The sequence below is a fragment of the Acidovorax sp. GW835-FHT14G06 genome, assembly GCF_058793595.1.
Map to the genome: position 1 here is coordinate 1 of NZ_JBXAGA010000007.1, position 57,389 is coordinate 57,389.

At 63.1% G+C, this 57,389-nt stretch carries 47 protein-coding genes, 2 tRNA genes, 1 pseudogene and 1 other annotated feature (1 of these 51 running past the window's edge); of the genes and pseudogenes, 29 read left to right on the plus strand and 21 right to left on the minus strand.

Features of this window, described 5'->3' with window-relative positions; translation table 11 throughout:
* The 3 genes from AC1Q64_RS13425 to cysC all read right to left on the minus strand — a co-directional run.
* The coding region (locus tag AC1Q64_RS13425; RefSeq protein ID WP_492251661.1) for a DUF4347 domain-containing protein at positions 1–5,747 on the minus strand (5,747 nt) is incomplete at its 3' end.
* The gene (locus tag AC1Q64_RS13430) at positions 5,744–6,601 is read right to left on the minus strand and encodes a sulfotransferase family protein (RefSeq protein WP_492251662.1); all 858 of its coding nucleotides are present in this window, start codon (positions 6,599–6,601) and stop codon (positions 5,744–5,746) included. The genes AC1Q64_RS13430 and AC1Q64_RS13425, both read right to left, overlap by 4 nt.
* 32 nt (positions 6,602–6,633) lie before the next feature.
* Complete coding sequence (gene cysC / locus AC1Q64_RS13435) at positions 6,634–7,212, minus strand: adenylyl-sulfate kinase (RefSeq protein WP_492251663.1); 579 nt, start codon at positions 7,210–7,212, stop codon at positions 6,634–6,636.
* Positions 7,213–7,599: 387 nt separating this feature from the next.
* Between cysC and AC1Q64_RS13440 the strand changes: the two genes are divergently transcribed.
* Positions 7,600–8,831 (plus strand): IS3 family transposase gene (locus AC1Q64_RS13440; RefSeq protein ID WP_492251664.1). Its coding sequence is split into 2 segments (ribosomal slippage): positions 7,600–7,891 and positions 7,891–8,831, totalling 1,233 coding nucleotides; the frame shifts between segments, so codons are not numbered across the junction.
* Positions 7,878–7,994, plus strand: a sequence feature (AL1L pseudoknot). (Overlaps the previous gene by 117 nt.)
* Positions 8,832–8,868: 37 nt before the next feature.
* On the opposite strand, the pseudogene AC1Q64_RS13445 reads toward AC1Q64_RS13440, so the two are convergent.
* Both AC1Q64_RS13445 and AC1Q64_RS13450 read right to left on the minus strand, forming a co-directional pair.
* Positions 8,869–9,111, minus strand: a pseudogene (locus AC1Q64_RS13445) (integrase); the annotation flags it as partial.
* A 494-nt stretch (positions 9,112–9,605) separates the two neighbouring features.
* Positions 9,606–10,568: a LysR substrate-binding domain-containing protein gene (locus AC1Q64_RS13450; protein ID WP_291438252.1), complete on the minus strand. Its 963-nt coding sequence runs from the start codon at positions 10,566–10,568 to the stop codon at positions 9,606–9,608.
* Between the two features lie 93 nt (positions 10,569–10,661).
* On the opposite strand from AC1Q64_RS13450, the gene dsdA reads away from it, so the two are divergent.
* From dsdA to AC1Q64_RS13470, 4 genes are read left to right on the plus strand one after another with little or no spacing between them, the layout of a single operon-like run.
* Positions 10,662–12,026, plus strand: coding sequence for a D-serine ammonia-lyase (gene dsdA / locus AC1Q64_RS13455; RefSeq protein ID WP_492251665.1), 1,365 nt, complete (start codon positions 10,662–10,664; stop codon positions 12,024–12,026).
* Positions 12,027–12,067: 41 nt separating this feature from the next.
* Positions 12,068–13,054 (plus strand): Bug family tripartite tricarboxylate transporter substrate binding protein, encoded by a 987-nt coding sequence (locus AC1Q64_RS13460; RefSeq protein WP_492251666.1) that lies wholly within the window; start codon positions 12,068–12,070, stop codon positions 13,052–13,054.
* A 34-nt stretch (positions 13,055–13,088) separates the two neighbouring features.
* A complete protein-coding gene (locus tag AC1Q64_RS13465) occupies positions 13,089–14,651 on the plus strand; it encodes an amidase (RefSeq protein WP_492251667.1) in 1,563 nt (520 codons plus the stop codon).
* Between the two features lie 13 nt (positions 14,652–14,664).
* Positions 14,665–15,810, plus strand: a complete 1,146-nt coding sequence (locus AC1Q64_RS13470; protein WP_492251668.1) for an NAD(P)/FAD-dependent oxidoreductase — start codon at positions 14,665–14,667, stop codon at positions 15,808–15,810.
* A 28-nt stretch (positions 15,811–15,838) separates the two neighbouring features.
* Here the strand turns inward: AC1Q64_RS13470 and AC1Q64_RS13475 are convergent, their stop codons facing one another.
* The 3 genes from AC1Q64_RS13475 to AC1Q64_RS13485 form a co-directional block, all read right to left on the minus strand.
* Positions 15,839–16,054, minus strand: a complete 216-nt coding sequence (locus AC1Q64_RS13475) for a YjfB family protein (RefSeq protein ID WP_291438257.1) — start codon at positions 16,052–16,054, stop codon at positions 15,839–15,841.
* 92 nt (positions 16,055–16,146) lie between these two features.
* Complete coding sequence (locus AC1Q64_RS13480) at positions 16,147–17,562, minus strand: dihydrolipoyl dehydrogenase (protein ID WP_492251669.1); 1,416 nt, start codon at positions 17,560–17,562, stop codon at positions 16,147–16,149.
* A gap of 153 nt (positions 17,563–17,715) precedes the next feature.
* Positions 17,716–18,309 (minus strand): IMPACT family protein, encoded by a 594-nt coding sequence (locus AC1Q64_RS13485; RefSeq protein WP_492251670.1) that lies wholly within the window; start codon positions 18,307–18,309, stop codon positions 17,716–17,718.
* A gap of 227 nt (positions 18,310–18,536) precedes the next feature.
* Here AC1Q64_RS13485 and AC1Q64_RS13490 point away from each other — a divergent pair, with 227 nt between their 5' ends.
* Positions 18,537–18,740, plus strand: coding sequence for a hypothetical protein (locus AC1Q64_RS13490; protein ID WP_492251671.1), 204 nt, complete (start codon positions 18,537–18,539; stop codon positions 18,738–18,740).
* Positions 18,741–18,785: 45 nt separating this feature from the next.
* On the opposite strand, the gene AC1Q64_RS13495 is transcribed toward AC1Q64_RS13490, so the two are convergent.
* Positions 18,786–19,331, minus strand: a complete 546-nt coding sequence (locus AC1Q64_RS13495) for a GNAT family N-acetyltransferase (protein ID WP_492251672.1) — start codon at positions 19,329–19,331, stop codon at positions 18,786–18,788.
* Positions 19,332–19,394: 63 nt separating this feature from the next.
* On the minus strand, positions 19,395–20,366 hold the full coding sequence (locus AC1Q64_RS13500) for a bifunctional helix-turn-helix transcriptional regulator/GNAT family N-acetyltransferase (RefSeq protein ID WP_492251673.1): 972 nt from the start codon (positions 20,364–20,366) through the stop codon (positions 19,395–19,397).
* Between the two features lie 189 nt (positions 20,367–20,555).
* Here AC1Q64_RS13500 and AC1Q64_RS13505 point away from each other — a divergent pair, with 189 nt between their 5' ends.
* Complete coding sequence (locus tag AC1Q64_RS13505; protein WP_492251674.1) at positions 20,556–22,958, plus strand: YgiQ family radical SAM protein; 2,403 nt, start codon at positions 20,556–20,558, stop codon at positions 22,956–22,958.
* A 77-nt stretch (positions 22,959–23,035) separates the two neighbouring features.
* Here AC1Q64_RS13505 and AC1Q64_RS13510 read toward each other — a convergent pair whose 3' ends face one another.
* The 3 genes from AC1Q64_RS13510 to AC1Q64_RS13520 form a co-directional block, all read right to left on the minus strand.
* Entirely contained in the window at positions 23,036–23,497 is a 462-nt protein-coding gene (locus AC1Q64_RS13510) for a hypothetical protein (protein WP_291438264.1), read from the minus strand.
* A gap of 199 nt (positions 23,498–23,696) precedes the next feature.
* Positions 23,697–24,401 carry a DUF1294 domain-containing protein gene (locus AC1Q64_RS13515; protein ID WP_492251675.1) on the minus strand — a complete coding sequence of 235 codons (705 nt, stop codon included), beginning with the start codon at positions 24,399–24,401 and terminating at the stop codon, positions 23,697–23,699.
* A gap of 16 nt (positions 24,402–24,417) precedes the next feature.
* The gene (locus tag AC1Q64_RS13520) at positions 24,418–25,308 is read right to left on the minus strand and encodes a CoA transferase (protein ID WP_492251676.1); all 891 of its coding nucleotides are present in this window, start codon (positions 25,306–25,308) and stop codon (positions 24,418–24,420) included.
* 176 nt (positions 25,309–25,484) lie between these two features.
* Between AC1Q64_RS13520 and ygiD the strand changes: the two genes are divergently transcribed.
* Positions 25,485–26,348 (plus strand): 4,5-DOPA-extradiol-dioxygenase, encoded by an 864-nt coding sequence (ygiD, locus tag AC1Q64_RS13525; RefSeq protein ID WP_492251677.1) that lies wholly within the window; start codon positions 25,485–25,487, stop codon positions 26,346–26,348.
* A gap of 117 nt (positions 26,349–26,465) precedes the next feature.
* Here the strand turns inward: ygiD and AC1Q64_RS13530 are convergent, their stop codons facing one another.
* Together AC1Q64_RS13530 and AC1Q64_RS13535 are read right to left on the minus strand one after the other, a co-directional pair.
* Entirely contained in the window at positions 26,466–27,071 is a 606-nt protein-coding gene (locus AC1Q64_RS13530; protein ID WP_492251678.1) for a nucleotidyltransferase family protein, read from the minus strand.
* Positions 27,072–27,257: 186 nt separating this feature from the next.
* Positions 27,258–28,454 carry an amino acid aminotransferase gene (locus AC1Q64_RS13535; RefSeq protein WP_492251679.1) on the minus strand — a complete coding sequence of 399 codons (1,197 nt, stop codon included), beginning with the start codon at positions 28,452–28,454 and terminating at the stop codon, positions 27,258–27,260.
* Positions 28,455–28,559: 105 nt separating this feature from the next.
* Here AC1Q64_RS13535 and uvrB point away from each other — a divergent pair, with 105 nt between their 5' ends.
* The 16 genes from uvrB (at position 28,560) to AC1Q64_RS13615 (ending at position 41,002) form a co-directional block, all read left to right on the plus strand.
* Positions 28,560–30,650, plus strand: coding sequence for an excinuclease ABC subunit UvrB (gene uvrB, locus AC1Q64_RS13540; protein WP_492251680.1), 2,091 nt, complete (start codon positions 28,560–28,562; stop codon positions 30,648–30,650).
* A gap of 251 nt (positions 30,651–30,901) precedes the next feature.
* Positions 30,902–31,438 (plus strand): Fe-S cluster assembly transcriptional regulator IscR, encoded by a 537-nt coding sequence (iscR, locus tag AC1Q64_RS13545; protein ID WP_015013980.1) that lies wholly within the window; start codon positions 30,902–30,904, stop codon positions 31,436–31,438.
* Positions 31,439–31,552: 114 nt separating this feature from the next.
* On the plus strand, positions 31,553–32,773 hold the full coding sequence (locus AC1Q64_RS13550) for an IscS subfamily cysteine desulfurase (RefSeq protein ID WP_492251681.1): 1,221 nt from the start codon (positions 31,553–31,555) through the stop codon (positions 32,771–32,773).
* A gap of 39 nt (positions 32,774–32,812) precedes the next feature.
* A complete protein-coding gene (gene iscU, locus AC1Q64_RS13555; RefSeq protein ID WP_056063045.1) occupies positions 32,813–33,214 on the plus strand; it encodes a Fe-S cluster assembly scaffold IscU in 402 nt (133 codons plus the stop codon).
* Positions 33,215–33,239: 25 nt separating this feature from the next.
* Positions 33,240–33,563, plus strand: a complete 324-nt coding sequence (iscA, locus tag AC1Q64_RS13560) for an iron-sulfur cluster assembly protein IscA (protein WP_056063043.1) — start codon at positions 33,240–33,242, stop codon at positions 33,561–33,563.
* Positions 33,564–33,648: 85 nt separating this feature from the next.
* Positions 33,649–34,167 carry a Fe-S protein assembly co-chaperone HscB gene (gene hscB, locus AC1Q64_RS13565; RefSeq protein ID WP_492251682.1) on the plus strand — a complete coding sequence of 173 codons (519 nt, stop codon included), beginning with the start codon at positions 33,649–33,651 and terminating at the stop codon, positions 34,165–34,167.
* Positions 34,168–34,247: 80 nt separating this feature from the next.
* Complete coding sequence (hscA, locus tag AC1Q64_RS13570) at positions 34,248–36,119, plus strand: Fe-S protein assembly chaperone HscA (protein ID WP_492251683.1); 1,872 nt, start codon at positions 34,248–34,250, stop codon at positions 36,117–36,119.
* Between the two features lie 42 nt (positions 36,120–36,161).
* Positions 36,162–36,500 (plus strand): ISC system 2Fe-2S type ferredoxin, encoded by a 339-nt coding sequence (fdx, locus tag AC1Q64_RS13575; protein ID WP_492251684.1) that lies wholly within the window; start codon positions 36,162–36,164, stop codon positions 36,498–36,500.
* Complete coding sequence (dnaQ, locus tag AC1Q64_RS13580; RefSeq protein ID WP_492251685.1) at positions 36,500–37,213, plus strand: DNA polymerase III subunit epsilon; 714 nt, start codon at positions 36,500–36,502, stop codon at positions 37,211–37,213. The genes fdx and dnaQ overlap by 1 nt, the downstream gene beginning before the upstream one ends.
* A 37-nt stretch (positions 37,214–37,250) precedes the next feature.
* Positions 37,251–37,325 (plus strand) — tRNA-Val (locus AC1Q64_RS13585).
* A gap of 51 nt (positions 37,326–37,376) precedes the next feature.
* A tRNA-Val gene (locus AC1Q64_RS13590) sits at positions 37,377–37,451 on the plus strand.
* A 155-nt stretch (positions 37,452–37,606) separates the two neighbouring features.
* The gene (locus AC1Q64_RS13595; RefSeq protein ID WP_492251686.1) at positions 37,607–38,644 is read left to right on the plus strand and encodes a histone deacetylase family protein; all 1,038 of its coding nucleotides are present in this window, start codon (positions 37,607–37,609) and stop codon (positions 38,642–38,644) included.
* Positions 38,645–38,679: 35 nt separating this feature from the next.
* Positions 38,680–39,777 (plus strand): NAD(P)/FAD-dependent oxidoreductase, encoded by a 1,098-nt coding sequence (locus AC1Q64_RS13600; RefSeq protein WP_492251687.1) that lies wholly within the window; start codon positions 38,680–38,682, stop codon positions 39,775–39,777.
* A gap of 143 nt (positions 39,778–39,920) precedes the next feature.
* Complete coding sequence (locus tag AC1Q64_RS13605; protein WP_008904788.1) at positions 39,921–40,223, plus strand: DUF883 family protein; 303 nt, start codon at positions 39,921–39,923, stop codon at positions 40,221–40,223.
* Between the two features lie 45 nt (positions 40,224–40,268).
* A complete protein-coding gene (locus tag AC1Q64_RS13610; protein WP_099730347.1) occupies positions 40,269–40,664 on the plus strand; it encodes a phage holin family protein in 396 nt (131 codons plus the stop codon).
* A gap of 50 nt (positions 40,665–40,714) precedes the next feature.
* The gene (locus AC1Q64_RS13615) at positions 40,715–41,002 is read left to right on the plus strand and encodes a hypothetical protein (protein ID WP_291437913.1); all 288 of its coding nucleotides are present in this window, start codon (positions 40,715–40,717) and stop codon (positions 41,000–41,002) included.
* Positions 41,003–41,131: 129 nt separating this feature from the next.
* Here AC1Q64_RS13615 and AC1Q64_RS13620 read toward each other — a convergent pair whose 3' ends face one another.
* The gene (locus tag AC1Q64_RS13620) at positions 41,132–42,184 is read right to left on the minus strand and encodes a quinone-dependent dihydroorotate dehydrogenase (protein WP_291437904.1); all 1,053 of its coding nucleotides are present in this window, start codon (positions 42,182–42,184) and stop codon (positions 41,132–41,134) included.
* A gap of 36 nt (positions 42,185–42,220) precedes the next feature.
* Between AC1Q64_RS13620 and rpiA the strand changes: the two genes are divergently transcribed.
* Positions 42,221–42,910, plus strand: coding sequence for a ribose-5-phosphate isomerase RpiA (gene rpiA, locus AC1Q64_RS13625; protein WP_492251688.1), 690 nt, complete (start codon positions 42,221–42,223; stop codon positions 42,908–42,910).
* Between the two features lie 129 nt (positions 42,911–43,039).
* On the opposite strand, the gene AC1Q64_RS13630 is transcribed toward rpiA, so the two are convergent.
* The 5 genes from AC1Q64_RS13630 to AC1Q64_RS13650 form a co-directional block, all read right to left on the minus strand.
* Positions 43,040–43,687, minus strand: coding sequence for a glutaredoxin family protein (locus AC1Q64_RS13630; RefSeq protein ID WP_492251689.1), 648 nt, complete (start codon positions 43,685–43,687; stop codon positions 43,040–43,042).
* Positions 43,688–43,746: 59 nt separating this feature from the next.
* A complete protein-coding gene (locus tag AC1Q64_RS13635) occupies positions 43,747–45,792 on the minus strand; it encodes a M3 family metallopeptidase (protein WP_291437901.1) in 2,046 nt (681 codons plus the stop codon).
* 69 nt (positions 45,793–45,861) lie between these two features.
* A complete protein-coding gene (folD, locus tag AC1Q64_RS13640; protein ID WP_492251690.1) occupies positions 45,862–46,716 on the minus strand; it encodes a bifunctional methylenetetrahydrofolate dehydrogenase/methenyltetrahydrofolate cyclohydrolase FolD in 855 nt (284 codons plus the stop codon).
* Positions 46,717–46,789: 73 nt separating this feature from the next.
* The gene (locus AC1Q64_RS13645) at positions 46,790–47,416 is read right to left on the minus strand and encodes a response regulator transcription factor (protein ID WP_007848524.1); all 627 of its coding nucleotides are present in this window, start codon (positions 47,414–47,416) and stop codon (positions 46,790–46,792) included.
* A complete protein-coding gene (locus AC1Q64_RS13650) occupies positions 47,413–49,965 on the minus strand; it encodes a PAS domain S-box protein (RefSeq protein WP_492251691.1) in 2,553 nt (850 codons plus the stop codon). Before AC1Q64_RS13650 ends, AC1Q64_RS13645 begins: the two co-directional genes overlap by 4 nt.
* A 176-nt stretch (positions 49,966–50,141) precedes the next feature.
* Here AC1Q64_RS13650 and aceE point away from each other — a divergent pair, with 176 nt between their 5' ends.
* The 4 genes from aceE to AC1Q64_RS13670 all read left to right on the plus strand — a co-directional run.
* A complete protein-coding gene (gene aceE, locus AC1Q64_RS13655; RefSeq protein ID WP_291434482.1) occupies positions 50,142–52,862 on the plus strand; it encodes a pyruvate dehydrogenase (acetyl-transferring), homodimeric type in 2,721 nt (906 codons plus the stop codon).
* 19 nt (positions 52,863–52,881) lie between these two features.
* Positions 52,882–54,558, plus strand: a complete 1,677-nt coding sequence (gene aceF / locus AC1Q64_RS13660) for a dihydrolipoyllysine-residue acetyltransferase (protein ID WP_492251692.1) — start codon at positions 52,882–52,884, stop codon at positions 54,556–54,558.
* A gap of 19 nt (positions 54,559–54,577) precedes the next feature.
* A complete protein-coding gene (gene lpdA, locus AC1Q64_RS13665; protein WP_492251693.1) occupies positions 54,578–56,428 on the plus strand; it encodes a dihydrolipoyl dehydrogenase in 1,851 nt (616 codons plus the stop codon).
* A gap of 234 nt (positions 56,429–56,662) precedes the next feature.
* On the plus strand, positions 56,663–57,389 hold the 5' portion of the coding sequence (locus tag AC1Q64_RS13670) for a hypothetical protein (RefSeq protein WP_492251694.1). The gene runs 641 nt beyond the window's last position; the window shows 727 of its 1,368 coding nt (coding positions 1–727); it begins with the start codon at positions 56,663–56,665; the stop codon falls past the right edge of the window.

The window sequence follows — 57,389 nt, forward strand, 5'->3', positions numbered from 1 at the left end:
ACTTCGGCAAACCCTACCGGCGTCGTCAAGGTCAAAGTCACAGTTTTGGCGGAGCCGTTCACGGCCACGCCAGTCACGGCATTGGCAACACCTCCTGAGATCACCGAGAAGGCACCAGTGCCCGCCACGTTGACGGCATCCAGGTCGCTGGCGTCGGTGTAGGTCAGCACCAGGCTGGCGCCGTTGGCGCTGGCTGAAGCGAATACGGGGGCGTTCGGGTCGTTTCCAGCAACAGTGACGCCATTGCCTGCGAGGTCGGCGATCACCACGGCAGGATCGGCGCCTGCTGCCCAGTCTTCGGCGAAGGCCAGGTTGTAGGTGGTCCCCCCCAGAGAGGCTGTGCCGTCTTTGTTGAACAGCAGGGCGACTGCTGCCTTGTCGGTCGCCGACAGGGTCAAGGTGAAGCTGGTGGCCGAGGTGATATCGACGTTGCCGGTATCGGTCAAGACATAGGTCACGCCCCCCTGGCCCAGCAAGGTGAGCTTGTTGGCAATGATGTCGTTCAGGGCTCCTGCCGCGGAGGTGAGTCCTGTGCCGGTCACGACCAGCACGCCAGTGCCTACGTTGTAGGTGGCGCTGGTGACGGTGGGAACTGCAACGTTGCTGACCGTAACACCGTTGCCGGTGAGGTCGGCGATGACCACCGCCGCGTCGGCTCCCGCGTTCCAGTCTTCGGCTGCAATGAGGTTGTAGGTATTGGCACTGGTTGAGCTGGTGCCGTTCTTGTTCATGAGGAGGTTGACGCCCAGTCTGTCCGCCCCGCTCAGGCTCAGGGTGAAACTGGTGGCGGAGGTGATCTCCACATTGGCTGTGGTGGTCAGTGCGTAGCTGGCTCCACCTTCGCCTTGCAGGCTGAATTTGTTGGCAACGATGTCGTTGACGGCCCCCGCCCGGCTGGAGAACCCGGTGCCGGTGACGACGAGCGCTCCGGTGCTGGCGTCGTAGGTGGCGGATGTGATGGCGGGTACTGCGACGTTGCTGACGGTCAGCGCGTTGGTGGCGTCGGCAATGTTGCCTCCTGTGACCACGCTGTTCCAGTCGTCTGCAGCGGCCAGGTTATAGGTACTGCCGCTTGTGGAGCTGGTGCCGCTCTTGTTGAGCAGGGCTTCTACGGCGGCGATATCTGCACCCGAGAGGGTGACGCTGAAGCTGGTGGCCGAGGTCACTTCCGCGTTGCCTGTGGTGCTCAGGGTGCGGGTGGCACCACCCTCGCCAGCAATCGTCAGTGCGCTGACGGCGATGTCGTTGGTGGCACCGATGGTCTTGACCAGGCCGGTGCCGGTGACGGTCAGCACGTGGGTGCTGGCATCGTAGGTGGCCGATGTGATCGTCGGGGCAGTGACGTTCGATACCGTTACACCGTTGCCGGTCAGGTCGGCACCCGATGTTGTGGTCGCATTCCAGCTGGCTGCGGCCGCCAGGTTGAAGGTGGTGGTGTCCACCGCCGACGTACCGTTTTTGTTCAGGATCCCGTTGATGGCCAGTTGGTCTGCCGCGTTGAGCGTGACCGAGAAGGCCGTGCCGCTGCTGGCCGTGACGTTGGCACTGGTGAGGGTGTAGCTGCCTCCCTGGCCTGTCAGGCTCAGCTTGCTCACGTCGATGGTGTCGCCACCAACGATATTCAGTGCCGACACGGTCAGGGTGCCTGTGCTGGCGTCGTAGCTGGCCGACTGGATGTTCGGTGCGGCGTTGCTGACAGTGATGCCGTTGCCCGTAAGGTCGGCAATGTTGCCGCCTGTGATGACGCTGTTCCAGTCGTCTGCCGCAGCGATGTTGTAGGTGGTGGCGCTGGCTGAGCTGGTGCCGTTTTTGTTGAGCAGGTTGCTCACGCCAGCGATGTCTGCCCCCGTCAGGGTGATGGAGAAGCTGGTGGCCGAGGTGACCTCCACATTGCCCGTGGTGGACAGGGCGTAGGTGACGCCGCCCTCGCCGGTGAGGGTGAGCTTGCTGACGGTGATGTCGTTGGTGGCTCCGATGGTCTTGACCAGGCCCGTGCCAGCTACCGTGAGCACGTTGGTGCTGCCGTCGAAGGTGGCGCTGGTGATGGTGGGAGCGGTGACGTTGGAGACGGTCACCGCATTGCCAGTCAGGTCCGCTCCCGAAGGTGTGGTGGCATTCCAGCTAGCTGCGGCCGCCAGGTTGAAGGTGGTGGTGTCCACCGCCGACGTACCGTTTTTGTTCAGGATCCCGTTGATGGCCAGTTGGTCTGCCGCGTTGAGCGTGACCGAGAAGGCCGTGCCGCTGCTGGCGGTGACGTTGGCGCTGGTGAGGGTGTAGCTGCCTCCCTGGCCTGTCAGGCTGAGCTTGCTCACGTCGATGGTGTCGCCGCCTACGAGATTGACTGCAGTGACGGAGAGGATTCCGGTAGACGCGTCGTAGGTGGAGGAAAGGATGCTGGGCGCAGCGTTGCTGACGGTGATGCCATTACCCGTGAGGTCGGCAATGTTGCCACCCGTCACCACGCTGTTCCAGTCATCGGCGGCAGCGATGTTGTACGTGGTGGTGCTGACAGCAGAAGTGCCGTTCTTGTTCAAAAGGGTATCAACCGCAGCAATATCGGCGCCAGCCAGGGTAAAGGTGAAGCTGGTGGCCGAGGTGACTTCCACATTGCCCGTGGTGGACAGCACGCGTGTTGCACCGCCTTCGCCGGTGATCGTCAATGCGGAGATCGTGATGTCATTCGTTGCACCGATGGTCTTGACCAAGTTGGTGCCGGTGACGGTGAAGACGTGGGTGCTGCCGTCGTAAGTCGCTGAGGTAATCGTTGGTGCAGTGACGTTCGAGACCGTGACCCCATTGCCGGTTAGGTCTGCAGTTGTGTTGACGGTGGTGTCCCAGCCCGCTGCAGCTGCCAGGTTGAAGGTGGTGGTGTCTACCGCCGTCGTGCCGTTTCTGTTCAGAACGCCGTTGATGGCCAGCTGGTCGGCTGCGTTCAGGGTGACCGAGAAGGCCGTCGCGCTGGAAGCCGTGACGTTGGTTGACGTCAGGGTGTAGGAACCAGCCTGACCAGTAATGGACAGTTTGGAGACATCAATGGTGTCACCATTTGCCAGATTTGTGCCCGTAACCGACAAGATGCCTATGCTGGCATCATAGGTCGCCGAGGTGATGGCTGGTGACACCACATTCGAAACCGTGATCCCATTGCCCGCGGTATCGGCAATATTCAGCGCAGCGTCTGCGCCATTGGCCCAGTTGTCTGCTGCAGCGAGGTTGTAGGTCGTGCCACCTGCCGATTGCGTACCATTGTTGTTTAAAAGGGTACGCAGTCCAGCTCTATCGGTAGCCGACAGCACGAGCGTAAAGCTGGTGTCTGAGCTGATTTCTACATTAGCCGTATCGGTCAATGTGTAGGTGCTGCCACCTTGGCCGGTCAGCGTATATGTATTGGCGATAACATCGTTGGTAGAACCCGCGCGGTGGGTAAGGCCTGTACCGGTCACTACCAGTGTGCCCGTACTGGCGTCATAGGTGGCGGATGTGACGGTAGGTACTGCCACCGTTGCGGTGATTCCGTTGCCCGTGAGGTCGGCATCAACGACTGCAGCATCAGCCCCTGCTGTCCAGTTTTCTGCAGCGGCCAGGTTATAGGTGGTGCCACCGGTGGAGCTGCTGCCGTTCTTGTTGATGATCTGGTTGATGCCCGACTTGTCGGTAGCACTCAGGACGAGCGTAAATTGTGTATTGCTGGTACCCGTGATGTCGACATTGCTGGTGTCGGTCAAGGTATAGGTGCTGCCGCCTTCACCCGTCAGCGTGAATTTATTGGCAACAATGTCGTTGTTTGCACCAGTGAGCTGCAGGAAACCCGTGCCGGTGACAACCAGTGTTCCAGTAGCGGAGTCGTAGGTTGCTGACGTAATGGTTGGTACCGGTACATTCGACACCGTCAGCGGGTTGGTGGCGTCAGAAGTGTCGCCATTCGTGATGCTGCTGTTCCAGTCGTCGAATGCAATCACGTTGTAGGTTGATCCACTGGTCGAAGTCGTGCCGTTTTTATTGAGCAAACTATCAACAATAATCCTGTCATTGCCACTCAACTGAACAGAAAAAGTGGTGGCATCGGTAATCTCAACATTGCTGGAAATGACAAGTGTGCGTCCTGCCCCTCCTTCGCCAACGATGCGGATTTTGTTTACAGAAATATCATTGGTAGCGCCAATTGTCCTGACCAGACCTGTGCCTGTGACAGACAAGATACCTGTAGTAGCGTCATAAGAAGCAGCGGTGATCGTCGGTGCTGTGACATTGGAAACAGTGACGCCGTTACCAGTTAAATCCGCAGATGCCGAAGCCGTAACGTCCCAGTTTGCGGCGGCTGCCAGGTTGAACGTTGTTGCCCCAGTGGCAGAAGTGGTTCCGTTATTGTTGAGTACGCCGTTGACCGCAATTTTGTCGGCGGCACTGAGCGTGACGCTGAAGGCCGTGCCACTGCTGGCGGTAACGTTGGCTGACGTTAAGGTATAAGTCCCGCCCTGGCCGGTGAGCGAGAGTTTCGATACGTCAATCGTGCCACCGTTGGTGATATTGGCACCTGTTACCGACAGAACGCCAGTTGACGCGTCATATGTGGCGCTGGTGATAGAGCCTGACGGAGGCTTAATATTGGCCAGAACAACGTTGTCCAGTCCCATGTATTTGACAATGTTGCCATTGCTAGTGGCTGTCATGACGATCTTAGTAACCCCGGTCATGCCCGTAAAGGTCAATGTATTTTCAGTACCGCCAGGGCCACTAACGGTTTTGGTGTTGGTTGCAACCAGGTTATTTCCGGCGTCGTATCCTCTGAAGACCAAGTTCTGGTCTACAGCCTGCCGTACGAGCCCAAACGATGTTGCATCGAACCGCTGGCCGCCCTGAAAAGAAAAGACAACAGATGTCTCGGTGCCGGCGTCGTTGAAATCAATATTGATATAGCCCGCCCCCGGGTCCTTGGAAATGTCCCTTACCGTGCCATCGATTTTGAATAGGTAGGATGCATTGTTGTTGACTTTATATACAACATCGCTGGCGGCGCCCAACGTGTAGTCGCCAGTATTGCTGAAGTTGCCAACCGTATCGAAATTGAGTGTGGCGCTCGCAATGTTCAGCACGCTCGTATACAGTTCCGTCAGCGCCGGGCTGCCGACCGACGGCGTCTCAATACTGCCAGCCTTGACCTCCAGGTCCCAGTCACCCTGCAGTTGGGCACTTCCCGTCAAATTATTGGAAGCCGCAACATCGGCCCCCGTGGCAATAGCCAATTGACTGATAAAAGCCTGCCCCGCACCCGCGCCGACATCGCAGCCATACAGCATGATGTCTGCACCCTTGTTCAGGCTCTGACCTATGGCCTGAAGCTGCGCGGTATGGGCAGACAGATTGTCCTGGTCAAGAAACAGCGTCCCCAGGTTGATCGAAGCTTCTTTGCCGTGCGAGATGATGTGCAGGGCATCGACGTTGCTGCGCCCAGCCAGTATGTCGGCCATCTGCTGGAGGCCGTCCTTGCCAGCGTCGAGCACATGCACTTCCTTGCCGGCGCCAATGCCTTGCAACAGTGCGTCGATGTCGCTGACATTGCCTTCAATGAAGACAATTTCTGTGCGCGCTGGCATGGCTGCATTCACGACGTTCGCACCCAGTAGCGGGTCGCTCACGATCTGCAGATGCGTCAAATCCGGTGCTGCCACAACGGAAGGCTGGACACGACTGCCCGCGCCGGACTGTATGGAAAAGTCAATCGATGGGTTGACAGAAACGGTGTTCATACGGTGGCTTCTTTCGTGTCAGGCTTGGGGGCAATAACATTGGCGGCGCTTCCGCTGGGGTCGCTCCAGAAAGTCATCTTGGAAAACTTTTCAAACAAGTCAGGCGGGATGATGGTGCGCCGCTCGGTAAATTCGACCTTGGGTCGCACCCGGTGTAGACCTGGCAAGCCCAGTTGTAGATCGAAATCTGGAGCGTCGTAGGCCAGTTGTTCGAAGTCGTGCGCAAATCTGGGCTCACCAATGAAGTCGTACAGCAGGCCTATGACTTTTTCTGGAGCCTGGGTCAGAAGGTCGTAATCAATGACCAGAATCGATTTGGCGTGTTCGCCATAAAACGCCTCGCGCAAGGCTGCCCAGGCAAAACCCACCAATTGGTCGTGTTGTGCAAGGCCTTCCAAACGCTGGTACACGGTGCTGCGCCCCATGTTGTTACCAAAGAGCTTGGTGTTTTCGTAGGGGTTGCTACGGTATTGCCGCTCAATGCTGTCCATCACCCAGGCCACATTGCGCGCGCAGGCAATGACTTTGGCGTCGGGGAACAAATCTAATAGCGTTGGCAGCTTGGCACACCACATGCGATTGGTGTCAAAAATGACGCTCTTGTCGCTGTCTTTCCGGTAGTAGGAGTCAAACAAGCCGGTCAGCAAGTCTTTCCTCTGTACGTTGTCAACCAGCGTGGCAAATTCGCTACCCGCGCTGACTTGGGAGAGGATTGAATTAACGAACGAACCTACCGGGCTGGACATACCGGCCTGAAAACGCGGGTTCTGGCGCAAAATCGCCGCCAGCAAAGTGGAGCCAGAACGCGGCAAGCCCGAGATGAAGTGGTATTGAGGGGACGTCGAGAGTGACATGAGAGGAGAAAAAAGTCGGGTTAATGGGGAACCTAGGCCAGGAGCAGTTGTCGCACAGCAGCTTGTATTTCGGTCTGGCTGGTGTCGATGCGCAGTGCGGGAGTTGTCGGGCACTCGTAGCCCGCTTGTATACCGGTCATCTGTGTCAGCTGATTGGCCCGCGCCCGTGCGTACAGGCCTTTGGGGTCGCGTTTTTCGCAGACTTCCAGAGGGGTGTTTATGTGGATTTCTTTGCAGCGTCCCACTCCTATGACAGCGTACGCTGCCTCGCGTGCCTGAATTGCAGGGGAGACCATGGCAACGATCGCATGTATGGCGTTGGCATTTAGCAATTGGGCCAGGTGTGCGGCACGGCGCACGTTCTCTGCACGACTCGCTTCGTCAAACGCGAGGTCATTGCACAGGCCCGTGCGCAGTTCATCGCCATCAATCACGCAGGCGGGTTCACCACGATCCCGCAAAGCGGCAGCCAAAGCCTGTGCCAAGGTGGTTTTTCCAGCGCCCGGCAGGCCCGTGAGCCACCAGGTGGTGGCCATCTGTTGTTTCATGAAGGTGCGTCGCCTTTGAACTGGTCCACCTACAACGCGAGCAGGATTCGCGTGGAGACTCAAACGGCAGGCAAAAGAGAATTAACAATTCGGAGACTGTGGTTTTACCGAATGTCTTCACCCTTGTCACTCTTTGTTTTTCAGCGCTGCGTACCCCCAGCGATGCATGCTGGCTGGGAAATGTATAGCGACGTCAAAAAACGACAAGCAGGTTTGCAAAATTAAAGTACGGCACGCCAAGTGCGTGGGGCAGAGTTCGGCCAGGAGCAGCCGGTGGGGTAAGGGGGCCCTTCAATCCCTCAAGCCTTCTGGCATCACACTCGGATGTTCAGCGTAGATTGGGTCAAGCAACTCATGCGACAGCTTGCCAACATGTATGCCGATCAAGCGCTTGAAGGACTGAATCGCCCCGGTTTTTGAGGAGGCTCAACACTCTGAGAGGATTGAGCTATGAAGAAGACGAACAAGTTCTCGCCTGAGGTGGGTGAGCGCGCGGTGAGGATGGTGCAGGAACAGCGCGGGGAATACCCATCGCTGTGGGCCGCCATCGAATCCATCGCCCCAAAGATTGGCTGTGTACCCCAGACCCTGAACGAATGGGTCAAACGTGCCGAAGTGGATGCAGGCACGCGAGAAGGTGTCACCACGGCCGAAGCCCAACGGGTCAAGGAACTGGAGCGCGAGGTCAAAGAGCTGCGCCGGGCCAACGAGATACTGAAGCTGGCCAGCGCGTTTTTCGCCCAGGCGGAGCTCGACCGCCGTCTGAAGTCCTGAAGGGCTTCATTGATCAGCATCGACAAGCCTACGGGGTCGAGCCGCTCTGCAAGGTTCTGCAGATCGCTCCGTCGGCGTATTGGCGCCACGCCGCGCTGGTGCGCGAGCCTCACAAGCGCTGCACCAGCGCCAAGCGCGACGAGGTGCTGATGCCGCAGATTCAACGCGTCTGGCAGGCCAACAAGCAGGTCTATGGTGCCGACAAAGTGTGGCGGCAACTGGCACGCGAAGGAGTGACCGTAGCCCGCTGCACGGTCGAACGATTGATGCGCAAGCTGGGCCTGCGCGGTGTGATGCGCGGCAAGGTCGTGCGCACCACCATCGGCGATGCCAAGACGCCATGCCCGCTGGACCGGGTCAATCGGCAGTTCCGCGCCGAGAGGCCCAACCAGCTGTGGGTCTGCGACTTCACCTATGTGTCGACCTGGCAGGGTTGGCTCTATGTGGCCTTCGTCATCGACGTGTTTGCCAGGCGCATCGTTGGCTGGCGGGTAAGCAGTTCGATGCGCACAGACTTTGTGCTCGATGCCTTGGAACAAGCCCTATATGCCCGTCAGCCCGAACGCGACGGCAGCTTGGTCTGTCACTCCGATAGAGGTTCGCAGTACGTCAGCATCAGGTACACGGAGCGGCTAGCCGAGGCAGGCATCGAGCCTTCGGTGGGCAGCAAGGGCGACAGTTACGACAACGCCCTGGCCGAGACCATCAATGGCCTGTACAAGGCCGAATTGATTCATCGCCGAGCTCCATGGAAAACCAAGGAAGCAGTTGAGTTCGCCACGCTCGAATGGGTATCGTGGTTCAACCACCATCGCCTGCTCGAACCCATTGGCTACATACAGCCTGCCGAGGCTGAGGCAAACTATTACCGGCAACTCGCCAGTCAGAACACCGAAGTGGTGGCCTGACTTAAACCAAACAGCCTCTTAGAAACCCGGGGCGATTCATTGCTCGTGAAGCGACTTGGTCCCCATGGCAAACATCGCGGACCTTCAGGGGGACTAGGTCGCATCCGCGTAGCTTGCTGTCGATTCCCAGATTGAAGAGCGCAAGCTCGCGCACCCGGTTCTCCATCTGAAGGCGCACTCGCAGCGCCCAGATATCTTTGGGCTTGAAGGGCGCCTTCTGACCAACGATCTTTCCCTTGTTCCAGGGCTCGCGATGAACGACGGCTATAGCGGATTCCATGAGGGTCTCCCATCGAGCGAGGGGACAAAGACCATGCGCCTTCTGGATGCCGTTGTCCACGAGTGACCACGCTAGCTGTGTCAGCTCTTGCGGTTCAGAAAAACGCCCGGTGATGTTCTTCAGTGTCAGCTCTCGGTCGCAGCAGTCGTTCAACGACTGCGTATTGAGCGACAGCAACCAGCCTGAAGCGGTCGTCCTTGTTGTCTCAAACATTGCCGCTGTGACTGTACGCGAGTGACCGGCTGTGGGCTACTGCCTCAGACTTTCGTAGTGAATGGGCGGACCGCGTCACAGGGTCAGTTGTCTCAGAATTCACTGGCAGTGAAGCCACGAATCGGTCAAAAACAATAGCTGCTAGCGCTTGCTCAATAAGCACCAGGGGCCAAAAACCCCGAATTTTTAACCGCAGTAGTCGCGTTGACCCATTCGGCATACCCCGACACCTCCCGGGTGCCTAGTGCGCCAGTTTCGCTGCGCTAATCTGACCTACTCAGCTACTTGGCACCCAGTGGCGGCGGTAGCACCTGCGCCCGCTCCCCACAAAACCGCAGCGCCTCATCCCCCAGCCAATCTCGCACCAGCTGCATCGCAGGGCTGGGGTGCGTCGTAGTCACAAACGAATACGCCGCGCGCGACAAAACGCTGCGCCCCAGCAGCGGCACCAGGCGTCCGGCCTTCACGTCCTGAAGCACCAGCGCCGCGCGACCCATGGCGATGCCTTGGCCTGCCAGCGCGGCCCCCAGGGCGAGTTGCGAAAGGTTGAACTGCTGGCCGCCTGTCCATGACGGCGGCGGGGCGCCCACTTGCGCAAACCAGTGTTGCCATTCTTCGTACGTGTCGGCGCCGTCCCAGGCGCTGCCGTCGTGCAGCAGCCAGTCACCTTGCAGGTCTTGCGGCTGGGTGACGGGCGGGTGGCGGGCCACGAACTCGGGGCTGGCCACGGGGATGAGCCATTCATCCAGGAACACGATGGCGGTCAGGTCGCGGTAGCCACCCAGGTCGAAGCGCAGGGCAGCCTCCACGCCTTCGCGCACCATGCGGGTGCGGTCCAGCGTGTGGAACTCGCCAAACACGCGCAGCCCGGTGTGAGGGTGCTGGCGGAAGAAGTCGCCCAACCGGGGGGTGAGCCAGCTCATGGCGAAGGACGGTGAGCAGCTCAGCGTGGCGGTGGCGGCCTCTGCGGGCTGTCGCATCTGGGCCAGGGTGCTTTCGATGGCGTCAAAGCTCTCGCGCAGTACCACGGCCAGCCATTTGCCCTCGGGCGTGGGCACCAGCGCGCGCGGGGTGCGCAGGAACAGCGGGCGGCGCAGCCAGTCTTCAAGCTGCTTGACCTGCTGGCTGACGGCGCCCTGGGTGATGCGTAGCTCGGCCGCTGCCTTGGTAAAGCTGCCGTGGCGGGCTGCTGCATCAAAACTGCGCAGCCAGGCGAGCAGAGAAGGGGAGAGGCGAATATCCATTATTAAAACTAATGCGGTGCTCAATATAAATGCGTTGTGACGGGTGCATGACCGGCGAAGAATGCGGGCAAGACTTTTCGAGACAAATGCGCCATGACGATTGCTGCCCCCCAAAACACTGCAGACTCCATGCTGACCATACGTCTGCGTAACGCCCAGCCCGCTTTGTGGAGCAATCCGGCCCGACAGGCACAGCCAGCCGCAGCGCTTTCAGCACTAGGGAGAACCATTAGTCTGGATGATACGCAGGCGGCTGTTGCCCGTCTTGCCCGTTTCGCCAGGTTGTTGGCAGACGTGTTTCCCGAGCTGGCCGCGACCGGTGGGGTGGTGGAGTCGCCTCTGCTGCCCGCAGACGCATTGCAACCCTCCCTGGGCTGGGCCGAGGGGCAGGGCCGCTTGTTCATCAAGGCCGACCACAGTCTGCCCGTGGCGGGGTCCATCAAGGCGCGCGGCGGCATGCACGAGGTGCTGGAGTTTGCCGAGGGGCTGGCGCTGCAGCATGGGCTGGTGTTGCCCGGCGACGACTACCGCGCGCTCGCCACACCAGAGGGGCGCGAGGTGCTGGGCCGCTACCAGGTGGCGGTGGGCTCAACCGGCAACCTGGGGATGAGCATTGGTGCGGTGGCATCTGCCCTGGGCTTCCAGGCCATGGTGCATATGTCGGCCGATGCGAAGGAGTGGAAGAAGGACCGCCTGCGCCAGCGCGGAGTGCAGGTGGTAGAGCACACGGGCGACTACGAACGCGCTGTGGCCGCAGGCCGTGCCGAGGCAGCCGGCAACCCCCTGTGCCACTTTGTGGACGACGAGCAATCGTTTTCGCTGCTGCTGGGCTACAGCGCAGCGGCACTGCATCTGCAACAGCAGCTGGCAGAGCAGGGCGTGGTGGTGGATGCAGAACACCCGCTCATCGTGTACCTGCCCTGTGGCGTGGGCGGCGCGCCTGCGGGCATCACCTTTGGCCTTCGGCAGGTGCTGGGGCCACATGTGCATTGTTTTTTTGCAGAGCCGGTGCAGTCGCCGTGCTTTTTGGTGCAGATGCTGGCGGACTCATCCCAAGGGGCAGGCGGTCACCCGTCGGTGTACGACTGGGGCCTGACCAACCGCACTGAGGCCGATGGCCTGGCAGTGCCGCGTGCGTCGCTGCTGGCCGCCGAGCTGATGCAGCCACTGCTGTCGGGCGTGTTCACTGTGACCGATGACACCTTGTTTGCGCAGCTGGTGCTGGTGCTGGATGCCCTGGGCGAGCGCATTGAGCCCTCGGCTGCGGCAGGCTTCAGCGGCCCGGCCATGTTGACCGGCACCACGGCCGGGCAGGCCTGGCTGCGCAACACGGGCATCGACGCGGTGCTGCACCAGGCCACGCACCTGGTGTGGACCACGGGTGGCCTGCTGGTGCCCGATGTGCAGTACCAGGGTTTTGTACAGCGCGGGCGGGCTGTGCTCGCAGCGCAGGCCTGATGGCCCGCCAGTTTCTTTTCACTTTGATCCGGAGCCATGTCATGAACCGCAAGCAACTGCTTTTGTCTGCTGTACTCTATGCCGCCCTGGGGGCCACTGCATGGGCTCCGGCCATGGCGCAGGAGGCCGCCTTCCCCACCAAGCCGATCACGCTGGTGATTCCGTTCCCGCCCGGTGGCGCCACCGATGTGCTGGGACGGCTGATTGGCAAGAAGCTGGGCGACAAGCTGGGCCAGAGCGTGGTGATCGACAACCGCGCGGGGGCGGGCACGGTGATCGGTGCGACGTCGGTGGCGCGGGCGGCGCCGGATGGCTACACGCTGCTCATGAGTTCGGGCACCACCTTCACCGTCAACCCCGCCGTGCGCGCCAAGCTGCCGTATGACCCGATCAAGAGCTTTGAGCCCATTGGCATCACGGGCCGCACGGGGTTGATTCTGCTGGCCAACAAGGATGTGCAGGCCAACGACCTGAAGCAGTTCGTGGCCCTGGTGAAGGCGGCGCCCGACAAGTATTCGTATGGCTCGTTCGGCACGGGCACCACCTCGCAGTTTGCGGGCGAGATGTTCTTCCACGCGGCGGGTCTCAAGATCCAGCATGTGCCCTACAAGGGCAGCGCGCCTGCGATGACCGACCTGCTCGGCGGGCAGATCCCGTTCACGGTGGACACCGTATCGGCCGCGCTGCCGCAGCTCAAGGACGGCAAGATCAAAGCCATTGCGGTGACCTCCGGCAAACGCTCGGCCCTGCTGCCCAAGGTGCCCACGTTGGCGGAGAGTGGCTACCCCGGCCTGGAGATGGACACCTGGCTGGCCATGGTGGCGCCGCGTGGCCTGCCACCGGCCGTGAAGTCGCGGCTGGAGCTGGCGCTGGCCCAGGTGGTGTCAGATCCCGAAACGCGTGACAAGATGATCGCCGTGGGGTTTGAGCCGTCCTATGCTTCGTCCAAGGTGTTGGCCGAGCTGATCGACAAGGAGCTGCCGCTGATGCGTGCCATTGCACAGCGTGCCGCCATCACCGCAGACTGAACCCGTGTGACCAGAACAAGGAGACAAGCCCGAGATGACCACAACAAGCCCCCAAGCCCTGGTTGAGCTGACCGCCAACGAACTGCGCCATCACATCGGCACGCGCGAGATTTCTCCTGTCGAACTGTTTGATGCCTGCATCGCCCGCATCGAGGCGGTGAACCCGCATGTGAATGCCGTCACGGCCACCTGTTACGACCGCGCCCGCACCGAGGCCAAAGCGGCCGAGCAAGCCGTGCTGCGCGGCGAACCACTGGGCCTGCTGCATGGCCTGCCCATGGGCGTGAAGGACCTGGAGGCCACGGCGGGCTTGCTGACCACCTATGGATCGCAGATCTACCGTGAGCACATTCCGGCCGAGGACAACGTGCTGGTGGCGCGCTTGCGCGCGGCGGGCGCCATCGTCACCGGCAAGACCAACATCCCCGAGATGGGGGCGGGCGCGAATTCGCGCAACACCGTGTGGGGCGCTACGGGCAATCCGTTCAACCCCAACCTGAACGCTGGGGGCTCGTCGGGCGGATCGGCCGCTGCGCTGGCGTGCGACATGCTGCCGGTGTGCACGGGGTCGGACACGGGCGGGTCGCTGCGCATCCCGGCGTCCATTTGTGGCGTGGTGGGCTTCCGGCCATCGCCCGGGGTGGTGCCCAGCTCGCGCAAGCTGCTGGGCTGGACGCCCATTTCGGTGGTGGGCCCCATGGGCCGCACGGTGGAAGAGGCCTGCCTGCAATTGGCAGCCACGGCGGGCATGTCGGCGGGCGACCCGCTGAGCTACCCGCTGGACCCGATGAGCTTCCTTCTACCCGAAGCCGTGGACCTGAGCCGCCTGCGCGTGGCTTATTCCGAGGACTTTGGTGCCTGCGCTGTGGACGACGGTATCCGCGCCGTGTTCCGCCGCAAGGTACGGGCCATGAAGCATCTGTTTGCGCGTTGCGACGCCATCGACATCGACCTGGGCGATGTGCACCGGTGCTTTGATGTGCTGCGCGCCGAGGCCTTTGTGGCCAGCACGCGCGAGGCCTACGAGCGCGACCCCGCCACCCTGGGCCCCAACACCCGCGCCAACTACGAAATGGGCGCCGCCATGACGCTGCTGGACAGCGCCTGGGCGCAGGCCGAGCAGACGCGCATTCTGGCGCGTTTCCAGAAGCTGTACGAGGACTACGATGTGATCCTCGCGCCCACCACGCCTGTGTCACCCTTTGCGTGGACGCAGCTTTTCGCCAGCCACATTAATGGCGAGCCACAGGCCAACTACTACCGCTGGCTGGCGCTGACCTATGTGACCACGCTCACCACCCACCCGGCGCTGAGCCTGCCATGCGGGCTGGACGACGCCGGGATGCCGTTTGGCCTGCAGATCGTTGGCCGGTTCCGTGCCGACCGCCACACGCTGGGCGTGGGGCATGCACTGGAGCAGGCGTTCAAGGGCATTGCAGGGCTGGCACGGCCCCGGCCTGACATCGCCAAGCTGATGCAAACGCAGGTCGAGCCTGCGCTGACATCCATCGTGACCATGGCACCCGACCCCCGCGATGCCCGCAGCCTGCCGCGCGACGACCGTGCGGCATCAGCCGCACAGGTGTCGGCCGTTTGAGCAGGAGGAGCAGATGCAAACCGTAGACACCATCGTCATCGGCGCGGGCATTGCCGGGGCCTCCGTGGCCTGGCAACTGGTGCAGCCCGGCGCCGCAGGGCAGGGCGCCAGTGTGCTGCTGCTGGAGCGTGAATCGCAGCCCGGCTACCACACCACCGGCCGTTCGGCCGCGCTCTACATGGCGACCTACGGCACCCCCAACATCCAGGCGCTGACCCGGGCCAGCCGCGCGTTCTACGATGCGCCGCCGCCCGAGTTTGGCGCCGGCCCCATCCTCTCGCCCCGGGGCGTGGTCTATGTGGCGGGGCCTGGTCAGCTGGATCTGCTCAAGCAGACCTACGACGAAGCGCATGCCATTTCGCCCAATGTGCAGTGGGTGGAGCGGGCCGAATTGCTGGCGATGCTGCCTTGCCTCAAACCCGAGGCCGTGGCTGCCGGTATGAGCGAGCCCGAGGCGGCGGACATTGATGTGAATGCCCTGCACCAGGGCTACCTGCGCGGCCTGCGCCAGCGCGGCGGCCAGGTGCTGACGAACGCCGAGGTCACGGCCGTGCGCCGCGAAGGTGAGGTATGGCAAGTGACGCTGGCCGATGGGCGGGTGTTTGCTGCCCCCACCATCGTCAATGCTGCGGGTGCCTGGGCCGATGTGGTGGCGGGCCTGGCCGGTGTACCACCCATCGGGCTGGAGCCGCGCCGCCGCACGGCATTCACCTTCCCGGTACCCGAGGGCATGGACGCTACCCACTGGCCTGCGGTGATCGGCATCGACGAGAGTTTTTACTTCAAGCCCGACGCGGGGCAACTACTGGGCTCACCGGCCAATGCCGACCCTACACATCCGCACGATGTGGTGCCGGAAGAGCTCGACGTGGCCACCGGGATTTATCACATCGAGGAAATGACTACCTTTCAGATCCGCCGCCCGTCGCACACCTGGGCCGGGCTGCGCTCGTTTGTGCCCGATGGCGACATGGTGATTGGCTGGGACAACCATGTGCCCGGCTTTTTCTGGCTGGCCGGGCAGGGTGGGTATGGGATTCAGAGTGCTGCGGGCGCCTCGTTGTTGGCACGGCAGCTGTTGCGGGGCGAGCCGCTGGCAGAGGAACTGGCGCGGGAGGGCGTGCAGCCGGAGGGGCTGTCGCCTGCGCGTTTGCGCTGAGCCGCGCAAGCGGAGGGGGCTCAGCCCCTCAGGCGAAAGTATTGACGTTGGTGCCCAGCGTGCCGCTGGTGGCCAGTGCGGGCTGTGGCATCGACTGTTGCATGGCGTCGATCATGGTGGCGGCGGAGACGGCCTGCATGTCCAGCGCTTTTTTCAGCACCACCATGTTCAGGGCGTCCGACGTCTTGGCGCTGGCCAGGTTGGTGGCGGTGTTGACGATGCTGTTGGCGAGGGCGACGTCCATGGTGACTCCTTGGGGCGATGGCGGGTTATCGGCATCTCAGCACGAGGCTTGAGTGTTGTTACACGTTCAGCAGTCTCTGGCTCCGGCTTCGACTAGTCCAGCGCAGGCACACCCAGCGCTGCGCAGGCGGCCAGGTCGGAATCGCGGGTGTGTGGCAGTTGGCGGGCCGCGTCGCGCAATGCCGTGCGCAGGCCTTCTTCCAGAGTGGGATGGTAGAAGGGCATACCCAGGAGGTCATGCACCGTCAGTTGCTGCTGCACGGCCAGGGCCAGTAGGTGTGCCAGGTGCTCGCCATCGGGGGCGCATAGCTCGGCGCCCAGCAGGCGGCCGCTGACGTGATCTGCATAGACGCACAGGCGTCCATGGTTGCGTTGGGCGGTACGGGCGCGGCCTTGGTTTGCATAGCCGGCGATGCCGGTGACGGTGCTGTGCGGGTCCATGTCGGCCACGCGCGGCCCCACGACGGCGATGTTGGGGTCGGCAAAAACGATCGACAGCAAGGTGCGGCGCCGAAAGCGGTTGGGTGTGGTGGCCAGGGCGTTCATGCCCGCAATATGGCCTTCGTCCGCAGCCTCGTGCAGAAGCGGGGTATGGGTATTGGCATCTCCCGCCAGAAACACCGGCAAATCGCCAATTTGCTGGGTTTGTGGGTCCACGGCGGGCAGGCCCCGCTGGTCCAGATGCACGCCCAGTGTCTCCAGGCCCAGGTGTTCAATGTTGGGTACCCTGCCCATGGCGGCAATGACCTGGTCCACCACCACGCGGTTGCTGCCGCTGGCGACTTCAATGCCGCCGGGCACTTCGCGCAGTTGCGCTTCGGCACCCATGTGCAGCACCATGTCCTTCTTGAGCAAGGCTGTCAGTTCAGCGTTGAGCTCCGGGTCGCTCAGGCCGGCCAGCGTGTGGCTGCTGGTGAATGCAGCCACCTGCAGGCCCAGCCGCGCAAGGGCCTGCGAAATCTCCACACCAATCGGCCCCATGCCGATGACTGCAATGCGCGGGCCGAGCATGGGCTGCTCGAACAGGGTGTCGGTGGTAAGCATGCGGTCGCCAAACGCCAGCCATTCTTCTGGCAGGCTGGGGCGCGACCCGGGGGCGATGATGATGCTGCGCGTTGCGTAGGCCGTGCCGTCGATGTCCACCGAACGCGGCCCCAGCAGCGTTGCGCGCCCAGACACCTGGGCGCTGCCCAGTCCACTGGTCGCTTTGAGGGCGCCCTCCACGAAGTCGTCGCGCAGGGCGCGCACGCGCCGCAGCACTGCGGGCAGGTCGGCGGTCACCGCGCTCGCGCCCCGCAGGCCAAATTCTTCAAAGGTGTGGCGGCGGTGGAAGGCGTTGGCCGCCTCGATCAGCGTCTTGGATGGCATGCAGCCGACGCGAGCGCAGGTGGTGCCCCACGGGCCTTCGTTGACGATGAGGTAGCGGTCGGTGCGTTTGCGCACTTCGCGCAGGGCGGCCAGGCCCGCCGTGCCTGCGCCAATGATGATGGTGTCGAGCGGTTGGGCCATGGGACTCCCTCGGTGTCTGAAAAGCCGAAGTGTGAAGCGCTAACCGCCGCACCGCTGTAGGCGCATAGGCCGTTTGTGTGATGCTGTGCCGGGCTCTGGCGTGCCTGGGTACGCCGGCCTTGCAGGCCTTTGGGGCCGAGTTGCTGAGTGCTGTCAGACCTCGGGTTCCGTCCAGCCCACACGGCCTTGCCCGTGGTCGTTGATGCGCTGCACGAAAGGGACGGCTTGTGTTTGGGGAAGGCGCAGTTGCAGGCTGACAAGGGTGCCATGCTGCACGTCGACCAATTCGGCACCCGCAGCCTCAATCTCGCGGCGCAGCAGGCCTTCGAGGGAATACGGCACCTGGCATTGCAGCGTGGTCATGCGCTGCAGCGTGACCTTGGGCGCCGTAAGCAGCGCCTGGGCAATGGTGTCGGTGTAGGCGCGCACCAGGCCGCCTGCGCCCAGCTTGACCCCGCCAAAGTAGCGCACCACCGTGGCCAGCACGCCTTCCAGGTCCTGGTGGCGCAGCACGTCCAGCATGGGGCGACCGGCGGTGCCTCCGGGCTCGCCGTCGTCCACTGCGGCCGACTGGCCGCCGGCCAGCAAGGCCCAGCAGATGTGAGCGGCGCCGGGGTGCTGCTTCCACAGCGCATCCACCGCCGCCTGCGCGCTGGCGCGGTTGGCCATGGGTTGCACGCAACCGATGAAGCGGCTTTTCTTGATGATGAGTTCGCTGTGCGCGGGCGCAGCCAGGGTCTGGGGCATGGGGCGGTGAGTGTACGGCGGCGCCCGGGCGTACACGCCCCTGGCCATCTGTGACGAAAGTCACACGCCCTGCCGTTGACGGGGACTGAACGCTATGAACCTCGTCTGGAATGTGCGTTCTGTCACACACGCCGTAGGCGTGCGTTCCTACACTGCGGACTTGTTGCTATGGCCTACGCTGTTGCTACGCATTTGAAAGCACTCAGGCCATCAGAAAAGGACCCCCCATGTTTGCCACTCCGCTGCCTGCACCTTTGCCTATCTCCCTCGCCAGCCATCTGTTTGGCCGTTTCATCTCTCCCTCGGGCTCTGAGGCATCGGACCCCAGCGCGCTGGCATCGACCGGTGCGGTGCCAAGCCAGCTGGAAGGGCAGGACGACGACGCGATGCCGGATCTGGCGCAGCGCGTGCGGGAAATCGGTGAGTGGTGAAGCGGCTCCTGCGTGAGGTGACGGACCGCGCAGTGGCTTGTGTTTTCAGCCAGTGCTGCCTGCACAGTCCTCTGCTGTGTCCATGTCGCGTGCCATGAGCACGCTGGTGTAGTTGGTCAAAGGGCGCCAGTCGCAGTCGCCCACCACCCGATAACCCCAGGATTCATACATCGCTATCAACGCGGTAGCGGGTTGCGCGGTGTCCAGCGCCATCACCCGGGCGCCGGCTCGGCGGGCATAGTCCAGCGCATAGGTGTGCAGCCGTTTGCCGTAACCTTGGCCTTTGGCTCCGGGGGTGATGCAGAACTGGCATAACGACCACACCCCAGGGTCACGGTACAGCGGCACTGAGGACTCGGGCTGAGGCGGTCGCAGCGTGGCGGTGCCCACATAGTCATCGCCGTCCAGCATCACCAGCCCTGTGCCTGAAGCAAACCGCTTTGCCGTATCTTCCACTGACTGGTGGGTGCCCCAGTAGCGCAGGCCCTGTTGCGCATGGGGTGCGTAGGCAGAATGTATGAGGGCGGTGAGGCGTGCCAAGTCGTCGCCGGGGGTGACGGGGCGAATAAGAAGCCGGTTGGACAAGGTCATGGAGATACTCCGTTGTCTCATGCTGAGCGCGACTCTCCCGGGGATGCGCGGCGTTGCGTCAATTCAAAGCCTCAGCTCCCAAGTTTCTCCCACCAATTGCTGACCAAAGTCTTCGTAGGGCTCGGTTTTGACCAGCTGGAAGCCGCGCTGGCCGTAGATGCCGCGCGCAGCCGTCAGGCAACTGTTGGTCCACAACACCATCTTTTTGTAACCTTTTGCACGCGCAAAGGCAATGCATTCGTCGGTCAGGCGGGCGCCCAGGCCGAGGCCGCGGGCTTTGGGGCTGAGGATGAGCATGCGCAGCTGCGCCGTGATGGCCGATTTGCGCACCACAAACACTGAGCCCACGCGCTCGCCGTCCAGTTCGGCGATCCAGGCTTTTTCCCACGCGGGCTGGAACTTGCGCAAAAACTGTGCTGCGATGTCCGCCACCAGCGCTTCAAAACGGCTGTCCCAGCCATATTCGCGCCAATAGATCTCGCCATGCTGCTGCACGACCCAGCCCATGTCGCCCGGCAGCGGGTCGCGCAGCACGGCGACGCGGGGGCCACCTGCCGCGTGGGAGGCGGAGGACAGCAGGGTTTCAATCCGCTCCATGGCATCCACCACCTCTTGGCGCCGCGCGGGGAGCAAAGGGGCGAGCAGGGCGGCGGCTTCGTCGCGCGAGCGCTGTTGCAGCGGCTCGAACGCCTCGCGCCCGGCAGGGGTGAGCGCGACCAGGCTTTGTCGTGCGTCCTGGGCGCTGGCGTGCCGTTCTATCCATCCTGCCTGTTCAAAACGCCGCAATATCCTGCTCATGTACCCGCCGTCCAGCCCCAATTCCCGCGCGAGTTCGCTGGCCACAGGGGCCTCGCGATGGGCCAGCTCGTAGAGCACGCGCACGTCGGTCAGCGACAGCTTGCTGCCCAGGTAAGGGTCCAGCACGCCAATTCGACGGGTGATGAAGCGGTTGAACCGGCGCACCGCCTTGACGGCACTGGCGGGCACCGGGGCAGGGGATTCGGGTGGATGAGAGGGTTCGACAGGCTTTTTCATAATTGCCTTTGTCATGTAATTGATTGACTTTGGCAAGTATATGCTCCACGTGGGTCAAGACCTCCTAGGCGCAGGGGCAAGGCCGGTTCAGCGACAAAAACGGCGTGCCGCCGTAAAATCGCGGGTTACCCACCACAGCCGCGCCCCACGATGCCCCGTTGACCCATGGGGTGGCCGCCCTCCCACTGCATGAACGCCCCCGTTGACGTCTCCTTTTTTGCGCGTGCCGCAAAGCCCTTGACCAGCTACCGTCCGTACTGGGCCAAGCGCTTTGGCACGGCTCCGTTCCTGCCGATGAGCCGCGCCGAGATGGAGAAACTGGGCTGGGACAGCTGCGACATCATCCTGGTGACGGGCGACGCGTACGTGGACCACCCCAGCTTCGGCATGGCCGTGATCGGCCGCACGCTGGAGGCCCAGGGCTTTCGCGTGGGCATCATTGCCCAGCCCGACTGGCAGAGCGCCGAACCCTTCAAGGCGCTGGGCAAGCCCAACCTGTTCTGGGGCGTGACAGCGGGCAACATGGATTCGATGATCAACCGGTACACCGCCGACCGGAAGATCCGCAGCGACGACGCCTACACCCCGGGCGACATTGGCGGCAAACGCCCTGACCGTGCGGCCATCGTCTATAGCCAGCGCTGTCGCGAGGCGTTCAAAGACGTGCCCATCATCCTCGGCGGCATCGAAGGCAGCCTGCGCCGCATTGCGCACTACGACTACTGGAGTGACAAGGTGCGCCGCTCCATCGTGGTGGACAGCAAGTGCGACCTGCTGCTGTATGGCAACGCTGAGCGTGCGCTCGTTGAAGTGGCCCACCGCATTGCAGCGCGTGAGCCGGTGGAGCAGATCACCGATGTGCGTGGGACGGCCTTTGTGCGCCGACCCGACGATGAAAGCGGCAAGGGCTGGTTCGAGATCGACTCCACCACGGTGGACGAACCCGGCCGCGTAGAAGCGCACATCAACCCCTACATGACCACCAGCGAGCAGGCTGCGGCCCAAGGCAGCACCTGCAGCAAAGAGGATGGGAGTGCTACTGATTCTGTAGCGGGTGCCGAAAATAACACGAGCGCTACCGGCCAAAACAGCCCCAACCCTGTCATTCAGCCGATCCAGTTTGTTGCCAATCCGGCGCTCAAGGCCAAGCTCAAAGTGCCCCCGCGCGAGAAGAGCGTGATCCGCCTGCCCAGCTACGAGCAGGTCAAAAGCGACCCCGTGCTCTATGCCCACGCCAACCGCGTGCTGCATCTGGAGACCAACCCCGGCAACGCCCGTGCACTGGTGCAGGCGCACGGCGAAGGCGTTACGGCGCGCGATGTATGGATCAACCCACCCCCCATCCCGCTGACCACGGCCGAGATGGACTACGTGTTTGACCTGCCTTACGCACGCGGCCCACACCCCAGCTACGCCGACGAAAACGGTAGCCACGACGGCGCGACCAAGATCCCCGCCTGGGAGATGATCCGGTTCTCCATCAACATCATGCGCGGCTGCTTTGGCGGCTGCACGTTCTGCTCGATCACCGAGCATGAGGGCCGCATCATCCAGAGCCGGTCCGAGGATTCGATCATTCAGGAGATTGAAGACATTCGCGACAAGGTCAAGGGCTTCACCGGCACCATCAGCGACCTGGGCGGCCCCACGGCCAATATGTACCGCCTGGGCTGCCGCTCGCCCGAGATTGAAGCCGCCTGCCGCAAGCCGAGCTGTGTCTACCCTGGCATCTGCCAGAACCTCACTACCGACCACGGCCCGCTGATCAAGATCTACCGCCGTGGCCGCGCTTTAAAGGGTATAAAGAAGATCCTCATCGGCTCGGGCCTGCGCTATGACCTGGCGGTAAAGAGCCCTGAGTACGTGAAGGAGCTGGTTCAGCACCACGTGGGTGGGTACCTGAAGATCGCGCCCGAGCACACCGAGCAGGGCCCGCTCACCAAGATGATGAAGCCGGGCATCGGCAGCTATGACAAGTTCAAGCAGATGTTCGAGAAGTTCAGCGAAGAGGCGGGCAAGAAACAGTTCCTGATCCCTTACTTCATCGCTGCGCACCCCGGCACCAGCGACGAGGACATGATGAACCTCGCCATCTGGCTGAAGAAGAACGGCTTTCGCGCCGACCAGGTGCAGACTTTCTACCCCAGCCCCATGGCCACAGCCACAGCCATGTACCACTCGGGGCGCAACACGCTGACCCGCGTGCGCCGCCAGATGCGCGACGAGGCGGAGGAGTCTGTGGACATCGTGCGCGGCGAAAAGCGCCGCCGTCTGCACAAGGCCTTCTTGCGCTACCACGATCCGAACAACTGGCCGCTGTTGCGCGAGGCGCTCAAGGCCATGGGCCGGGCGGATCTGATCGGCAACGGCAAACACCACCTGATCCCGACCTTCCAGCCCTTGACGGACGGCGGCTACCAGAGCGCGCGCCGCAAGAACTCCACGCCCACCGGCGTGAAGAGCGCCATGGCCGCGCCGGTCAAGCCTGCGAAGCCCGGGCAACCGCAGAAGGGCCGCATGCTGACCCAGCACACGGGCCTGCCGCCGCGCGTCACGGGCGCCGCGAAACCGTCTGCACGCAAGCCCCGCTGACATCTGGCGATCTGGTGTCCTGGGCCATTTGCAGTGGCTGCAGGTGGCGCAGGGCAGTGAGACGTGCTGCGTAGCTTTCAGCCCTCCGCTGCGTGGGTGCCTACCACCACCGATTGCGGGCCATCACCGGCGGGCTGGGTGATCAGGTCTTCGATGATGAAGGTGCGGTAATAGAACGCTGTGACCGCGCCTTCGGGGGCAATGGCCGCCACCAGTGCGTCGGTACCATCCTTCTCGGCCATGGCGATCAGCATGCCGTGGTGGCCTGTGCCCGCCAGGTCGGCAATGCGTCGCACCATGTCACCTTCGGCCCCTACAGAGGGCAGTGGTGCATCTGCGCTGCCCAGCGTGTGAACGATCTCCTGCAGGATGACCTCGGGGCTGGCGTAGGCGATGTCTCCCTGATGGCCTGCGGCCTGCAATGCCAGTGCGGCCTGCCGCGCACAGTCCTCGTCGGGGAACAGTGCGAACACCTGGCCGGTGGGGTAGAAAACGCCGCCCATGGTGGTCATGGTCGAGTCAAGGATGAGGGGTTTCATGGGCATCTCCCGAGGTGTTTCAGACCTTTGGGATTGAAACCGGGCGCCCCATCGCGCCGTGTAGGTCAGCGGGCCATCTGTGCGTCAGCCCACTTTGCGGCGTAGGAGATAGGGTCGCTACAGCGTGAACCAAAAGTGCCTCAAGCGCTAGTTTTTCATGGGTTTATTGCTATCAAAATTGATATTTTTGTGGGCATTGCTAGCGCAGCCATCCGCCCAGCCAGGCCCCCAAAGCTGCGCAATGCAGCACCGCCGTCGCCCAGTACACTGCGCGAAACTCCGCCTTGCGGGACTTGTGCCGCAGCCACTGTTGGGCAAACCATGCGCCCGGCCAGCCGCCTGCGAGGCTCAGCAGGTGCAGGTGGCTTTCCTTGGTGCGCCACTGGCCGTTTTGCGCGGCGCTTTTGTCGATGGCGTATGCCAGAAACGTGAGGAGGTTGACGCCCGCCGCCGCGCCCAGCACCCACCACGGAAGCCGGCCTGCCCAGAAGCCCCATACCAGCAAGGCCAGCCAGCCCAGCATGAGTAGCCGTATCAGCGCCGAGCCCGCTGGGTTGGCGGGTTCGCTTGGTGCCACAGGGCGTCTGCGTGTTGGGGCCTGAGGTTGACCTGCGCGCTGCGCCGGCGCGCGCCGCGTTGGGTGCGCAGGGGGCGGTTGCGTCGGTGCCGCACCGCGGGGCTGGAGCTGGCCGCCCGCGTGCGCCGAGGGCAACACCGCCATGGCCCTGGGCCCTTTTCCTCCGACATGGATTTCCTCATACACCACGGCGAGCCCTTCGCGCGGCGGGGTGGTGCCCCGGTAGTCCCGTACATGAAAGAACACGTCGGCAGATGTGTCCGGACTGCGGATAAAGCCGAAGGCGCGGGTGGCGTCCCAGCGGATGACGGTGCCATTTTTTTGCATCGGTCAGGAAGTGCCTTCAGGCCAGGGTGTGCAATGGAATGTCCTGCGCCACCGCCAACGCATTCAGCTGCGCGCGGGTCTGTGTGCGCAAGAATGCTGCCACGGCCGCGTGCGTAGCGGGGGCGCGCAATACCTGCGGATCGCCCGTGGCGGGCAGGCCTGCAGCGGCGCACAGGCTGGCGGCAAAGTGCGGCTCCAGTGCGGCCACGGCCACTCGGCCGTCGGCACAGGGGTAGATGCGGTAGCCCGCGTGGTTGCCGCCTACGTCGCCCTCGGGCGTGGTCAGGCCCCAGTCGCGCGGCTGGGCCAGCCAGGCGGCGGCATCGGCCAAGGCAACTTCGATGCACACGCCGCCGCCTGTGTGGCCACGCTCCAGCAGGGCCTGCAGCACGGCCTCGCTCGCCATCAGGGCGCCGCCCATGTCGGCGTACAGCGTGGGGGGCATCTCGGTGCCTGTCACCAGCCCGGCGTTGGCCAGGTAGGTGAGGTCGTGGCCGGGCTCCTCGGCCCGCCCGGCGGCTGCGCCCACGATGCGTACCAGCGAAAGGCGCGGGTATTTGGCCTGCAACACATCCCAGACCAGGCCCAGCTTGGCCAATGCCGAGGGGCGAAACGAGGTGATCAGCACATCGGTGCGCGCCAGCTCCGCGTGCAGCGCGGCCTGGCCTTCTGTCGTCTTGAGGTGGGCATGCACCACGCGCACGCCACTGTGCAGCGTGGCATAGGCCGCCGGGCTGTAGATGCCCATGGGGTCGGCACTGGGATAGCCGGGGGCTGGAGGCGGTTCAAGCTTGGTGCATTCGGCCCCCATGCGGGCGCAGCGCATCAGGGCGGCGGGGCCGGGCAGGTTGAGCGCGAGGCTCAGGACGCGGACATTGCGCAGGGGCTGGGGCAGGGCAGTTGTCATGGGTTGGGGCTTGTCTCGGTGTTGTGGTTTTGAACGGAAGGTGCGGCGCCGGAACTTCAGGCGCGCGCGCGGGCTCACTCCCTGCGTTATACATAATTTGTTACGCTCCCCGACCCATGCAACGCAGAACCTCTTTGGCCGCCCTCACAGGCCTGGCCGCCTTCCCGGGAGCCTTCATGACCACCTCCCTGAGCAGCGCCGCCTCGGCATCTGCATTGCAGGCGCTCAAGCCCTCGCCCCGCATGCCCGTGCTGTTTGTGGGCCATGGCAGCCCCATGAACGCCATCGAGGACAACGCCTGGCGCCGCAGTTGGCAGGCGATGGGCGCGGAGCTGATGGCGCGCGCCGTGCAGCCGCAGCTCATCCTGTGTGTGTCGGCCCACTGGCTCACGCGGGGTGGCTGGCAGCTGACCGGCATGGCCAACCCCAAGACCATCCACGACTTTGGCGGCTTTCCGCAGGCACTGTTCGACCAGCAGTACCCCGCGCCCGGCGCGCCACAGGTGGCGCGCAGCCTGGCCAGCGAGCTCAAGTCGCCCGCTACCGGCGGGGCACTGGGCGTGGACGAAGGCGAGTGGGGTCTGGACCACGGCACCTGGTCTGTGCTCAAGCCCATGTTTCCCAAAGCGCAGATTCCTGTGATGCAGCTGAGCATGGACTACAGCCGCGCCCCGGCCGAGCATTACGCGCTGGGCCAGCAGCTCAAGGGCCTGCGCGAACGTGGCGTGCTCATCGTGGGCAGCGGCAACGTGGTGCATAACCTGCGCGCCACACGCCGTGGCACGGCCGCCAATGAGGCTTACGACTGGGCTACCGAGTTCGACACCGTGGTGCAGGAGCAGATCAAGAAGGGCCAGCTGGGGGCGCTGCAGGACTTCCAGAAACTGGGTGCGGTGGCCCAGCAGGCGCACCCCACGCACGAGCACTATCTGCCGCTGCTGTACGCAGCGGGGGCCGTGTTGCCCACGGAGATGCCCCGCTTCTTCAACACCGGCTATCAGTCGGCATCGATCTCGATGCGGTCGGTGCTGTGGGGCTGATGGCTGCTTTCTGAAGCAGATTGACTGCTTCTTTTTTGATAGCTATTGGCGCATTTACATCCAGCGCTTGAGGCCAAAAACGCCTGAAATCGCCGCGTCGCAGCTGCGAGACGGTCTTCAGGCCGCCGTCAGACCTGCGGCCTGGATCGTCAGCCACGGCCAGCGTTCGCGGTAGCTTTGCGCCTTGGCCTCAAACAACGGCAGATGCGGGCAGGCGGGGTTGGGTTTGAGAAGTCCTGCGTACAGTTCTTCCAGTCCGTACGGCGCGTACAGCGTGGGCTGAGCAACGCCAGGGTTGCTAGCAGGTTGCAGACCCACGCAGGTGCAAGGCACCAGAAAACGCTCGATCCCATTGCGGGCGGAATGCAGCGGCGCATACGGGTAACCAAACCAGCGCTCGTACCAGAGGTGCACGCGGGCCTGGTTCTTGGCTTCGACGGTGATGGGCAGGTCGGCGAAGAGTGCAGCGACGCGGTCTTGCACGGCCAACTCGGCGGCTTCGGACAGATCCGACACATCGAAGTAGAAGAGGTCGTAGTCCTTGATGTTTGCAGTCGGCGCCAGGCCGGAGTGCAGGTTCCACACCGTCTGGAACAGGCAGCCAGCTACCAGCCACGCATCGGGCAACCCCAGAAACGGCAAACGCTCCAAAAGGGCCGCGTTGTGCGGGTTCTGGAGCGTTTCGCTCACAAAGCGGCGCTGAAGATCAGAGCTGCGGTTCAAAGGGGTGTTCACCGAATTGCGTATTGCCGCTGCCTTCCGAGCAAGTGCAGCCAATGCGAGGTCGCCGCGCAAGGGCCGCCCAAGCTGCGTAGCGGCGCTCCTCTTGCGTGCGCTGGCTGCGTCCCCCTTCCCGAATTACGCAGCAATTCGAGAGAAAGGGGGAAGGCGCGTCAGCGACTCAGGGGGTTAGACCACTTTGGCGATCGCCTGGCAGACGTAGTCGATGTTCTTGCTGTTCAGGGCCGCAACGCACATGCGGCCGGTGTCGGTGCCGTACACGCCGAACTCGTTGCGCAGGCGCACCATCTGGTCCTTGGACAGGCCGGAGTAGCTGAACATGCCGATCTGGGTGGTGATGAAGCTCATGTCCTGCTTCACGCCAGCGACCTTGAGGCCGTCCACCAGCTTTTGGCGCATGGCCTTGATGCGCACGCGCATCTCGCCCAGTTCCTTCTCCCACATCGCGCGCAGCTCAGGGTTGTTCAGCACCGCAGCCACCACCGCGCCACCGTGGATGGGTGGGTTGGAGTAGTTGGTGCGAATGACGATCTTGAGTTGGCTCAGCACGCGCGAGGCTTCTTCCTTGTCGGCGCACAGCACCGACAGGCCACCCACGCGTTCGCCGTAGAGGCTGAAGCTCTTGCTGAAAGATGTGGAGACAAAGAAGTTCAGGCCGGCAGCCACAAACTTGCCGATCACGGCGCCGTCTTCGGCGATGCCGTGGCCAAAGCCCTGGTAGGCCATATCGAGGAAGGGCGTCAGGCCCTTGGCCTTGACGACGGCGATGACCTGGTCCCACTGCTCGGGGGTGATGTCGTAGCCGGTGGGGTTGTGGCAGCAAGCGTGCAGCACGACGATGGTGCCGGGGGCCGCAGCGTTCAGGCTGGCCAGGAAGCCTTCGAAATTCACACCGCGCTTGGCAGCGTCGTAGTAGGCGTAGGTATCGACCTCAAAACCGGCGTTGGTGAACAGCGCGCGGTGGTTTTCCCAGCTGGGGTCGGAGATCAGCACCTTGGCGTTGGGGCTGACCTTCTTCAGGAAGTCGGCGCCGATCTTGAGGCCGCCGGTGCCGCCGATGGCCTGCACGGTGGCCACGCGGCCAGACGTCACGGGTTCGCTGTCAGCGCCGAACACCAGGCTCTTGACGGCGTTGTCGTACGCCACGATGCCGTCGATGGGCAGGTAGCCACGGGCCGTGGGGGTGGACATCATGGTCTTTTCTGCGGCCTGCACACATTGCAGCAGGGGCAGCTTGCCGTTGTCGTCGAAATAAACGCCGACGCCCAGGTTGACCTTGTTGGGGTTGGTGTCGGCGTTGAATTGCTCGTTGAGGCCCAGGATGGGGTCGCGGGGGGCCATTTCGACGGCGGTGAACAGAGACATGAAAATCCTTGAAAGGTTGTCAGTAGCGAAGAATCCGGGCGTGGTGTACTGTGCCGGGTTCGGCCGATTTTAACGGCCCGCCTCCACCACCCGTTGACCGCCCCCATGCCGGATATCACAGAAGTCATAACTGAAAAGCAAGACGGCGAGTTCGTCCGCTTCCCCGATTCCCCGTTTGAACTGTTCCAGCCGTATCCACCGGCAGGCGACCAGCCCGAGGCCATCAACAAGTTGGTGGAGGGGCTGAATGATGGGGAGACCTTCCAGACGCTGCTGGGTGTGACGGGATCGGGCAAGACCTTCACCATGGCAAACGTGATCGCGCGCATGGGCCGTCCGGCGATCGTGTTCGCTCCCAACAAGACGCTGGCCGCGCAGCTGTACAGCGAGTTTCGCGAGTTCTTCCCCAAGAACGCCGTGGAGTACTTTGTCAGCTACTACGACTATTACCAGCCCGAGGCCTACGTGCCGCAGCGCGACCTGTTCATCGAGAAGGACAGCGCGATCAACGAGCACATCGAGCAGATGCGGCTCAGTTGCACCAAGAGCCTGATGGAGCGGCGCGATGTGGTGATCGTGGCCACCGTATCGGCCATCTACGGCATTGGCGAACCCGAGAGCTACCACCGCATGGTGATGACGCTGCGGGTTGGGGACAAGCTGGGGCAGCGGGACGTGATCGCTCAGTTGATCCGCATGCAGTACCAGCGCAACGAGGCGGATTTCAGCCGAGGCAAGTTCCGCGTGCGGGGCGACACCATCGATGTGTTCCCGGCCGAACACTCCGAGCTGGCGATTCGCATTGAGCTGTTTGACGACGAGATCGAGAGCCTGCAGCTGTTCGACCCGCTCACGGGGCGTGTCAAGCAGAAGATCCCGCGCTTTACCGTGTACCCCAGCAGCCACTATGTGACGCCGCGCGACAAGGTGCTGGCGGCGGTCGAGACCATCAAGCTGGAGCTGGCAGACCGTCTCAAGCAGCTGGTGGCTGACGGCAAACTGGTAGAGGCGCAGCGGCTGGAGCAGCGCACGCGATTTGATCTGGAAATGCTGAGCGAAGTGGGCCACTGCAAAGGCATCGAGAACTACACGCGCCACCTGTCGGGCGCGGCGCCGGGTGACCCGCCGAGCACGCTGACCGACTACATGCCCAAGGACGCGATCATGTTCCTGGACGAAAGCCACCAGATGATCGGCCAGCTCAACGCCATGTACAGCGGCGACCGCTCGCGCAAGACCACGCTGGTTGAATACGGGTTTCGCCTGCCTTCGGCGCTGGACAACCGACCGCTCAAGTTCGAGGAGTTTGAGCAGCGCATGCGGCAGGTGATCTTTGTATCGGCCACGCCCGCCGATTACGAAAAGACCCATTCAGGGCAGGTGGTGGATCAAGTGGTGCGCCCTACGGGCCTGGTGGACCCCTTGGTGGAGGTGCGGCCAGCAACCCATCAGGTGGATGATGTGCTGCAAGAAATACGCATTCGTGTGGAAAAGCATGAGCGCGTACTCATTACCACGCTGACCAAGCGCATGGCCGAGCAGTTGACCGACTACCTCACCGACAACGGTGTCAAGGTGCGCTACCTGCACAGCGATGTGGACACCGTGGAGCGGGTGGAGATCATCCGTGACCTGCGTCTGGGCGCGTTTGACGTGTTGGTGGGGATCAACCTGCTGCGCGAAGGGCTCGATATCCCCGAAGTGTCGCTGGTGGCCATCCTCGACGCGGACAAGGAGGGCTTCTTGCGGGCTGAACGCAGCCTGATCCAGACCATTGGCCGTGCAGCGCGCAACCTGAATGGCCACGCCATTCTGTACGCCGACCGCATCACCGACTCCATGAAAAAAGCCATGGGTGAGACGGAACGCCGGCGCATCAAGCAGATCGCACACAACGAGGCCCATGGGATCACGCCGCGCAGCATTGTCAAGCGGGTAAGAGACCTGATTGACGGCGTGTACAGCGAAAAAGCCGGCAAGGACGCCCAGCGCCTGGCCCAGGAAGCCCTGCAGCGCGCGCAGGTGGAGGAGATGTCCGAGAAGGATGTGGCGCGCGAGATCAAGCGACTGGAAAAGCTCATGCTGGAACATGCGCGCAACCTGGAATTCGAGCAGGCAGCCCGGGTACGCGACCAGCTCACGCGGCTCAAGGACCAGGCCTTTGGTGCGCACGGCAGCGATTCTGTGGCCCTGTAAAAGGGCTACAGGGTGGTGGTGTGATGGAAAATTACTATTGGGTCGATTAATAACTATTTGGTTTTTTAACCCGACAGAATCAATAGGGATTTGTGCTATACTTGCACAAAACACTCAACAAAACAGCCCAACGATGAAGGGCTCCGTGGCAGGCGACTGTGCGGAGTAAGGGGCGGAGACGGTGCCTCGCTGGCAAACAGTCAGCGCTGGCGGTTTCTTCAACGAACAAGCCTTAGCACAAGGAGCTTGCGATGCGTCTCACAACCAAAGGCCGTTTTGCGGTCACCGCCATGATTGACCTGGCCCTGCGCCAGAACAACGGCCCCGTCACGCTGGCTGCCATCAGCCAGCGCCAGCAGATTTCGCTGTCGTACCTGGAGCAACTCTTTGGCAAGCTGCGCCGCCATGAACTGGTGGAATCCACCCGTGGCCCCGGCGGCGGCTACACGCTGGCCCGCAAGGCAGGCGACATCACGGTGGCCGACATCATCGTTTCGGTAGACGAGCCTATCGACGCCACGCAGTGTGGTGGCAAGGAAAACTGCCTGGGTGAAGCCGGCCGTTGCATGACGCATGAACTGTGGGCCTCGCTGAACCAGCGCATGGTGGAGTTTCTGGACTCGGTCACCCTGCAAAAGCTGGTGGACGAGCAGCTCGCCAAGGGCGTGCAGATCGAGGACAAACCCGTTGTGCGCCGAGCCATCTCCACGACGCCGGTGGTCAAGCCCATCCGCGTGAACGCCCCCAATTCGGTGTTTGCGCTGGGTAACGTCTTCGCCAAATCCTGATGCTTGGTGCGCCGTGCTGGCCCTGGGGTCAGCATTGCCCTGACCGCGTCGTAATCGATTTCTTGTTTGTTCTGCCTCTCTGTTTGCCAGCCAGAACTCTTTACTGAGCCAGCCATGGACATGACCCCGCACTTCCCCATCTATCTCGACTATGGCGCCACGACCCCGGTAGACCCCCGGGTGGTGGATGCCATGATTCCTTGGTTGCGAGAGCACTTCGGCAACCCGGCGTCGCGCAGCCACGCCTGGGGCTGGGAGGCTGAAGAGGCGGTGGAAAAAGCGCGTGTGCAGGTCGCAGACCTCATTGGCGCCGACCCCCGCGAAATCGTCTGGACCAGTGGTGCGACCGAGTCCATCAACTTGGCCTTGAAGGGCGCTGCGCATTTCTACAAGGGCAAGGGCAAGCACCTCATCACGCTCAAGACCGAGCACAAGGCCGTGCTGGACACGATGCGCGAGCTGGAGCGCCAAGGCTTTGAGGCCACCTACCTGGACGTGCAGGAAGACGGTCTGGTCAACATGGATGCCCTGAAGGCCGCCATCCGTCCAGACACCGTGCTGATCAGCATCCTCTTCGTGAACAACGAAATCGGTGTGATTCAGGACATCCCCGCCATTGGCGCGCTGTGCCGCGAAAAGGGCATCCTGCTGCATGTGGATGCGGCCCAGGCCACCGGTCGTGTCGAGATCGACATGAACGAGCTGCCCATCGACCTGATGAGCATGACGGCCCACAAGACCTACGGCCCCAAGGGCATCGGGGCGCTCTACGTGCGCCGCAAGCCCCGCGTGCGGCTGGAAGCCCAGATGCATGGTGGCGGCCATGAGCGCGGCATGCGCTCGGGCACCTTGCCCACGCACCAGATCGTGGGCATGGGCGAAGCCTTTCGCATCGCCAAGGAAGAAATGGCAGAGAGCAACGCCAAGGCCAAGGCCCTGCAGCAGCGCCTGCTGGACGGCCTCAAGGACATCGAACAGGTCTATATCAACGGCAGCCTGGAGCGCCGTGTGCCGCAAAACCTCAACATGAGCTTCAACTTCGTCGAAGGCGAATCGCTCATCATGGGCATCAAGGGCCTGGCGGTGTCGTCGGGCTCAGCCTGCACCTCCGCCAGTCTGGAGCCCAGCTATGTGCTGCGCGCCTTGGGCCGCAGCGACGAACTGGCGCACAGCAGCCTGCGTATGACCATCGGCCGTTTCACGACCGAAGAAGAGATTGACTACGCCATCTCCACCATCCGCGAGAACGTGGCCCGCCTGCGCGAGCTGAGCCCGCTGTGGGAGATGTACAAGGACGGCATCGACATCAGCACCATCCAGTGGGCTGCTCACTGATTCCGCACACATTCTGGACGTATTGAAGAGGTACACATCATGGCTTATTCAGACAAAGTGGTTGACCATTACGAGAACCCCCGCAACGTGGGTTCGTTCGACAAGGGTGACGATTCGGTGGGCACCGGTATGGTGGGCGCGCCAGCCTGCGGCGACGTGATGAAGCTGCAGATCAAGGTGAACCCTGAAACCGGCGTGATCGAAGACGCCCGCTTCAAGACCTACGGCTGTGGCTCGGCCATTGCCTCCTCGTCGCTGGTGACCGAGTGGGTCAAGGGCAAGACGCTGGACGAAGCCGCGGCGCTCAAGAACAGCGAGATCGCCGAAGAGCTGGCCTTGCCACCCGTCAAGATCCACTGCTCCATCCTGGCGGAGGATGCCATCAAGGCTGCTGTGCTGGACTACAAGACCAAGCACGCCACCACGGCCACTGCCGCCTGATTGTTTGACAGATAGATCGAGAGACATGGCCATTACGCTGACAGAAGCTGCAGCCCGGCACGTCAACCGCTACCTTGCCCGCCGTGGCAAGGGGCTGGGCGTGCGTCTGGGGGTCAAGACGACCGGCTGCTCGGGGCTTGCCTACAAGCTGGAGTATGTGGACGCGAGCGAGCCTGAGGACATCGTGTTTGAAAACCACGGCGTCAAGGTGCTGATTGACCCCAAGAGCCTGGCCTACATCGATGGCACCGAGCTGGACTTTGTCCGTGAGGGGCTGAACGAAGGCTTCAAGTTCAACAACCCCAACGAGCGTGATCGCTGCGGTTGTGGAGAGAGCTTCCGCGTCTGAACGTCTTCAGCTGATGTAACGCCAAACCGCCAACGCGCTCTGTGCTGGCGGTTTTTTCTTGGATTTTCTTCACGCCCCCTTGCGCATGAATCTGCAATCTGACGACTTCGAACTGTTTGGCCTGGCTTGCCGCTTTGCACAAGAACGCAGCGCCATCGACGCGCGCTGGAAGGAACTGCAGCGCGAAGCCCACCCCGACAAGTTTGCTGCGCAAGGAGCGGCGGCGCAGCGCGTGGCGATGCAGTGGTCTGTGCGCATCAACGAGGCTTACCAACGCCTGAAGGACCCCATGCGCCGGGCGGCCTATCTGTGCGAACTGCACGGAGCGCCTATCCGTGCTGAAGACAACACTGCCATGCCTGCTGCCTTTCTGATGCAGCAGATGGAGTGGCGCGAGGCACTGGAAGATGCCCGCGCAGACAGAGAGCTGGATGCACTGGATGATGAGGTGGAGCAAGCGCGCCGCGCCGCTCTGGCGCAGTGCGAGCAACTCATCGACCAGCAGCAGGACCATGCGGGCGCGGCCCGCCAGGTCAGAGCCCTCATGTTCATTGCGCGATTTGCGGACGACATAGAACGTCGCCGAGAGCAACTGGGACAATAGAGCGGTTTTGCTTTCCCCCCGGGGCCCCTGTCGCTTGCTGAGGTGATGGCGTCCCCCACCACGTTGAGACCCGAAATTTCATGGCGCTTTTGCAGATCTCCGAACCCGGCCAGTCCCCCGACCCGCACCAGCGGCGCATCGCGGTGGGCATTGACCTGGGCACCACCCATTCTTTGGTTGCCGCTGTGCGCAATGGTGTGTCCGAATGCCTGCCCGATGCCCAGGGCCGGGTGCTGCTCCCTTCGGTAGTGCGCTACCTGGCCAATGGCGGTCGTCAGATCGGATATGACGCCGTGGCGGCGCAGGCCCAGGATGCGCGCAACACCATCGCCTCGGCCAAACGCTTCATGGGGCGTGGCCTCAAAGACGTGGCAGAAGTAGGAAAGCTGCCATACGACTTTGTGGCGGCTGCCGATGGCGGCGAGGGCGGTATGGTCAGCCTGTCCACGGTGGACGGCAACAAGTCGCCCGTCGAGATCAGTGCCGAGATTCTGGCCACGCTGCGCTACCGCGCTGAAGACACGTTCAATGACGACCTGTACGGTGCGGTGATCACCGTGCCTGCGTACTTTGACGATGCCCAGCGCCAGGCCACCAAGGATGCGGCCAAGCTCGCCGGTATCAACCTGCTGCGCCTGATCAACGAGCCCACCGCTGCCGCGATTGCCTATGGGCTGGACAACGCCAGCGAGGGCGTCTACGCCGTCTATGACCTGGGTGGGGGCACCTTCGATATTTCCATCCTGCGCCTGACGCAGGGTGTGTTCGAGGTGATCGCCACGGGCGGCGACTCTGCCCTCGGAGGCGACGACTACGACGCTGCGCTGGCAGACTGGGTGCTGCAGCAGGTGGGGCAACAGGCGGTCACGCCAGCCGACAAGTCGGCCGTGCGCATGGCTGCGCGCGTCTGCAAGGAGGCCTTGACTGCTACTGATTTGGTAGCATTCAAGGCAGAACTGTCTAGCGCTTCTGTGCAATTTGACGTCAAACAGTCGGATTTTGATGCCGTGACGGCGGATTTGACTGCCCGCTCCATGGCGGCTGTGCGCCGTGCCTTGCGCGATGCGCATCTGGCGCGCGATGAAGTGCAGGGCGTGGTCATGGTGGGCGGCTCCACCCGAATGCCACAGGTGCAGCGGGCCGTGGCAGAGTTCTTTGGCAAGGAGCCACTGACCAACCTGAATCCCGACGAAGTCGTTGCGCTGGGTGCAGCCATCCAGGCCAACCAGCTGGCGGGCAACAACACAGCCGGTGATCTGCTGCTGCTGGACGTGATTCCGCTGTCACTGGGCATTGAGACCATGGGCGGGCTGGTGGAACGCATTGTTGCGCGCAACGAGACCATACCCACCGCCAAGGCGCAGGACTTCACGACCTACAAGGACGGACAGACCGCGCTGGCCATCCATGTGGTGCAGGGCGAGCGTGACCTGGTGCAGGACTGCCGCAGTCTGGCGCGCTTTGAGTTGCGCGGAATTCCTCCCATGGCTGCGGGCGCTGCGCGCATCCGTGTGACCTTCACCGTCGATGCCGATGGCCTGTTGAGTGTGGCCGCGAAAGAGCAGGGCAGTGGGGTGGAGGCCCGCATTGACGTGAAGCCATCGTACGGCCTCACGGACGACCAGATCGCGCGCATGCTGCAGGACGGCTTTGCCACGGCCGCGCAGGACATGAAAGCCCGCGCTGTGGTCGAGGCTCGCGTGGACGCCGACCGCATGCTGATTGCCACGCAAAGCGCGCTCGACGCGGATGGCGACGTGCTGAGCCCCAAGGAGCGGGCTGCCATCGACGCTTTGATGGTGGCCTTGCGCCACCAGCGCGACGCCGACGATGCAGCCTCTATCGAGGCCGCCACGGAAGCCCTGGCCAAGGGCACCGAGGCGTTCGCAGCCCAGCGCATGAACCGCGGTATCCAGCAGGCCCTCGCCGGCAAGAACGTCGCGAGCCTGTGATCCGAGCCTGCGTATCCCTCTGAACAAGAAAAAGACCACCCCATGCCCGTCATCAAGATCCTTCCCCACCCCGAATACTGCCCCGCAGGCACTGAGATCACTGCGCCCGCAGGCACCTCGATCTGCGAAGCCCTGCTGGACAACCACATCAACATCGAGCACGCCTGCGACATGAGCTGTGCCTGCACCACCTGCCACGTCATCGTGCGCGAGGGGCTGAATTCGCTGAATGCGGCAGAAGAAGAGGAAGAAGACCTGCTCGACCGCGCCTGGGGCCTGGAACCGCAGTCGCGCCTGTCGTGCCAGGCCATCCTGGCGCAGACCGACCTGATCGTCGAAATTCCGAAGTACACGATCAACCACGCCAAGGAAAACCACTGATGTCCCGGCAAATTGTTTTGGACACTGAGACCACCGGCCTTTCGGCCGAAGGTGGTGACCGCATCATTGAACTGGGTTGTGTGGAGCTGCTCAACCGCAAGCTGACCGGCAACAACCTGCACCTGTACTTCAACCCTGGCCGTGACAGCCATGAAGATGCGCTGAAGGTGCACGGCATCAGCAACGAGTTTCTGAAGGACAAGCCCAAATTTGCCGACGTGGTGGACGACATCCTGCAGTACCTGCAAGGCGCCGAGATCATCATCCACAACGCTGCGTTCGACGTAGGCTTTCTCAACAAGGAACTGGAGCTGGTGGGGCGCCCGGCGTTTGGCACCTATGTGCAAAGCGTGACCGACACGCTGGCCATGGCCAAGGAGATGTACCCGGGCAAGCGCAACTCGCTGGACGCCCTGTGCGACCGCCTGGGCGTGGACAACTCGGGCCGTACGCTGCACGGCGCCTTGCTCGACGCCGAGCTGCTGGCCGACGTCTACATCAATCTCACACGCGGGCAGGATGCCTTGCTGATCGCCGACGATGGCCATGACAGCGTTGACGGCGTGAAGGTGGCCGCCATCGATTTGCGTGGTCTTGCGCTGCCGGTGCTGCGGGCGAGCGAACAAGAGCAGACGGCCCATGCCGAGGTGCTCACGCAGATCGACAAGGCCAGCGGTGGCAAAACAATTTGGCGAACTCTCCAGTCGGCCTGAAAAGCTGTGCCATAATAGAAGGCTGTCGCAGCGACAAGGGTGATTAGCTCAGCGGTAGAGCACTGCCTTCACACGGCAGGGGTCACATGTTCGATCCATGTATCACCCACCATGTTGCTGCCAGACTTTTCGCAGCGGTATCTTTCTCCAAGGTGCTTGCGACGGGTGATTAGCTCAGCGGTAGAGCACTGCCTTCACACGGCAGGGGTCACATGTTCGATCCATGTATCACCCACCAATTCAAAAACCCCTGCAGGTTCCTGACCTGCAGGGGTTTTTTCTTGGCTCGTCCGCCTGTCTGCAAGCTGCAAAGTGCAGCGACCATTCGCCAAAGCGGCGTACAACGCAGGCTTGCGCGCTACATTTGTCGCCCGTACCTGCAACGCTGCATCCATGATCACCTTCCACAATCCCTTGCACCAGGGGCATGCACCGGCCCACGAATTCTTCCGGGGCGAGCGCGTGCCCTGTTTTGAAAAACCCGAACGTGTGGACTATGTGGAAGACGCCCTGCGCACACGCGGCCACGCCATGGTGTTGCCCGATGTGGACTGCAATGCCGTGCTGGCGCAGGTGCATGCGCCGCGCTATCTGGCCTTTCTGCAGACCGCCTGGCAACAATGGCTGGCGCTGGACCCAACCAATGCGTCAGTGCAGCCTTTTCCGTCTGTCTGGCCGGTGCGCACGCTGCGCAGTGATGTGGAACCCGATAACTTTGTCGCACGGCTGGGGCTGTACTCCATGGACAACGGTACACCCATGGCGGCAGGAACCTGGGCCGCAGCCAAGGCGGGGGGCGATGCTGCTGCCAGCGCGGCGGCACGCGTTGCGCTGGGGACGCGCGCCGCGTTTTGCTGCACACGGCCGCCAGGGCATCATGCGGGCCCGGACTTCATGGGGGGCTATTGCTTCTTGAACAACGCCGCCGTGGCAGCGCAAACCCTGCGCAACCAGGGCGCCCAGCGTGTGGCGGTGCTGGATGTGGACTACCACCACGGCAACGGCACGCAGAGCATCTTTTACGACCGCAGCGATGTGCTGTTCATCAGCATGCACGGTGACCCGCGCACGGAGTACCCCTTCTACCTGGGCCACGCCGACGAGACGGGCGAGGGGGCTGGTGTTGGTTTTAACCTGAACCTGCCCTTGCCTGCGGGCACCAGCGCGGCAACATGGTTCGATGCACTTGAGCAAGCGTGCCTGCGCATCACGGATTACCGCGCCGACGGGCTGGTGATTTCTCTGGGGCTGGATGCCTTTGAGGGCGATCCCATCTCGCGGTTTGCACTGGCCTCGTCAGATTTCACCCGCCTGGGCGAGCGGCTGGCACGGCTGGGGTTGCCCACGGCGTTCGTGCTGGAAGGCGGCTATGCGGCGGCTGAGCTGGGCACCAATGCCGTCAACGTGCTCGATGGCTTTGAGCAGGCCTGACGCGGCACCCGGCAGGTGATGCAGGAGACGCACTGATGATCGATACGGTGGATTGTGTGGTGGTAGGCGCGGGCGTGGTGGGTCTGGCGGTGGCCCGTGCACTGGCGCTCCAGGGGCGGGAGGTCATGGTGCTGGAGGCAGCGGAGGCCATCGGCACTGGCACCAGTTCGCGCAACAGCGAGGTGATTCACGCGGGGCTGTATTACCCCGCAGGGTCGCTCAAGGCCAGACTGTGTGTCCGTGGCAAGGAACTGCTCTATGCCTACTGCTCGGAGCGCGCTGTGCCCCACCGCCGCTGCGGCAAGCTGCTGGTGGCCACCTCTGCAGCCCAGCTGGACAGCCTGGAAGGCATCCAGGCGCGGGCCCACGCCAATGGGGTGCTAGACCTGCAACGCCTGAACCGGGAAGAGGCCCTGGCGCTGGAGCCCGCGCTGGCTTGCGTGGGTGCTTTGCATTCGCCCAGCACCGGCATTGTTGATAGCCATGCGCTCATGCTGGCGCTGCAGGGCGATCTGGAGCATGCGGGTGGTGTTGTAGCGCTGAATTCGCCGCTAGCGCTTGCATCTATTGGCTCTGATGCTATTGATTTGGAAGCGATTGATGGCACACGCCTCCGCGCACGCACCGTGGTCAACGCCGCCGGGTTGCACGCCCCCGCGCTGGCTGCAAGGTTTGCGGGGCTGGCCCCGCAGCATGTGCCTACCGCTTACTACGCCAAGGGCAACTATTTCACGTTGACGGGCAAGGCGCCGTTCAGCCGACTGATTTACCCGGTGCCCGAAGCGGCTGGGCTGGGTGTACACCTCACGCTGGACCTGGGCGGCCAGGCCAAGTTTGGCCCGGACGTGCAATGGGTGGACTCGCCCGACGATCTGCAGGTGGACCCCGCGCGCGGCGATGCCTTTTATGCCGAGGTGCGCAAATATTGGCCGGGCTTGCCAGATGGCGCTCTGGCGCCGGGCTACGCTGGCATGCGCCCCAAGATTCACGGGCCCAGTGCATCCGCTGCCGACTTCGTCATTCAAGGGCCTGCTGTCCATGGGGTAGCAGGGCTGGTCAACCTCTTTGGCATCGAGTCGCCCGGCTTGACAAGTGCCCTGGCCATTGCGGAGCATGTGGCTGCGCTGGTTTGATCTGCGGCAAGCCATTTGCAATCAGTAACCTCTTGCGTCCCCGTCCTACGAGGGGTTTCTGCGCGGATGGCTAAGATGAACTTCAGCCCCAACGTTCGCGTACGGGGTTTCCATCACTCTTGGCACTACACAGAAAGGCTTGTATGACTGCTTCTGACACCACGACCACCCAGGGCGAACTGGAAAAGCTGGTTTCCGATCTTCGGGGGCTGTTGGCCAACAAGGACCTGGACGCAGTGCCTGAAATCAAGCTGCTGCGCCAACGCCTGGACGATGGTATGCACAACGTGCGTGAATCCGCTGTGCGCGCCGCTCAGGACGCCGCCCGCCAAGCGAAGGAAGCCGCTTTGGCAGCCGACCGCTACGCCCATGACGAACCTTGGCGTGTGGCGGGTGCCGCATTGGCCGTGGGTGCGTTGGTTGGCTTTCTGCTTGCACGCCGCTGATCGTCGCTGTCCTCCCATGACGGCACGCCACAGAGGCAACAAGACATGAATTGGCTCTCGCTGCTGGGTCTGGAAGGGTTGGCCGCTCGCTGGCGTGCCAACCTGATCGAGGGCGCAATCGCCGCCGAAGACCGGATGGATCTGGCCCGCCTGGAATGGGCGGACCTCAAGCAGCGGCTGCAACAACTGCTGGTGCTGACCATTCTGGTCGTTGGGCTCACGGTGGTGGCCCTGATCATGGTGTCGCTGGCGGTGCTGGTGCACTTTTGGGACTCCCCGCAACGCACGCTGGTGGCGTGGCTGGTGGCTGCCGTGTGGGCTGCAGGCTGGGCCGCCGCCACGGTGTCGTTGGTGTCTGTGGCGCAGCGCGCGGGCAGCGGCTTTGCGCTGACGCGGCGAGAGTTGGCCCAGGACTGGCGTGACATCAAGGAGCGCTTGTGAGCACCCCCCACCCAACCACTGGTACACCGCAGACTGCAACCACAGTAAAACTGGTAGCTACGTCGGAACAGCAGCGTGTGCTTGACCGAATTGAACTGCAGCGCGAGCGGCTGCGTGCCCGCCGCGTGGCCCGGGCCCAGGCCCGCGCGCTCGCGGAGCAAGCCGGAGGTGCCACAGGCAGTGGAGATGCCTCGCTGGCGCTGCGCGCCGCCGGGTTCGCGCGCGAACACCCGCTGGCGGTGGCGGCCATGGCCGGTGTCGCTCTGGTGGCCGGCCCGCGCAGGTTGATCCGGTGGGCGGGCATTGTCCTGCCGATGCTGATGCGCTTGCGGCGCTGACCACTGGCGGGGTTGCGGAGGGCGGCGCCCTGCTGCTCAAACCCACGCCGAAAACTGAAACGGAGCCCTGTTGCCAGAGGCTCCGTTTTCTTATGGGGCCATGCGGTCGAGCGTTTGTGGCCCGAAGGTTTAGCGCAAGGCCTTGATGGCCTTGGCGGCCTTCACAACCAGCGCAGGGCCTTCATAAATCAGGCCGGTGTATATCTGCACCACGTCTGCCCCTGCGCGAATCTTGCTCACTGCGTCGTCGGCGCTCATGACGCCGCCGACACCAATGATGGGGAATCCGCTGCCCAAGGTTGCGCGCAGCTGCCGAATGACCTGGTTGCTGGCTTCCAGCACCGGAGTGCCACTCAACCCCCCCGTCTCCTCCGCGTAGCGCATGCCCTGCACCGCAGCGCGGCCGATGGTCGTGTTGGTGGCAATCACACCGTCCATGCCGTGGCGCTGCAGCGTCGCGGCGATCACTGCCACCTGGGCTTCATCCAGGTCCGGTGCAATCTTCACAAAAACCGGCACGCGCCGCTGGTGCTGGGCGGCCAGCGTCTCACGGCGCTCGGCAATCGCTCCCAGCAGTGCATCCAGTGCGGTATCGCTTTGCAATGCGCGCAGGTTCTGGGTGTTGGGGGAGCTGATGTTGACCGTCACGTAGTCGGCATGGGGGTATACGCCCTCGAGGCAGATCAGGTAGTCGCTGGTGGCGTTCTCGATGGGGGTGGTGGCGTTCTTGCCGATGTTGAGGCCCAGCAGCATGGGGTGCTGACGGTTCTGCTTGCGAAACTGCGCCTGCTGCACATTGCGCAGGAAGGCATCCAGGCCTTCGTTGTTGAAGCCCAGGCGATTGATGAGTGCGCGGGCCTCGGGCAGGCGAAACATGCGCGGCTTGGGGTTGCCCGGCTGCGCTTTGGGGGTCACAGTGCCCACTTCCACAAAACCGAAACCCATGGCGCCCAGCGCGTCAATGCAGCGCGCATTCTTGTCCAGGCCCGCCGCCATGCCCACGCGGTTGGGAAACTTCAGCCCCGCCAGGGTGATGGGGTCGTTCACGGTTTCGTTGCACCAGGCCCATTGCAGCGGCGTGCGCTGCCCGCGCGCCAGCATGTCCATGGTGAGTTCGTGAGCGGCCTCGGCATCCATGCCGAAGAGAAAGGGGCGGGTGAGGGCGTAGGGGATCAGGGACATGGGGAGATAATTCAGGATTACCCCCGATTTTCTCCCATGACGACCACCACTCCCCTGACCCAAGACGAACTCAAGACCCTGGTAGGCCAAGCCGCGCTGCAATACGTGGTGCCTGGCGAGATTGTGGGGGTGGGTACCGGCTCCACCGTCAACAAGTTCATTGACGCCCTGGCGGGCATGAAGGACCAGATCAAGGGCGCGGTATCCAGCTCTGTGGCCAGCACTGAACGCCTGAAGGCACTGGGCATTGCCGTGTTCGATGCCAATGAGGTGCGATCGCTGTCCGTCTACATCGACGGCGCGGACGAGATTGACGGCCAGGGTTACATGGTCAAGGGCGGCGGCGCTGCACTGACACGCGAGAAGATCGTGGCGGCGCTGGCCGAGCGGTTTGTGTGTATTGCTGACGAGTCCAAGCTGGTCAAGGCCCTGGGCCAGTTTCCGCTGCCGGTGGAGGTGATCCCCATGGCTGCCAACCACATTGAGCGCCGTTTTGCCGCCATGGGTGGACAGGCCAGCCTGCGCCTCAAAGACGGACAGCCGCTGGTGACCGACAACGGCCAGCACATTCTGGACGTGAAGGGCCTGTCCATCACCGACCCGCTGGCGTTCGAGTCAGAGATCAACCAATGGCCTGGCGTGGTGACCGTAGGGGTGTTTGCTCATCAGAAGGCATCCGTGTGTCTGCTGGGCACGGCGCAGGGCGTGAAGACGATTACCTATTGATGAATGATGGTGGAGCGGGTGACAAGCCCAGCCCGTTGTTCGCCAATGCAAAAGGGGCCTCCAGAGGCCCCTTTTGTTGGGTAGATGTGAATCGATCAGCCGCCCGGAGGCGGAGGCTACATCACAGTGTCAGAACCGGATGCCAGCGGGATTGCTCGGTGTTGGGCCGTCATTGACCGGTGGAGGAAGCGCGGGCCGTGCAGGCGCTTTCGGTTCAGCGGCGGGTGCCGCCTCTACCGGCTTGGCCGCAACCAGCGGGGTGGGCGCTGGCTGGCGGTAGTTGCTGGGCAACTGGGATTGTTTGGGGTAACCCGCTGCGTCGAGGTATTGGATCCACTCCGCGTCCGAAAAGCCCACCAGTTGCTGGCCGCCAATGGTGCCAAAAGGCAGGCTGGTGCTGCCACTCAGGCGTTGCAGTGCGGCGATGTCCTCATTGCTGGCCACTGTGCGTTCGGTGTAGGGCACTCCGCGCGATGTGAGCAAGTTACGCACACTCACGCAGGGCGCGCAGTCGCTGCCGGTGTAGATGGTCACAGGGTACCGGTTGGCCACCTGGCGCAGTTCGTAAGGTAACGCTCCATTGGCTGCTGCTGGGCTAGCGGTCGGGGCTGCGGTGCTGCGTGCAGGCGGCGCGCTGGCCTCGGCGGGAGGACGGTCTGAGAAGGTCACCTTGCCGTCGGGTCCGACGATGCGATAGACGGATTGTGCCTGAGCACCCACACAAGCCAGGGCCATCAACAAGGATGCGGCGGCAGGGGCGAACGTAGTACGGGGCATGCGGGTTCTCCTCATTCTTGTGGGGCGGTGGTTCTTGTGGGCCAGGCGACAGACCGCACTCAGGCAGTCAGTTCTTCCGCCATGCCCTGGTGGCGCAGGAGGGCATCCAGACTGGGCTCGCGGCCACGGAAGGCCTTGAACGACTCCATGGCGGGGCGGCTGCCACCCGCTTCCAGGATGGCCTCACGGTAGCGTCTCCCGGTTTCGGTGCTGGGCAAGCCGTCGGTGCCGGCGGTTTCTTCAAAGGCGGCGTAGGCGTCGGCGCTGAGTACCTCAGCCCATTTGTAGCTGTAGTACCCCGCTGCATAGCCGCCAGCAAAGATGTGGCTGAAGGTGTGGGCCGTGCGGCTGAACGCGGGCGGCTGCAGCACGGCCACTTCCTGGCGCACCTGGGTCAGCAGGGGCATGAAGTCCTGGGCCGGGTCGTGTTCGGTGTGCAGCAGCATGTCGAACAACGCAAACTCGATCTGGCGAAGGGTCTGCATGCCGCTCTGGAAGTTCTTGGCGGCAATCATCTTGTCAAACAGCGTGCGCGGCAGCGGCTCGCCGGTGTCCACGTGGGCCGTCATGTGTCTGAGCACATCCCATTCCCAGCAGAAGTTTTCCATGAACTGGCTGGGCAGCTCCACGGCGTCCCATTCGACGCCGCCAATGCCGGAAACATCGCGTTCGTTCACCTGGGTCAGCATGTGATGCAGTCCATGGCCAAATTCATGGAACAGCGTGATCACGTCGTCATGGGTCAACAGTGGCGGCTTACCGTCCACGCCGTCCGCGAAGTTGCAGACGAGGTGGGCAATCGGCGTTTGCAGCACTCCGGTGTCGGGGCGCTGCCAGCGCGTGCGCACGTCATCCATCCAGGCGCCACCCCGCTTGCCGGTGCGGGCGGGCTGGTCGAGGTAGAACTGGCCCACCAGTTGGCCGCTGCGCTCGATGCGATAGAACTCCACCGCAGGGTGCCACACCGGTGCCGTGTCGCGGCGGATGGACACTTCAAACAGCGTCTCGATGATCTTGAACAGGCCTGCCAACACCTTGGGGGCCGTGAAGTAGGCCTTGAGCTCCTGCTCACTGAAGGCGTAGCGCGCTTCTTTGAGCTTTTCAGAGATGTAAGGCCAGTCCCAGGGCTGCGGGTCGGTCAGCCCCAGGTGTTCGGCTGCAAAGGCGCGCAGGTCGGCCACATCCTTTTCGGCATAGGGCCGGGCGCGGCGGGCGAGATCACGCAAGAACTGGACAACCTCGGCGGGTGACTGGGCCATCTTGGGCACCACGGACACTTCACCAAAGTTGGCGTAGCCCAGCAGCTGGGCTTCTTCTCGGCGCAAGGCCAGGATTTCGCCAATCAGCGCGGTGTTGTCGAATTTCTGGCCTTCGCCTTCGGCCTGGTCCGAGGCACGGGTGACATAGGCGCGGTATAGCTTGGCGCGCAGGTCGCTGCGGGTGGCAAACTGCATCACAGGCAGGTAACAGGGCATCTTCAGGGTGAGCTTGTAGCCTGGTTTCCCGTCCGCCTGTGCGGCCGCCAAAGCGGCTTGCTGCACATCGGCCGGTACACCGTCCAGTTCCTCCGCGGTGGCGTAGTAGGCAAAGGCATCGGTCGCGTCCAGCGCGTTTTCGCTGAACTTCTGGCTCAGCTCGGCCTGGCGTTCCTGGATCTGGGCGAAGCGCTCTTTGGCCGCCCCGGTCAGCTCAGCGCCGCTGAGTACGAAGTTGCGCACTGCGTTGCGGTGGGCTTGGCGCTGCTCGGTCGTCAGGGTGGCGGGGTCGATGGCCTTGTACTTGGCATAAAGGCGTTCGTCAGCGCCCAGGCGGGTCCAGAACTCCGTGACGCGGGGCAGGGCGGCGTTGTAGGCCGCGCGCAGTTCCGGTGTGTCGGCAACGCTGTTGAGGTGGCTGACAGCCCCCCAGGCGCGGCCGAGCTGTTCGGTGGCTACATCCAGCACCTTGGCGATGGCATCCCAGCGGGCAGGGAAGTCGGGCGCCGTGACGGTCTCCAGAGCCTGGTTGGCACGCTCCAGCAGCACATCAACCGCAGGGGCTACGTCCTGTGGGGTGATGCGGTCAAAGGCGGGGAGGTCGGAGAAGTCGAGAAGGGCGTTGCTCATGCGGGATTAGATGGCGCCAAGCGGCGCAGGTTCAAGTTGCAAAGCGGCTGGCGTCTTCCCCGGGCGCGGTCAGCGCGCGGCAGCCCGCTCGGCGGCTTCGATGGTGTTCACCAGCAGCATGGTAATGGTCATGGGCCCAACCCCGCCAGGGACGGGGGTGATCCAGCCCGCCACCTCTTTGACGCCCTCAAAGTCCACATCGCCGCACAGTTTGCCGTCGGCCTTGCGGTTGATGCCCACGTCGATCACGATGGCACCGGGCTTGACCATGTCGGCGGTGAGCGTGTTGGCGCGGCCGACCGCAGCCACCACGATGTCTGCCTGGCGGGTGTGGTAGCCCAGGTCGGGGGTGCCGCTGTGGGTGACGGTGACCGTGGCATTGGCCTGCAGCAGCAGCAGGGCCATGGGCTTGCCCACGGTGTTGCTACGGCCGATGACCACGGCATGTTTGCCCTTGATCGACTGGCCCGTGGACTCGATGAGCTTCATGCTGCCGTAGGGCGTGCAGGGGCGGAAACCGTCCAGCCCGGCCAGGAGTTCACCGGCCGACAGTACCGAGTAGCCATCCACATCCTTGGAGGTGGCAATGGCCTCGATGACCTTGTGCGGGTCAATGTGCTTGGGCAGGGGCATCTGCACCAGGATGCCGTGCACCGTGGGGTCCGCATTGAGGGCTTCGATGCGTGCCAGCAGCGCAGCCTCGCTCAGATCGGCGTCGTACTTTTCAAAGATGGAACGCACGCCGCTGTCCTCGCAGGCCTTGACTTTGTTGCGCACATACACGGCCGAGGCTGGGTCTTCGCCCACCAGAATCACCGCCAGGCCAGGCTGGTGGCCACGGGCGGTGAGAGCGGCAGCGCGTTGCGCCACCTCGCTGCGAAGTTGGCGGGAAAGGGCGTTGCCGTCGATGAGTTGGGCTGTCATGTCAGAGAATACAAGTCAAAATGGCTGGTGGCGCTAGTGCAATATGCGCTGGTAGCTATCAAAATGAGAGCGATCAGCCCTTGGGCGCGTTCTGCCCCAGAGCGATCTTGAGCAGGTCGGCCACGGTGTTGGCGTTGAGCTTCTCCATGATGTTGGCGCGGTGCGCCTCCACCGTCTTGATGCTGATGCCCAGGTCGTCGGCAATCTGCTTGTTCAGGCGACCGGCCACGATGCGTTCGAGCACCTGGGCTTCGCGGCTGGTCAGCTTGGACAGCAGGGCATCGCGGCTGGCGGCCTGCTGGTAGCCCGCGAAGGCTTCGCGGGCGTGGTCCAGCATGCGCTCGACCAGACCCACCAGTTCTTCTTCGTCAAAAGGCTTCTGGATGAAGTCCAGCGCGCCTTTCTTCATGGTGTTCACGGCCATGGGCACGTCGCCGTGGCCGGTGATGAACACGATGGGCAGCGGCGATTTGCGCTCAATGAGGCGGTCCTGCAGCTCCAGACCCGTCATGCCGCCCATGCGGATGTCCACGATCAGGCAGGCCACCTCGCGCGGGTCGTAGCGCGACAGGAAGGTTTCAGCCGAATCAAAGCAACGCACCCGGTAGTCCTTGCCTTCCAGCAGCCACTGCAGGGAATCGCGAACTGCTTCGTCGTCGTCCACAACGTAAACAGTGCCTTTTTTCGGAATCAAGCTCATGCAACAGTCCTTGGGTTTTGTTCGTTTGCTACAGAATTTGTAGTGGCATCAGCAGGCTTGGCGAGCGGCAGCCAGAAGGAGAACCTGCAGCCTGTGACCTCCGGGCCATTGTAGAGGTTCTCCGCCTGCATCCGACCCTGGTGCGACTCGACGATGCTGCGGCACAAATTGAGACCCATGCCCATGCCTTCCTGCTTGGTGGAGAAGAAGGCCTCGAACAGGCGCTCCAGCACTTCAGGGGCGAGGCCTTTGCCCGTGTCCTGCACCGAGAACTCGACCACCTGGCGGTCATCGATCTGCTTGGGCACCACACGCAGCTCCACGCTGCGGTTGGCGGCGGGGCGGTCGGCATGCTGGATGGCTTCGGCGCCGTTCTTCATCAGGTTGACGAGCACCTGCTCGATCAGGATGGTGTCGGCCATCACCTGCGGCAGGCGCGCGGCGACGTAGTGCGTCAGGCGCACGTTGTGCCGGCGCAGCTCGATGTCGGCCAGCTCGACGGCTTCGTTGACCATCGAATGCACGTCGGCCAGCGTGCGGTTGGGCTCGCTCTTTTTCACGAAGGAGCGGATCCGCTGGATGATCTGGCCTGCGCGCTGCGCCTGGTGGGCCGTCTTTTGCAGGGCTGTGAGCAGTGCCTCTTCGGTGAGCTGGCCGCTCTGTATGCGCGAGACCATGCCGCTGCAGTAGTTGTTGATGGCGGTGAGCGGCTGGTTGAGTTCGTGCGCCACGCTGGACGCCATCTCGCCCATGGTGATGAGGCGGCTGACCGACTGCGCGCGCTCGGCTTGCCGCTGGGCCTGTTCCTCAGCCAGTCGGCGGGGGGTGATGTCCGTGGCAATCACCATCTGGGCCAGGCGGCCGTCCACCCAGTTCAGATAGCGCGAGCGCACTTCGAGCCACTTGCCCAGGTCGGGCAGGTAGATTTCTGCGTTTTCGCTGCGGGCGCTGGTCAGTGTGTCGGTGGGCAGGCCCATCAGGCCGTCCTCATCGTCCATGCCACTTTGCTCCTTGCCCGCGATCGGCACTACGCCAGCCTGCGCCACCAGTTGCAGGTGCCCGCCGGTTTGCGACCCGAACCACTGGCGGTAGAGCTTGTTGGCAAACAGCAGCTCTTCGCTGCCCAACGGGGCCACCGACACCGAGGCGTCCAGCGACTCCAGCACGATGGTGAAGCGCTCGTGCGACGCCGACAATTGTTCCCGGATGCGATTGGGTTCCGTGATGTCGGTCATCGACGTCATCCAGCCCGTCTGCTGGCCATGGGCGTCGATCAGGGGCGACACATAAAGCCGGGCGTCGAACAGCGTGCCGCTTTTGCGTTTGACACGCACCTGGAAGCCCCCCGCCATGGTGTTGCCACGCAGTTCGTCGCGCAGCTTGGCCTGCAGGGTTTCGTGATCGGCCTCGGGCCAGTAGGGGAAGGGGGCCTTCAGGCCCACGAGTTCCTCGGCGCTCCAGCCCGTCATCTGGCAAAAGGCGGCATTCACATAGCTGATGCGGCCTTCCATATCCAGGGCGCGCATGCCGGTGAGGATGGAGTTTTCCATCGCCCGGCGAAAGTTGGTCTCGGCCACCAGTGCCTCTTGCGCCTGCATGCGGCGACGGGTGTGGCGCCAGGTGGCAATCAGCATCCAGGCCGTCATCGCGCTCAGCGTGCCCACTAGCCAGAACAGCCCGCTGCCCACCACACCGAGCGATGTGCGGTAGGCCTGGGCGCGCAGCACCAGGCCGTTGCCGACGGGGGAGACCGGTACCTCGTACTCGTTGGCCTTGGGCGTCCATGGCAGCAACTGCGTGGCCTTGTTGCGCGGGCCCAGCGGCGTGCCCGCCAGCACCTGGTTCTTGCTGTCGAGCAGCGTCACCGCGTAGCGCGCCAGCACTTCGGTGGGGGTGCCGTAGCGCAGCAGGCTGTCGATGGAGTATTCGCCCAGCACCACGCCGCTGAACTTGCCCTGGTTGTTGAGCGGTACCTGCAACTGCAGTAGTGGGGTCGCGTCGCCCGACGTAGCGGCCGGCTGCGCGTACACCGGTTGCTGCAGGTCCCGCGCCAGGCCAAAGGTGTCGGCGGTGTCGCCGGGCTTGAGGACTTCGCCTGCGATGCGCAGCTCACCACTGGCCAGTGTGGGAGCGGCCTGGCTTGCGCGGATGCGTCGGCGGTCGTCAATCCAGGTGATGGCCTGCAGCTCGGGGTACTGGCTGATCAGTGCCTCCGCGCGGCTGATGAACTCTGCCTTGCCCAGGTCCTGGTTGGACACATCGCGGGCGATGCGCATGAGCTGCTCCTGCCGCTCCAGCAGGCGCAGGCGTACTCGCTGCTGGGCGTATTCCACGTCTCGCCGTAGGGCTTCTTGTTCGCGCTCGGCTTCCTCGGCACGCAGGTACCAGAACGCCGCAACGATGGCGGCCAGGAACATCAGCACTGCCGCGAGGGGGGCGAGTGCGGCAAAACGGTCTTGCCGGGTGGGCGACAAGCCGCGCCACCACTTGCGCCACCAGCGTATCGGCGCTGCCACGGTCGTGGCCGTGGGGGAGGAGGTGGTGGGCATCGAATCCATTTAGGGAGTGTAGAGGAGCCCCGGGAGTGCTCAGGCCTTCCGCATCATGTGCGTCTGCAGCAAATTATTGCAATATGAAATGAATAAGCACCATTTGAAATTACGAAAAAATATGCGAAACTAGAGCCAACGTACTAAATTGCTGCCACACCTACAGGAGACAAAGCATGTCAGCTCAGCCCGACCCTCAGGCCGGTTTCGGCATCGGTTCCGATACCGACCAGCAAGAAACCCGTGAATGGATGGACGCGCTGTCCGCCGTGATCGACAAGGAGGGCCCAGAGCGCGCCCACTTCCTGTTGGAACAACTTCTTGAACACGCCCGCCAGAGCAGCATCGACCTGCCGTTTTCTGCCAACACGGGTTACGTCAACACCATCGAGCCTGAAAAAGAGGCGCACTGCCCCGGCAATATCGCCATCGAAAAGCGCCTGCGCGCCTACATGCGCTGGAACGCCATGGCCATGGTGGTGCGTGCCAACCGCCTGAACCCCGCTGACGGTGGTGACCTGGGCGGCCACATCGGTTCGTTTGCTTCGGTGGCCAGCATGTTTGGTGCGGGCTTCAACCACTTCTGGCATGCCGCCAGCGAAGACCACGGCGGTGACCTGCTGTACATCCAGGGCCACAGCGCCCCGGGCATCTATGCGCGCGCTTATCTGGAGGGCCGCCTGAGCGAAGAGCAGCTCGATAGCTTCCGTCAGGAAGTGGACGGCAAGGGCCTGTCCAGCTACCCGCATCCCAAGCTGATGCCCGAGTTCTGGCAGTTCCCTACGGTGTCCATGGGCCTGGGGCCATTGATGGCCATCTACCAGGCCCGCTTCCTCAAGTACCTTCACGCCCGTGGCATTGCCAACACCGAAAACCGCAAGGTGTGGGTGTTCTGCGGCGACGGTGAAATGGACGAACCCGAATCCCTGGGCGCCATCGGCCTGGCCGCGCGCGAAAACCTCGATAATCTGGTCTTCGTCATCAACTGCAACCTGCAGCGCCTGGACGGCCCGGTGCGGGGCAACGGCAAGATCGTGCAAGAACTCGAAGGCGAGTTCCGCGGCGCGGGCTGGAACGTGATCAAGCTGCTGTGGGGCAATGGCTGGGATGCCCTGCTGGCCCGCGACAAGACCGGCAAGCTCAAGCAGCTGATGATGGAAACGCTGGACGGCGATTACCAGGCCATGAAGGCCAACGACGGCGCCTTCGTGCGCAAGAACTTCTTCGGCAAGTACCCCGAAACGCTCAAGCTCGTCGAGCACATGACCGACGAAGAGGTGTTCGAGCTGCGCCGTGGCGGCCACGAGCCCGCCAAGGTGTATGCCGCCTTCCATGCTGCCAACGAGCACAAGAACCAGCCCACCGTGCTGCTGGTCAAGACCGTCAAGGGTTATGGCATGGGCAAGGCGGGTGAAGGCAAGAACACCGTGCACCAGACCAAGAAGCTGTCGGACGAGGACATCAAGTACATCCGCGACCGCTTCGCCATCCCGATCCCTGACAGCCAGCTGGCCGAGATCCCGTACTACAAGCCGGCCGACGACACCCCGGAAATGCAGTACCTGCACGAGCGCCGCAAGGCCCTGGGTGGCTACCTGCCCAAGCGCCGTCCCAAGGCCGACGAGCACTTCACCGTGCCCGCCATCGAAACCTTCAAGGCCATCCTGGAGCCCACGGCCGAAGGCCGTGAAATCTCCACCACACAAGCCTACGTGCGTTTCATCACGCAACTGCTGCGCGACCAGGCCCTGGGCCCCCGCGTGGTACCCATCCTGGTGGATGAGGCCCGCACCTTTGGCATGGAAGGCCTGTTCCGCCAGATCGGCATCTACAACCCCAAGGGCCAGCTGTACACCCCGGTCGATCGCGACCAGGTGATGTACTACAAGGAGGACAAGGCCGGCCAGATCCTGCAGGAGGGCATCAACGAAGCCGGCGGCATGGCCAGCTGGATCGCTGCTGCCACCAGCTACAGCACCAACAACCGCATCATGGTGCCGTTCTATGTGTACTACTCGATGTTCGGATTCCAGCGCATTGGCGACCTGGCCTGGGCGGCGGGTGACATGCAGGCCCGTGGCTTCTTGCTGGGCGGGACCTCGGGCCGCACCACGCTCAACGGGGAAGGCCTGCAGCACGAAGATGGCCACAGCCACATCCTGGCCAACACCATCCCCAACTGCGTGAGCTACGACCCCACGTTTGCCCACGAAGTGGCAGTGATCATGCACCGGGGCCTCAAGCGCATGGTCGAGCAGCAAGAGAACGTTTTCTACTACATCACGCTGCTCAACGAGAACTACCCCATGCCAGGCCTTGTGGAAGGCACGGAAGAGCAAATCATCAAGGGCATGTACCTGTGCAAGCCCGGTGCCGAGGGTGACAAGCGCGTGCAACTGCTGGGCTCAGGCACCATCCTGCGCGAGTCGCTGGCCGCACAAACCCTGCTGGCTGCCGATTGGGGTGTGCAGGCCGATGTCTGGAGCTGCCCCAGCTTCAACGAACTCACCCGCGAAGGCCAGGACGCCGACCGCTGGAACCTGTTGCACCCGCTGGAGACGCCGCGTGTGTCGTTCGTGGCGCAGCAACTGGGCAGCAGCACCGGCCCCGTGGTCGCATCGACCGACTACATGAAGGCCTATGCAGAGCAGATCCGTCCCTTTGTGCAGAGCTCGGCCAAGGGTGGCCGCAACTACAAGGTGCTGGGCACCGACGGTTTTGGCCGCAGCGACTTCCGCAGCAAGCTGCGCGAGCATTTCGAGGTCAACCGCCACTACATCGTTGTGGCCGCCCTCAAGGCGCTGAGCGAAGACGGCGTGTTGCCTGTCACCAAGGTGGCGGAGGCCATTGCCAAGTACAACATCCAGGCCGACAAGATCAACCCGCTCTACGCATAAACCGAACGGAGACAGAACAATGGCATTGGTCAACATTCAAGTCCCGGATATCGGGGACTTTGACGAAGTGGGCGTGATCGAGTTGCTGGTCAAGGTGGGTGACACCGTGAAGGCCGAGCAGTCGCTCATTACCGTCGAATCGGACAAGGCATCCATGGAGATCCCGTCCAGCCACGCAGGCGTGGTCAAGGAACTCAAGATTGCATTGGGCGACAAGGTCAAACAAGGCTCGGTGATTGCTGTGGTGGAGTCCGCTGACGCGGGCGCCGCCGCAGCTCCGGCCGCTGCGCCGGCTCCTGCAGCGGCGGCTCCCGCCCCAGTGGCGGCACCTGCGCCAGCTCCTGCTGCTGCCGCCTCTGCGGCCACTGGCCCGGTCGAAGTGCGAGTGCCCGACATCGGCGACTTCAAGGACGTGGCCGTCATCGAGATGCTGGTCAAGGTCGGCGACACCATCAAGGTCGAGCAGTCCCTGTTCACCGTCGAATCCGACAAGGCCTCCATGGAGATTCCTTCGCCTGCCGCTGGCGTGCTCAAGGAACTCAAGGTCAAGATTGGCGACACCGTCAACATTGGTGATCTGGTGGCTCTGCTTGAAGGTACGGCAGCTGCTGCAGCGCCTGTAGCAGCACCTGTTGCGGCCGCTGCGCCGACACCAGCCCCAGTGGCTGTGGCCGCTCCTGCGGTGGCAGCCGCAGCACCCGCCGCTGCCTCCGCCTCGGTGGCTGTCCCTGCCCACCAGCCCGGCACCCCTAAGGCAGGCCTGCCCCATGCATCGCCTTCGGTGCGTAAGTTCGCCCGCGAACTGGGCGTGCCCATCGACGAAGTCAAGGGCACCGGCCCCAAGGGCCGCATCACCCAGGACGACGTGGCTGCCTTCACCAAGCAGGTGATGACTGGCGCGGTGCAAACCAAGGCCCAGGCGGCCAAGGCGCCCGCAGCAGCATCCGGCGGCTCCGGCGTGGGTCTGGACCTGCTGCCCTGGCCCAAGGTGGACTTCACCAAGTTCGGCCCCGTGGAGCGCAAGGACCTCTCGCGCATCAAGAAGATCAGCGGCGCCAACCTGCACCGCAACTGGGTCGTCATCCCGCACGTCACCAACCACGACGACGCCGACATCACCGACCTCGAAGCCTTCCGCGTGCAGTTCAACAAGGAAAACGAGAAGAGTGGCGTCAAGGTCACCATGCTCGCCTTCATGATCAAGGCCGCCGTGGCCGCGCTCAAGAAGTTCCCCGAGTTCAACAGCTCGCTCGACGGCGACCAGTTGGTGATGAAGAACTACTTCCACATCGGCTTTGCGGCCGACACGCCCAACGGCCTCGTTGTGCCGGTCATCCGCGACGCCGACCAAAAGGGCATCGTCCAGATCTCGCAAGAGATGGGCGACCTGGCCAAGAAGGCGCGCGACGGCAAGCTCGGCCCGGCCGACATGACCGGCGGCTGCTTCTCCATCAGCTCCCTGGGCGGCATTGGCGGGCGTTACTTCACGCCCATCATCAACGCTCCCGAAGTCGCCATCATGGGCGTGTGCAAGAGCAGCCTGGAGCCAAAGTGGGACGGCAAGCAATTTGCGCCGCGCCTCATGCTGCCCCTGAGCCTGAGCTGGGACCACCGCGTGATCGACGGCGCCGCTGCTGCACGCTTCAACGTGTACTTTGCCTCGCTGCTGGCGGACTTCCGCCGCATCGTGATGTAACGAAAGGGCAAGACACACCATGGCAATCATCGACATCAAGGTGCCCGACATCGGCGACTTCGCCGAAGTGGCCATCATCGAAGTGCTGGTCAAACCCGGCGACACCATCAAGGCCGAGCAGAGCCTGATCACCGTGGAGTCCGACAAGGCCTCCATGGAGATCCCGTCCAGCCATGCTGGCGTGGTCAAGGAGCTGAAAGTGAAGCTCGGCGACAAGATCGCCGAAGGCTCGGTGGTGCTGACGCTGGAAGTGCAGGGCGCAGGTGCAGCCGCTCCAGCGCCTGCTGCTGCCCCAGCGCCCGCAGTGTCAGAGCAAAAAGAGGCTGTAGCGCAGGTAAATCATGTGCCAGCAGCTATCAATCCAGTAGCATCCAGCTTTGCAGGTACTGCAGATCTGGACTGCGACGTGCTCGTGCTCGGCGGCGGCCCCGGCGGCTACAGCGCCGCCTTCCGCGCCGCAGACCTGGGCCTCAAGGTCGTCATCGTCGAGCGCTACGCAGCCCTGGGTGGCGTGTGCCTGAACGTGGGCTGCATCCCCTCCAAGGCGCTGCTGCACGTGGCGGCCGTCATGGACGAAGTCAGCCACATGGCCGACGTGGGCGTGGACTTTGGTGCGCCCGCCGTCAACATCGATAAGCTGCGTGGCCACAAAGAGAAAGTCATCGGCAAGCTCACCGGCGGCCTGGCCGCCATGGCCAAGATGCGCAAGGTGACCACCGTGCGCGGCTACGGTGCTTTCGTCGGTGCCAACCACCTTGAAGTGGAAGAAACCACCGGCACCGGCCAGGAGAAGACGGGTACCAAGAAGGTCATCGCCTTCAAGAAGGCCATCATTGCCGCGGGCAGCCAGGCCGTGCGCCTGCCCTTCATGCCCGACGATCCACGCGTGGTCGATTCCACCGGCGCCCTGGCGCTGAAGGAAGTGCCCAAGCGCATGCTCATCCTGGGCGGCGGCATCATCGGCCTCGAAATGGGCACCGTGTACAGCACCCTGGGCGCGCGCCTGGATGTGGTCGAGATGATGGACGGCCTGATGCAGGGCGCCGACCGCGACCTCGTCAAGATCTGGCAGAAGATGAACGCCAAGCGTTTTGACAACATCATGCTCAAGACCAAGACGGTGGGTGCTAAGGCCACGCCCGAAGGCATTGAGGTGACGTTTGCGCCAGCGGAAGAGGGCGGTACCGCCCCCGCACCCCAGGTGTACGACCTCGTACTGCAGGCCGTGGGCCGCACGCCCAACGGCAAGAAGATCGCTGCCGAGAAGGCTGGCGTGGCCGTGACGGACCGTGGCTTCATCAACGTCGACATCCAGATGCGCACCAACGTGCCGCACATCTTCGCCATCGGCGACATCGTGGGCCAGCCCATGCTGGCGCACAAGGCGGTGCACGAGGCACACGTGGCGGCCGAAGTCATCGCGGGTGAACTGCAGGGCAACAAGGAACTGGCAGCAGCCGCCTTCAACGCCCGCGTTATTCCCAGTGTGGCCTACACCGACCCCGAAGTGGCATGGGTCGGTCTAACCGAAGACCAGGCCAAGGCCCAGGGCATCAAGGTCAAGAAGGGCCTTTTCCCCTGGACGGCCTCTGGCCGCGCCATTGCCAACGGCCGCGACGAGGGCGTGACCAAGCTGCTGTTCGACGACTCGCCCGAAGCCCATGGCCACGGCAAGATCCTGGGCGGCGGCATGGTCGGCACCCATGCGGGTGACATGATTGGCGAGATCGCGCTGGCCATCGAGATGGGCGCGGATGCGGTGGACATCGGCAAGACCATCCACCCGCACCCCACGCTGGGCGAGAGCATCGGCATGGCGGCGGAGATTGCGCACGGCTCGTGCACCGACGTGCCGCCGCAGAAGAAGTAGCAAAGCACGTCCCCATCTCTCCACGCACAAGCCCGAACTGGCAACAGTTCGGGCTTTTTCGCATGTGGGCGGATGGGCAAGAGGCAGGGCAAGGGGGTGCAATACTCACAGCGGGCGGAAATGGTGCCGAAACGGCCAAGTACCGCCATGGCCTCATGTTCCAAATGCCAGCTGCTCAGTCACATGCCTTTGATCCTCCGTGTTTTCCAGAATGCCCTGCTGAGTAGAAATCGCATGGCCCTGCTGGCCTTGTCGCCGTTGCTGTTGTTCGCCCTGGTCGCACCTGCCTACTGGGCGTTCTACATCTTTCAATTGTCGATGGGTGTTGTAGCGCTTTTTTTCCCCTGGGGGCTGTTGCTTGCACCCTCCGGCATTGGGCTTGGTACGGGTCTCATCGTTGGTGCCCTGGCGAGTTTGGTCGCCATGGGCTTCATGTTGTACCGACATCCCAGTTCGCGGGCGTGGGGCTGGGCTTTCCCTGCCATTCCCTTGGCGTTGTTGTGCATCGGTTCTTGGGCGTTCGCACGAGGCAAGCTGGCCGAACAAGTCGCTGCTGGGCTCGATGTGGGCTGGGCAGCGTTGGTAATGCTGGCACAGGGAGCCTACGTACTGGTGGTTGTGCTGCTGTTGCTGCTCATTGCGCTGCCGTATAAAGTGGCTTCTCGCGAAGGAGCATGGAAACGCTTGGGGGGCGTTGTATTGTTCTGGGCGATGTCCCTTTTGGCCATTGGTCACGCGCAGTCCTGGGCACGAGGCCATCTGACGGGCTTGCGCGACGGCTTGGCGGAAGCAATTGCCACCGACAGCCGAAACCCGTTGGTGCGTGCTACTTGCTCGGGAAACTTGAGCCAAGCGAATGATCTGCTTGAGCGCAGCGGCAAGCCCTTGAGTGAGGGCAACCTGGATGCGCTCAAGCGTGAGTGTCTCAGGAGCAATACCTCACGTTTCTACGCTGAGCGCA

What these genes read in the sequence shown, in the direction of transcription:
- AC1Q64_RS13430 (WP_492251662.1), bottom strand. Translation starts at nt 6,601, where the DNA reads ATGTCACTCTCGACGTCCCCTCAATACCACTTCATCTCGGGCTTGCCG.
- AC1Q64_RS13450 (WP_291438252.1), bottom strand. Translation starts at nt 10,568, where the DNA reads ATGGATATTCGCCTCTCCCCTTCTCTGCTCGCCTGGCTGCGCAGTTTT.
- dsdA (WP_492251665.1), top strand. Translation starts at nt 10,662, where the DNA reads ATGACGATTGCTGCCCCCCAAAACACTGCAGACTCCATGCTGACCATA.
- AC1Q64_RS13460 (WP_492251666.1), top strand. Translation starts at nt 12,068, where the DNA reads ATGAACCGCAAGCAACTGCTTTTGTCTGCTGTACTCTATGCCGCCCTG.
- AC1Q64_RS13465 (WP_492251667.1), top strand. Translation starts at nt 13,089, where the DNA reads ATGACCACAACAAGCCCCCAAGCCCTGGTTGAGCTGACCGCCAACGAA.
- AC1Q64_RS13470 (WP_492251668.1), top strand. Translation starts at nt 14,665, where the DNA reads ATGCAAACCGTAGACACCATCGTCATCGGCGCGGGCATTGCCGGGGCC.
- AC1Q64_RS13475 (WP_291438257.1), bottom strand. Translation starts at nt 16,054, where the DNA reads ATGGACGTCGCCCTCGCCAACAGCATCGTCAACACCGCCACCAACCTG.
- AC1Q64_RS13480 (WP_492251669.1), bottom strand. Translation starts at nt 17,562, where the DNA reads ATGGCCCAACCGCTCGACACCATCATCATTGGCGCAGGCACGGCGGGC.
- AC1Q64_RS13485 (WP_492251670.1), bottom strand. Translation starts at nt 18,309, where the DNA reads ATGCCCCAGACCCTGGCTGCGCCCGCGCACAGCGAACTCATCATCAAG.
- AC1Q64_RS13490 (WP_492251671.1), top strand. Translation starts at nt 18,537, where the DNA reads ATGTTTGCCACTCCGCTGCCTGCACCTTTGCCTATCTCCCTCGCCAGC.
- AC1Q64_RS13495 (WP_492251672.1), bottom strand. Translation starts at nt 19,331, where the DNA reads ATGACCTTGTCCAACCGGCTTCTTATTCGCCCCGTCACCCCCGGCGAC.
- AC1Q64_RS13500 (WP_492251673.1), bottom strand. Translation starts at nt 20,366, where the DNA reads ATGAAAAAGCCTGTCGAACCCTCTCATCCACCCGAATCCCCTGCCCCG.
- AC1Q64_RS13505 (WP_492251674.1), top strand. Translation starts at nt 20,556, where the DNA reads ATGAACGCCCCCGTTGACGTCTCCTTTTTTGCGCGTGCCGCAAAGCCC.
- AC1Q64_RS13510 (WP_291438264.1), bottom strand. Translation starts at nt 23,497, where the DNA reads ATGAAACCCCTCATCCTTGACTCGACCATGACCACCATGGGCGGCGTT.
- AC1Q64_RS13515 (WP_492251675.1), bottom strand. Translation starts at nt 24,401, where the DNA reads ATGCAAAAAAATGGCACCGTCATCCGCTGGGACGCCACCCGCGCCTTC.
- AC1Q64_RS13520 (WP_492251676.1), bottom strand. Translation starts at nt 25,308, where the DNA reads ATGACAACTGCCCTGCCCCAGCCCCTGCGCAATGTCCGCGTCCTGAGC.
- ygiD (WP_492251677.1), top strand. Translation starts at nt 25,485, where the DNA reads ATGACCACCTCCCTGAGCAGCGCCGCCTCGGCATCTGCATTGCAGGCG.
- AC1Q64_RS13535 (WP_492251679.1), bottom strand. Translation starts at nt 28,454, where the DNA reads ATGTCTCTGTTCACCGCCGTCGAAATGGCCCCCCGCGACCCCATCCTG.
- uvrB (WP_492251680.1), top strand. Translation starts at nt 28,560, where the DNA reads ATGCCGGATATCACAGAAGTCATAACTGAAAAGCAAGACGGCGAGTTC.
- iscR (WP_015013980.1), top strand. Translation starts at nt 30,902, where the DNA reads ATGCGTCTCACAACCAAAGGCCGTTTTGCGGTCACCGCCATGATTGAC.
- AC1Q64_RS13550 (WP_492251681.1), top strand. Translation starts at nt 31,553, where the DNA reads ATGGACATGACCCCGCACTTCCCCATCTATCTCGACTATGGCGCCACG.
- iscU (WP_056063045.1), top strand. Translation starts at nt 32,813, where the DNA reads ATGGCTTATTCAGACAAAGTGGTTGACCATTACGAGAACCCCCGCAAC.
- iscA (WP_056063043.1), top strand. Translation starts at nt 33,240, where the DNA reads ATGGCCATTACGCTGACAGAAGCTGCAGCCCGGCACGTCAACCGCTAC.
- hscB (WP_492251682.1), top strand. Translation starts at nt 33,649, where the DNA reads ATGAATCTGCAATCTGACGACTTCGAACTGTTTGGCCTGGCTTGCCGC.
- hscA (WP_492251683.1), top strand. Translation starts at nt 34,248, where the DNA reads ATGGCGCTTTTGCAGATCTCCGAACCCGGCCAGTCCCCCGACCCGCAC.
- fdx (WP_492251684.1), top strand. Translation starts at nt 36,162, where the DNA reads ATGCCCGTCATCAAGATCCTTCCCCACCCCGAATACTGCCCCGCAGGC.
- dnaQ (WP_492251685.1), top strand. Translation starts at nt 36,500, where the DNA reads ATGTCCCGGCAAATTGTTTTGGACACTGAGACCACCGGCCTTTCGGCC.
- AC1Q64_RS13595 (WP_492251686.1), top strand. Translation starts at nt 37,607, where the DNA reads ATGATCACCTTCCACAATCCCTTGCACCAGGGGCATGCACCGGCCCAC.
- AC1Q64_RS13600 (WP_492251687.1), top strand. Translation starts at nt 38,680, where the DNA reads ATGATCGATACGGTGGATTGTGTGGTGGTAGGCGCGGGCGTGGTGGGT.
- AC1Q64_RS13605 (WP_008904788.1), top strand. Translation starts at nt 39,921, where the DNA reads ATGACTGCTTCTGACACCACGACCACCCAGGGCGAACTGGAAAAGCTG.
- AC1Q64_RS13610 (WP_099730347.1), top strand. Translation starts at nt 40,269, where the DNA reads ATGAATTGGCTCTCGCTGCTGGGTCTGGAAGGGTTGGCCGCTCGCTGG.
- AC1Q64_RS13620 (WP_291437904.1), bottom strand. Translation starts at nt 42,184, where the DNA reads ATGTCCCTGATCCCCTACGCCCTCACCCGCCCCTTTCTCTTCGGCATG.
- rpiA (WP_492251688.1), top strand. Translation starts at nt 42,221, where the DNA reads ATGACGACCACCACTCCCCTGACCCAAGACGAACTCAAGACCCTGGTA.
- AC1Q64_RS13630 (WP_492251689.1), bottom strand. Translation starts at nt 43,687, where the DNA reads ATGCCCCGTACTACGTTCGCCCCTGCCGCCGCATCCTTGTTGATGGCC.
- AC1Q64_RS13635 (WP_291437901.1), bottom strand. Translation starts at nt 45,792, where the DNA reads ATGAGCAACGCCCTTCTCGACTTCTCCGACCTCCCCGCCTTTGACCGC.
- folD (WP_492251690.1), bottom strand. Translation starts at nt 46,716, where the DNA reads ATGACAGCCCAACTCATCGACGGCAACGCCCTTTCCCGCCAACTTCGC.
- AC1Q64_RS13645 (WP_007848524.1), bottom strand. Translation starts at nt 47,416, where the DNA reads ATGAGCTTGATTCCGAAAAAAGGCACTGTTTACGTTGTGGACGACGAC.
- AC1Q64_RS13650 (WP_492251691.1), bottom strand. Translation starts at nt 49,965, where the DNA reads ATGCCCACCACCTCCTCCCCCACGGCCACGACCGTGGCAGCGCCGATA.
- aceE (WP_291434482.1), top strand. Translation starts at nt 50,142, where the DNA reads ATGTCAGCTCAGCCCGACCCTCAGGCCGGTTTCGGCATCGGTTCCGAT.
- aceF (WP_492251692.1), top strand. Translation starts at nt 52,882, where the DNA reads ATGGCATTGGTCAACATTCAAGTCCCGGATATCGGGGACTTTGACGAA.
- lpdA (WP_492251693.1), top strand. Translation starts at nt 54,578, where the DNA reads ATGGCAATCATCGACATCAAGGTGCCCGACATCGGCGACTTCGCCGAA.